General features: G+C 72.4%; 52 protein-coding genes (2 of these 52 only partly in view). 24 read left to right on the top strand and 28 right to left on the bottom strand.

Annotated elements, in window-relative coordinates:
* On the top strand, positions 1–246 hold the end of the coding sequence (locus tag ABZW17_RS30140; RefSeq protein WP_354821645.1) for a TetR/AcrR family transcriptional regulator. It extends 360 nt beyond the left edge of the window; the window shows 246 of its 606 coding nt (coding positions 361–606); the start codon falls outside the window, past its left edge; its stop codon occupies positions 244–246.
* A 22-nt stretch (positions 247–268) separates the two neighbouring features.
* Here ABZW17_RS30140 and ABZW17_RS30135 read toward each other — a convergent pair whose 3' ends face one another.
* Positions 269–826 (bottom strand): YceI family protein, encoded by a 558-nt coding sequence (locus ABZW17_RS30135; RefSeq protein WP_103349211.1) that lies wholly within the window; start codon positions 824–826, stop codon positions 269–271.
* A 107-nt stretch (positions 827–933) separates the two neighbouring features.
* Between ABZW17_RS30135 and ABZW17_RS30130 the strand changes: the two genes are divergently transcribed.
* Positions 934–1,410, top strand: coding sequence for a MarR family winged helix-turn-helix transcriptional regulator (locus tag ABZW17_RS30130; protein ID WP_354821642.1), 477 nt, complete (start codon positions 934–936; stop codon positions 1,408–1,410).
* A gap of 8 nt (positions 1,411–1,418) precedes the next feature.
* The gene (locus ABZW17_RS30125; protein WP_354821639.1) at positions 1,419–2,405 is read left to right on the top strand and encodes a glutathione S-transferase C-terminal domain-containing protein; all 987 of its coding nucleotides are present in this window, start codon (positions 1,419–1,421) and stop codon (positions 2,403–2,405) included.
* Positions 2,406–2,739: 334 nt separating this feature from the next.
* Here the strand turns inward: ABZW17_RS30125 and ABZW17_RS30120 are convergent, their stop codons facing one another.
* The 6 genes from ABZW17_RS30120 to ABZW17_RS30095 all read right to left on the bottom strand — a co-directional run bounded on the left by ABZW17_RS30120 (position 2,740) and on the right by ABZW17_RS30095 (position 9,148).
* A complete protein-coding gene (locus ABZW17_RS30120) occupies positions 2,740–3,969 on the bottom strand; it encodes a DUF222 domain-containing protein (RefSeq protein WP_354821636.1) in 1,230 nt (409 codons plus the stop codon).
* A gap of 88 nt (positions 3,970–4,057) precedes the next feature.
* A complete protein-coding gene (locus tag ABZW17_RS30115) occupies positions 4,058–4,717 on the bottom strand; it encodes a flavin reductase family protein (protein ID WP_354821684.1) in 660 nt (219 codons plus the stop codon).
* 107 nt (positions 4,718–4,824) lie between these two features.
* Positions 4,825–5,643, bottom strand: coding sequence for a xanthine dehydrogenase family protein subunit M (locus tag ABZW17_RS30110; protein ID WP_354821633.1), 819 nt, complete (start codon positions 5,641–5,643; stop codon positions 4,825–4,827).
* The gene (locus ABZW17_RS30105; RefSeq protein WP_354821630.1) at positions 5,640–6,110 is read right to left on the bottom strand and encodes a (2Fe-2S)-binding protein; all 471 of its coding nucleotides are present in this window, start codon (positions 6,108–6,110) and stop codon (positions 5,640–5,642) included. Before ABZW17_RS30105 ends, ABZW17_RS30110 begins: the two co-directional genes overlap by 4 nt.
* Complete coding sequence (locus tag ABZW17_RS30100; protein ID WP_354821627.1) at positions 6,107–8,362, bottom strand: xanthine dehydrogenase family protein molybdopterin-binding subunit; 2,256 nt, start codon at positions 8,360–8,362, stop codon at positions 6,107–6,109. The genes ABZW17_RS30105 and ABZW17_RS30100 overlap by 4 nt, the downstream gene beginning before the upstream one ends.
* Before the next feature lie 30 nt (positions 8,363–8,392).
* Positions 8,393–9,148: a sulfite exporter TauE/SafE family protein gene (locus tag ABZW17_RS30095; RefSeq protein ID WP_354821624.1), complete on the bottom strand. Its 756-nt coding sequence runs from the start codon at positions 9,146–9,148 to the stop codon at positions 8,393–8,395.
* 89 nt (positions 9,149–9,237) lie between these two features.
* On the opposite strand from ABZW17_RS30095, the gene ABZW17_RS30090 reads away from it, so the two are divergent.
* The 3 genes from ABZW17_RS30090 (at position 9,238) to ABZW17_RS30080 (ending at position 14,095) form a co-directional block, all read left to right on the top strand.
* Positions 9,238–9,822, top strand: coding sequence for a dihydrofolate reductase family protein (locus tag ABZW17_RS30090; RefSeq protein ID WP_354821621.1), 585 nt, complete (start codon positions 9,238–9,240; stop codon positions 9,820–9,822).
* A gap of 117 nt (positions 9,823–9,939) precedes the next feature.
* Positions 9,940–12,957 carry a discoidin domain-containing protein gene (locus ABZW17_RS30085; RefSeq protein WP_354821618.1) on the top strand — a complete coding sequence of 1,006 codons (3,018 nt, stop codon included), beginning with the start codon at positions 9,940–9,942 and terminating at the stop codon, positions 12,955–12,957.
* An 82-nt stretch (positions 12,958–13,039) separates the two neighbouring features.
* Positions 13,040–14,095, top strand: a complete 1,056-nt coding sequence (locus tag ABZW17_RS30080) for a LacI family DNA-binding transcriptional regulator (protein WP_354821615.1) — start codon at positions 13,040–13,042, stop codon at positions 14,093–14,095.
* Here ABZW17_RS30080 and ABZW17_RS30075 read toward each other — a convergent pair.
* On the bottom strand, positions 14,038–16,941 hold the full coding sequence (locus ABZW17_RS30075) for a glycoside hydrolase family 3 C-terminal domain-containing protein (RefSeq protein WP_354821612.1): 2,904 nt from the start codon (positions 16,939–16,941) through the stop codon (positions 14,038–14,040). The genes ABZW17_RS30080 and ABZW17_RS30075 overlap by 58 nt on opposite strands.
* Positions 16,938–18,629 (bottom strand): discoidin domain-containing protein, encoded by a 1,692-nt coding sequence (locus ABZW17_RS30070; protein ID WP_354821609.1) that lies wholly within the window; start codon positions 18,627–18,629, stop codon positions 16,938–16,940. The genes ABZW17_RS30075 and ABZW17_RS30070 overlap by 4 nt, the downstream gene beginning before the upstream one ends.
* A gap of 466 nt (positions 18,630–19,095) precedes the next feature.
* On the opposite strand from ABZW17_RS30070, the gene ABZW17_RS30065 reads away from it, so the two are divergent.
* Positions 19,096–21,306 carry a discoidin domain-containing protein gene (locus tag ABZW17_RS30065; protein WP_354821606.1) on the top strand — a complete coding sequence of 737 codons (2,211 nt, stop codon included), beginning with the start codon at positions 19,096–19,098 and terminating at the stop codon, positions 21,304–21,306.
* Here ABZW17_RS30065 and ABZW17_RS30060 read toward each other — a convergent pair.
* Positions 21,208–22,743 (bottom strand): FAD-dependent monooxygenase, encoded by a 1,536-nt coding sequence (locus tag ABZW17_RS30060; protein WP_354821603.1) that lies wholly within the window; start codon positions 22,741–22,743, stop codon positions 21,208–21,210. The genes ABZW17_RS30065 and ABZW17_RS30060 overlap by 99 nt on opposite strands.
* A 4-nt stretch (positions 22,744–22,747) precedes the next feature.
* Entirely contained in the window at positions 22,748–23,710 is a 963-nt protein-coding gene (locus tag ABZW17_RS30055; RefSeq protein ID WP_354821600.1) for an MBL fold metallo-hydrolase, read from the bottom strand.
* A gap of 95 nt (positions 23,711–23,805) precedes the next feature.
* Here ABZW17_RS30055 and ABZW17_RS30050 point away from each other — a divergent pair, with 95 nt between their 5' ends.
* Positions 23,806–24,336, top strand: coding sequence for a MarR family transcriptional regulator (locus ABZW17_RS30050; protein ID WP_354821598.1), 531 nt, complete (start codon positions 23,806–23,808; stop codon positions 24,334–24,336).
* 76 nt (positions 24,337–24,412) lie between these two features.
* Here ABZW17_RS30050 and ribA read toward each other — a convergent pair whose 3' ends face one another.
* Positions 24,413–25,048: a GTP cyclohydrolase II gene (gene ribA, locus ABZW17_RS30045; RefSeq protein WP_354821595.1), complete on the bottom strand. Its 636-nt coding sequence runs from the start codon at positions 25,046–25,048 to the stop codon at positions 24,413–24,415.
* A gap of 72 nt (positions 25,049–25,120) precedes the next feature.
* Between ribA and ABZW17_RS30040 the strand changes: the two genes are divergently transcribed.
* Complete coding sequence (locus ABZW17_RS30040) at positions 25,121–25,753, top strand: LysE family transporter (RefSeq protein ID WP_354821592.1); 633 nt, start codon at positions 25,121–25,123, stop codon at positions 25,751–25,753.
* 30 nt (positions 25,754–25,783) lie between these two features.
* Here the strand turns inward: ABZW17_RS30040 and ABZW17_RS30035 are convergent, their stop codons facing one another.
* Positions 25,784–26,842, bottom strand: a complete 1,059-nt coding sequence (locus tag ABZW17_RS30035; RefSeq protein ID WP_354821589.1) for a cobalamin-independent methionine synthase II family protein — start codon at positions 26,840–26,842, stop codon at positions 25,784–25,786.
* Positions 26,843–27,094: 252 nt separating this feature from the next.
* Here ABZW17_RS30035 and ABZW17_RS30030 point away from each other — a divergent pair, with 252 nt between their 5' ends.
* On the top strand, positions 27,095–27,358 hold the full coding sequence (locus ABZW17_RS30030) for a DUF3040 domain-containing protein (RefSeq protein ID WP_354821586.1): 264 nt from the start codon (positions 27,095–27,097) through the stop codon (positions 27,356–27,358).
* Positions 27,359–27,380: 22 nt separating this feature from the next.
* Positions 27,381–28,409, top strand: a complete 1,029-nt coding sequence (locus ABZW17_RS30025) for a DNA polymerase IV (RefSeq protein ID WP_354821583.1) — start codon at positions 27,381–27,383, stop codon at positions 28,407–28,409.
* A gap of 75 nt (positions 28,410–28,484) precedes the next feature.
* Here the strand turns inward: ABZW17_RS30025 and ABZW17_RS30020 are convergent, their stop codons facing one another.
* The 6 genes from ABZW17_RS30020 to ABZW17_RS29995 form a co-directional block, all read right to left on the bottom strand.
* Complete coding sequence (locus ABZW17_RS30020) at positions 28,485–29,111, bottom strand: hypothetical protein (protein WP_354821681.1); 627 nt, start codon at positions 29,109–29,111, stop codon at positions 28,485–28,487.
* Entirely contained in the window at positions 29,108–30,235 is a 1,128-nt protein-coding gene (locus ABZW17_RS30015) for a hypothetical protein (protein ID WP_354821580.1), read from the bottom strand. Before ABZW17_RS30015 ends, ABZW17_RS30020 begins: the two co-directional genes overlap by 4 nt.
* On the bottom strand, positions 30,232–30,567 hold the full coding sequence (locus tag ABZW17_RS30010) for a hypothetical protein (RefSeq protein WP_354821577.1): 336 nt from the start codon (positions 30,565–30,567) through the stop codon (positions 30,232–30,234). The genes ABZW17_RS30015 and ABZW17_RS30010 overlap by 4 nt, the downstream gene beginning before the upstream one ends.
* A gap of 11 nt (positions 30,568–30,578) precedes the next feature.
* Positions 30,579–31,073: a YbaB/EbfC family nucleoid-associated protein gene (locus ABZW17_RS30005; RefSeq protein ID WP_354821574.1), complete on the bottom strand. Its 495-nt coding sequence runs from the start codon at positions 31,071–31,073 to the stop codon at positions 30,579–30,581.
* A gap of 85 nt (positions 31,074–31,158) precedes the next feature.
* Complete coding sequence (locus ABZW17_RS30000; protein WP_354821678.1) at positions 31,159–31,461, bottom strand: DUF1905 domain-containing protein; 303 nt, start codon at positions 31,459–31,461, stop codon at positions 31,159–31,161.
* Positions 31,458–32,063, bottom strand: coding sequence for a hypothetical protein (locus ABZW17_RS29995; protein ID WP_354821571.1), 606 nt, complete (start codon positions 32,061–32,063; stop codon positions 31,458–31,460). The genes ABZW17_RS30000 and ABZW17_RS29995 overlap by 4 nt, the downstream gene beginning before the upstream one ends.
* 138 nt (positions 32,064–32,201) lie before the next feature.
* Here ABZW17_RS29995 and ABZW17_RS29990 point away from each other — a divergent pair, with 138 nt between their 5' ends.
* Positions 32,202–33,854: a glutamate--tRNA ligase family protein gene (locus ABZW17_RS29990; protein WP_354821568.1), complete on the top strand. Its 1,653-nt coding sequence runs from the start codon at positions 32,202–32,204 to the stop codon at positions 33,852–33,854.
* A 76-nt stretch (positions 33,855–33,930) separates the two neighbouring features.
* Here ABZW17_RS29990 and ABZW17_RS29985 read toward each other — a convergent pair whose 3' ends face one another.
* Positions 33,931–34,299, bottom strand: a complete 369-nt coding sequence (locus ABZW17_RS29985; protein WP_354821565.1) for a hypothetical protein — start codon at positions 34,297–34,299, stop codon at positions 33,931–33,933.
* Positions 34,300–34,527: 228 nt separating this feature from the next.
* Here ABZW17_RS29985 and ABZW17_RS29980 point away from each other — a divergent pair, with 228 nt between their 5' ends.
* Positions 34,528–34,920 carry a hypothetical protein gene (locus ABZW17_RS29980; protein ID WP_354821562.1) on the top strand — a complete coding sequence of 131 codons (393 nt, stop codon included), beginning with the start codon at positions 34,528–34,530 and terminating at the stop codon, positions 34,918–34,920.
* A gap of 27 nt (positions 34,921–34,947) precedes the next feature.
* Here the strand turns inward: ABZW17_RS29980 and ABZW17_RS29975 are convergent, their stop codons facing one another.
* The gene (locus ABZW17_RS29975; protein ID WP_354821559.1) at positions 34,948–35,355 is read right to left on the bottom strand and encodes a ChaB family protein; all 408 of its coding nucleotides are present in this window, start codon (positions 35,353–35,355) and stop codon (positions 34,948–34,950) included.
* A 232-nt stretch (positions 35,356–35,587) separates the two neighbouring features.
* On the opposite strand from ABZW17_RS29975, the gene ABZW17_RS29970 reads away from it, so the two are divergent.
* Entirely contained in the window at positions 35,588–37,570 is a 1,983-nt protein-coding gene (locus ABZW17_RS29970) for an amino acid transporter (RefSeq protein ID WP_354821556.1), read from the top strand.
* A gap of 149 nt (positions 37,571–37,719) precedes the next feature.
* On the opposite strand, the gene ABZW17_RS29965 is transcribed toward ABZW17_RS29970, so the two are convergent.
* On the bottom strand, positions 37,720–38,085 hold the full coding sequence (locus tag ABZW17_RS29965; RefSeq protein WP_354821553.1) for a hypothetical protein: 366 nt from the start codon (positions 38,083–38,085) through the stop codon (positions 37,720–37,722).
* Positions 38,086–38,279: 194 nt separating this feature from the next.
* Between ABZW17_RS29965 and ABZW17_RS29960 the strand changes: the two genes are divergently transcribed.
* Positions 38,280–40,298 (top strand): glycosyl hydrolase family 65 protein, encoded by a 2,019-nt coding sequence (locus ABZW17_RS29960; RefSeq protein ID WP_354821550.1) that lies wholly within the window; start codon positions 38,280–38,282, stop codon positions 40,296–40,298.
* Here the strand turns inward: ABZW17_RS29960 and ABZW17_RS29955 are convergent.
* Positions 40,267–41,079 (bottom strand): FkbM family methyltransferase, encoded by an 813-nt coding sequence (locus ABZW17_RS29955; protein ID WP_354821675.1) that lies wholly within the window; start codon positions 41,077–41,079, stop codon positions 40,267–40,269. The two genes, ABZW17_RS29960 and ABZW17_RS29955, sit on opposite strands and share 32 nt — an antisense overlap.
* Positions 41,080–41,460: 381 nt before the next feature.
* Here ABZW17_RS29955 and ABZW17_RS29950 point away from each other — a divergent pair, with 381 nt between their 5' ends.
* Positions 41,461–41,619, top strand: a complete 159-nt coding sequence (locus ABZW17_RS29950; RefSeq protein WP_354821547.1) for a hypothetical protein — start codon at positions 41,461–41,463, stop codon at positions 41,617–41,619.
* Here the strand turns inward: ABZW17_RS29950 and ABZW17_RS29945 are convergent.
* Positions 41,574–44,900 (bottom strand): TM0106 family RecB-like putative nuclease, encoded by a 3,327-nt coding sequence (locus tag ABZW17_RS29945; protein ID WP_354821544.1) that lies wholly within the window; start codon positions 44,898–44,900, stop codon positions 41,574–41,576. The genes ABZW17_RS29950 and ABZW17_RS29945 overlap by 46 nt on opposite strands.
* Positions 44,901–45,037: 137 nt before the next feature.
* Here ABZW17_RS29945 and ABZW17_RS29940 point away from each other — a divergent pair, with 137 nt between their 5' ends.
* The 6 genes from ABZW17_RS29940 (at position 45,038) to ABZW17_RS29915 (ending at position 50,442) form a co-directional block, all read left to right on the top strand.
* Entirely contained in the window at positions 45,038–45,976 is a 939-nt protein-coding gene (locus ABZW17_RS29940) for an acyl-ACP desaturase (RefSeq protein WP_354821541.1), read from the top strand.
* A 22-nt stretch (positions 45,977–45,998) separates the two neighbouring features.
* Positions 45,999–46,763: an IclR family transcriptional regulator gene (locus ABZW17_RS29935; RefSeq protein ID WP_354821538.1), complete on the top strand. Its 765-nt coding sequence runs from the start codon at positions 45,999–46,001 to the stop codon at positions 46,761–46,763.
* A 69-nt stretch (positions 46,764–46,832) separates the two neighbouring features.
* On the top strand, positions 46,833–47,864 hold the full coding sequence (locus ABZW17_RS29930; protein ID WP_354821535.1) for an aromatic ring-hydroxylating dioxygenase subunit alpha: 1,032 nt from the start codon (positions 46,833–46,835) through the stop codon (positions 47,862–47,864).
* Entirely contained in the window at positions 47,861–48,022 is a 162-nt protein-coding gene (locus tag ABZW17_RS29925; RefSeq protein ID WP_354821532.1) for a hypothetical protein, read from the top strand. Before ABZW17_RS29930 ends, ABZW17_RS29925 begins: the two co-directional genes overlap by 4 nt.
* Positions 48,019–48,933, top strand: a complete 915-nt coding sequence (locus ABZW17_RS29920; protein WP_354821529.1) for a PDR/VanB family oxidoreductase — start codon at positions 48,019–48,021, stop codon at positions 48,931–48,933. The genes ABZW17_RS29925 and ABZW17_RS29920 overlap by 4 nt, the downstream gene beginning before the upstream one ends.
* A 51-nt stretch (positions 48,934–48,984) precedes the next feature.
* Positions 48,985–50,442, top strand: coding sequence for a phospholipase D family protein (locus ABZW17_RS29915; protein WP_354821526.1), 1,458 nt, complete (start codon positions 48,985–48,987; stop codon positions 50,440–50,442).
* A gap of 3 nt (positions 50,443–50,445) precedes the next feature.
* Here the strand turns inward: ABZW17_RS29915 and ABZW17_RS29910 are convergent, their stop codons facing one another.
* The 4 genes from ABZW17_RS29910 to ABZW17_RS29895 all read right to left on the bottom strand — a co-directional run bounded on the left by ABZW17_RS29910 (position 50,446) and on the right by ABZW17_RS29895 (position 54,996).
* Positions 50,446–52,020 (bottom strand): succinic semialdehyde dehydrogenase, encoded by a 1,575-nt coding sequence (locus ABZW17_RS29910; RefSeq protein ID WP_354821523.1) that lies wholly within the window; start codon positions 52,018–52,020, stop codon positions 50,446–50,448.
* Positions 52,017–53,645, bottom strand: coding sequence for a GMC family oxidoreductase N-terminal domain-containing protein (locus ABZW17_RS29905; RefSeq protein WP_354821520.1), 1,629 nt, complete (start codon positions 53,643–53,645; stop codon positions 52,017–52,019). Before ABZW17_RS29905 ends, ABZW17_RS29910 begins: the two co-directional genes overlap by 4 nt.
* A gap of 98 nt (positions 53,646–53,743) precedes the next feature.
* Positions 53,744–54,202 (bottom strand): dihydrofolate reductase, encoded by a 459-nt coding sequence (locus tag ABZW17_RS29900; RefSeq protein WP_354821517.1) that lies wholly within the window; start codon positions 54,200–54,202, stop codon positions 53,744–53,746.
* The gene (locus ABZW17_RS29895; RefSeq protein ID WP_354821514.1) at positions 54,199–54,996 is read right to left on the bottom strand and encodes a thymidylate synthase; all 798 of its coding nucleotides are present in this window, start codon (positions 54,994–54,996) and stop codon (positions 54,199–54,201) included. Before ABZW17_RS29895 ends, ABZW17_RS29900 begins: the two co-directional genes overlap by 4 nt.
* Before the next feature lie 107 nt (positions 54,997–55,103).
* On the opposite strand from ABZW17_RS29895, the gene ABZW17_RS29890 reads away from it, so the two are divergent.
* Together ABZW17_RS29890 and katG are read left to right on the top strand one after the other, a co-directional pair.
* Positions 55,104–55,556: a Fur family transcriptional regulator gene (locus tag ABZW17_RS29890; protein WP_354821511.1), complete on the top strand. Its 453-nt coding sequence runs from the start codon at positions 55,104–55,106 to the stop codon at positions 55,554–55,556.
* Positions 55,553–56,024 carry the 5' end (the start) of a catalase/peroxidase HPI gene (katG, locus tag ABZW17_RS29885; protein WP_354821508.1) on the top strand. Its footprint extends 1,802 nt past the window's final position, so only the first 472 of its 2,274 coding nucleotides appear in the window; it begins with the start codon at positions 55,553–55,555; its stop codon lies off the right edge, out of view. The genes ABZW17_RS29890 and katG overlap by 4 nt, the downstream gene beginning before the upstream one ends.

Here is a 56,024-nt window from a genome sequence, read left to right as displayed (position 1 = left end):
GGGGCGCAGGCGGTGGTGACCGAACTGCTGCGGCGCTGGCAGGACGAGATCGAGGCCGGCATCCGGCACCTGAAGCAGGCCGGCGAGGTCGGCCCGGAGCTCGACGCGGAACGCACGGCGGCCGCCCTGCTGGCCGGCATCCAGGGCGGCGTGGTGGTGATGCTGTCGACGGGCCGCATCGACCACCTCGAAGCGGCGCTCGACGTCGGGATCGCGAACCTGCGGGCGAGCGGGAACCGGCACTGAGGCCGGCCCCCGCTCCCGGGCGTCAGGCGGACTTGATCGCGGAGATCTCGAACTCCAGCGTGACCTTGTCGCTCACCAGCACGCCACCGGTCTCGAGGGCGGCGTTCCAGGTGATGCCGTAGTCCTTGCGGCTGATCGTGGTGGAGCCCTCGAAGCCGATCCGGTCGTTGCCGAACGGGTCCTTCGCGGCGCCCTCGAACTCGAACGGGATCGTCACCGAACGGGTGACGTCCTTGATCGTCAGGTCGCCGGTCACCTCGAAGCTGGTCTCGCCGGCCTGCTTGATCTCGGTCGAGGTGAAGGTGATCTGCGGGTACTCGTCCATCGACAGGAAGTCGTTGCTCTTCAGGTGCCCGTCGCGGTCGGCGTTGCGGGTGTCGATGCTGTGGGCCTGGATGGTGACCTGGGCCGACGACTTCTCCGGCGCGTCGCCGTCGATGGTGGCGGAGCCGGTGAACTCGTTGAAGCTGCCGCGCACCTTGGTCACCATGGCGTGCCGGGCGACGAACCCGATCCGCGAGTGCGTGGGGTCGAGGGTGTATTCGCCGGTCAGCTGGGGGTAGGTGGTCGCGCTGGTCATCGCTGGTCTTCTCTCCTCGTGGTGGCGACCCCCGGTGATTGAGGGTTCAACGACACTGTACTCACTTTGGCTGGTTGCGCAAGCAAGCTTTGGGTAGAGTCGCCGACATGGGTGATCTGTCCGCTCTCGACCTCGACGAAGCCGCCTTCTGGCGGCCGCTGATGCGCGTCATGACGGCGTTGCCGCGCGCGCTCGAGGACCACTTCCTGCCCGAGACGGGGCTCACCATCACCGATTACGGGGTGCTGGTGGCGCTGTCCGAGGCGCCGGACCACCTGCTGCGCATCTCGGCGCTCGCCGCGACGACCGGGCTGTCCCTGAGCCGGATCAGCCGGGTGGTCGACGACCTGACCCGCCGCGGCCTGGTCGAGAAGCGCCGCTGCGCCGAGGACGGCCGCGCGTCCAACGCCGTGCTGACCGCGCCGGGACTGGCCAGACTGGAGGCGGCCTTCCCGAGCCACCTGGCCCGCGTGCGGGCGTCGGTGTTCGACCACCTGAGCGCCGAGGACATCCGCACGGCCGGTCCGGTGCTGGCCCGGCTGGCCGCGGCACTGGACACCACTCCCCCGACCGACGACTGCTGAGGACGCCGATGACCGACAAGGGCGAGTACAAGCGCGACCTGAACTACCTCCCGGACCGCATCACGGCGGACGGCCGCGACGGCTGGCCGGTCGAGCCGGACCGCTACCGGCTGGTGGTGGCCCGCGCCTGCCCGTGGGCCAACCGCGCGGTGATCGTCCGCCGCCTGCTGGGCCTGGAGCCGGTGTTGTCGATGGGCATCGCGGGCCCGGTCCACGACGAGCGGAGCTGGAGCTTCGACCTGGACCCCGACGGCCGCGACCCGGTCCTGGGCATCGAGCGGCTGCAGGAGGCGTTCTTCAAGCGCGACCCGCAGTACCCCCGCGGCATCACGGTGCCGGCGTTCGTGGACATCCCGACGGGCCAGGTCGTCACGAACGACTTCGCACAGATGACGCTCGACATGTCGACCGAGTGGACGGCCCACCACCGGTCCGGCGCCCCGGAGCTGTACCCGGACAAGCTGCGCGACGAGATCGACGACGTGGCCCGGAAGGTGTTCACGGACGTCAACAACGCGGTGTACCAGGCAGGTTTCGCCGGTTCCCAGGAGGCGTACGAGCGCGCGTACGCGAAGTTGTTCGCCCGGCTCGATTGGCTGTCGGAGCGGTTGACGGGCCAGCGCTACCTGGTGGGCGACACGATCACCGAGGCGGACATCCGCCTTTTCACGACGCTGGTCCGGTTCGACGCGGTGTACCACGGTCACTTCAAGTGCAACCGCCAGAAGCTGGCGGAGCTGCCGGTGCTGTGGGCGTACACACGCGACCTGTTCCAGACGCCGGGATTCGGCGACACGATCGACTTCGCGCAGATCAAGGAGCACTACTACGTGGTGCACAAGAACGTGAACCCGACGGGAATCGTCCCGGCGGGCCCGGAGACGACGGGCTGGTTGACCCCGCACGGGCGCGAGTCACTGGGCGGACGCCCGTTCGGAGACGGGACGCCGCCGGGGCCGCCTCCGGTGGCGGAGAGGGTGCCCGAGCTGGCGTGATTCCGTTTACGCACGGGTGCTCGGACGCCGGCTGCGACAGACCCGCGCCGACAGCGACGACCCCGGCTCGGCTTCCATCGCTCAGGCACGGGCGGGTGCGGAAGTGTTCCTCGGGCGCGTGGGTGGACGTTGGCGCCTGAGGGAAGTTCTGCTGCTGGTCGGCGGCGATGCAGTGTGGGCTCGCAGCGGTGGGGGTGCTCGCGGACGGGTGCGGTGGGCCATGGGTTGGGGTTGCAGACGTGGGCCGCGAGCCTTGCCGTGTTCAGGGCAGCGTCCGTGGCACTCGTGGCCGGTGCGGTGGGCGTAGCCGTCCGGCTGCGGGCCTTTCCCGTGGTCACGCTGCGAAGGGCAGCGGCTCGTGCAGGTTGTTACGCCGAGGTTTTCGACGCCTGTCCAAAAACAGCGGCGGTAGAAACTCCGGCAGACCATCAGCGGCGATACGGACCTCCCAGCCCGAACGATGCAGCAACCGATGATGATGAGCGCACATCAACACCAGATTGCCCAGGTTGGTAGGCCCACCCTCGGCCCAATGCCGGATGTGGTGGCCCTGGCAATGCCGGGGTGGACGGTGACAACCGGGGAATGCGCAGCCCCGGTCCCGGAGGTAGAGGGCGCGGCGTAAACCGGCGGAGATCAGGCGGCGCAGGCGACCCAGGTTGAGGGGTTCGCTTTTCTCACCCAGGACCGCCGGGATGACCATCGCGTCGCAGGCATGGATCCGTGCTTCAGCGGCCGTGATCCGGCCGGTGTCGCCCAACGTGGCCGCTCCGATGCCGGTTTTGAGGTCGGTGAGGGAGACCGCGACCATCACGTGGGCACGTTCACCTGCCTGCATGGGTAGGTCCGGGGAGTTCAGGGCCAGGTCGACCGCGTCGGAGAACGCGTCGCCGTAGCGTTCCCGCGGCGACCGTAGATCCGGGCCCTCCTCGGTGGTGCGGCGCTGGGCCAGGGCGTCGAGCAGGGCGCTGGCCCGGGTGCCGGTCTCGTCGTCGAACCGGCCGTGCACCTCCCACACTCCCGTTCGCTTCCGCCGCAGGGAAAGTTCGCGGGTGGGGGTGGCAGGGTCGGCGGTGTCGGGTTCCGGGCCGTCGGGGTCCAGGTGGGCCACGATCCGCGCACCCAGGGCGGCGACCTGCCTGTGTCCGGCCTCGGCAGCGAACCTCAGCAGATCCGCCTCGGCGGAGGAGCGATGCTCGGGTGGGATGTCGGTCAGGGACCCGACGATCACATCGATCATCGAGTTGCTCAACCGCCCGGTCAGAGCCGCGGCGCCGGTGGCGGGAGCCAGGGCGGGGATCGGGGTGCCGTCCAGGGCACGACCGGGGTTGAGGGCGCGGGCGCGGGTCACCACCCGCTCCGCCGCCGCCTTCGGCATGTCGGCCAGATGCTCCAGCAAACGCGCGGCGGAACGATAGCCGAACAGCTCCATCACCCCACGGTGCTCGATCTCCACCAGCAGAGCACCCAAGGATGCTTCCGCAGTCCGGATGGTCGCGAGCAGCTCACCGACACGGTCGGCCAGCGCCACCGCCTCGGCTTCCTGCATCGCGTTTCGAGCCATGCCACCACAATACCGCCCACCCGAACACCTGTTCATCACACGAACGGGTACACCTCACCCACGCCACGGCAAAGCCGTATAAGGAGAATCAACCACGAGCCCGTTCAATATCAGGCCCCCGATAAAGCCGTTCCGGAATCCGGGACAAAGTAGAAGGATGAACCTGCGAAGTCAACCCGTAGAACTTCTGGAACGACATGATCAACGGCCGCCACAGATCAGGATCGATGCGGTCATCACTCCCCGCCATCCGAACCGAGTCATGAACGAAAACCCGCTGAACCCGAACCTCGAACGAAACAATCCCGCCGTCATCCCCCACCGGATGAACCGCCTCGACAACCGCCTCCATCGCGACCGGGCACTCCCCCACCCGAGGCGGAACCACAGTCTCCGAAGCAACAGGAGTAAGCCCGGCCCGCCCGAACTTGTCCCCCACGTGGAAGTACCCCCGCTCCTCCTTCCGCGGAGGCACCGGATCCGACCCCGTGGTCAAAGCCAACCGGTCAACGGCCGACGCAAGCGAATCCGAAGGAAGATTGAGGACGCACTCCCGGGTACGCAGCATGTTCTGCGCCGTCCGGGAACGGGCTCCCAGGCCGAGCACCGCCCGCCACCCGAGCCAGAACGCGGACGACATCGGCGCCAGATTGGCCGACCCGTCCTCGTTCGCACTGGAAATGAGAACAACCGGCGTACCGAAATACAGAATACCCGGCTCGATGGCCGTGTGCGCAAGAGTTTCCACACCGAAGATTCTGCCGTCCACAGCAGACTCCCGGCTGGCGGGAATCGGCCATGGCGATGGAACAGCAGCGGCACCCGACGCGAACGTCCGGTGCCGCCACCGCTCCGTCAGCTCCGCGAAGCCGCCTGCTGCAACGCCCGCCGCGTCAGCACCCGCGCCAGGTGACGGCGGTACTCCGCCGTCGCGTGGGGCTCGTCCGGCGGGTTCGTGCCCTCCGCCGCCAGGGCGGCCGCGTCTTCGATGGACGCTCCGGCCGCCAAAGCCTCCTCCGTGGCCGTCGCCCGGAGCGGGACGCCGCCCAGGTTCACCAGGCCGACGCGGCCGCCGACCACCGCCACGCCGGCCATCGCCCAGTCGATCGCGCGGCGGGTGAACTTCTCGTAGCCCCAGCCCTGGCCCGTCTGGGCCGGCAGGCGGATCTCCGTGAGCAGCTCGGCCGGCTCCAGCGGGGTCGTGAACGGGCCCAGGAAGAACTCCGCCGCCGGGATCCGGCGCTCGCCCGAGGGCCCGCGGGCCACCAGGATCGCGTCGGACGCCAGGATCGCCGCGGGCAGGTCCGCCGCCGCGTCCGCGTGGACCAGGGATCCGCCGATCGTGCCGCGGTGGCGGACCTGGCGGTCGCCCACGAGCCCGGACACGTGCGCCAGCAGGGGCGCGTGCGCGAGCAGCACCGGATCCTGCACCAGCGCGCTGTAGCGCGACAACGCGCCGATGGCGACCTCGTCGCCCTCGAGCCGGACGTACCGCAGCTCGTCGAGCGAGCCGATGTCGACCAGGTACTCCGGCGCCGCCAGCCGCAGCTTCATCAGCGGCAGCAGGGAATGGCCGCCGGCCAGCACTTTCGCGTCGTCACCGTGGGCTGCCAGCAACGACAGAGCTTCGTCCACTGTGGACGCCCGCAGGTACTGGAAGGACGCGGGGATCACCGATCCACCTCCTGGCCCGAAGCGTCGATGACGGCGCTGACGATGTTGTGGTACCCCGTGCAGCGGCAGAGGTTGCCCTCGAGCCCGGCGCGGACCTCGTCGCGGGTCGGCTTCGGGTTGTCGGCCAGCAGTGACACCGACGCCATGATCATCCCCGGCGTGCAGAACCCGCACTGCAGGCCGTGCTGCTCGCGGAACGCCCGCTGCACCAGGTGCAGGTCACCGTCCACAGCGGACAGTCCTTCGACGGTGGTGACCTCGTGGCCGTCGGCCTGCGCGGCCAGCACCGTGCAGGACTTCACCGACTCGCCGTCGAGCAGCACCGTGCAGGCGCCGCACGACGTCGTGTCGCAGCCGATGTTCGTGGCGGTCAGCCCGGCGGTGTCGCGCAGGAAGTGCACCAGCAGCGTCCGGTCCGGCACCTCCTCGGTCACCGGCCGCCCGTTGACCTCGATCGAGACCTTCACTGCGCGTTCCCCTCCGAAAGTGCGGCCCAGACCCGGATCGGAGTCGTGGGCATGTCCAGGTGCCTGACGCCGCGGGCCGAAAGCGCGTCCACCACGGCGTTGTGCACCGCCGGCGTCGAGCCGATCGTGGCGGCCTCGCCGATCCCCTTGACACCAAGCAGGTTCCGGTCGGTCGGGGTGGCCATGTCGACCAGCTCGAAGTCCGGCAGCTCGGCGGCGGTGACGAACGAGTAGTCCGCCAGCGACGCGGTCGTCGGGTTGCCGTCCTCGTCGTAGGTGACGACCTCCAGCAGGGCCTGGGCCGCGCCCTGGCCGAGACCGCCGTGGCGCTGGCCGCGGAAGGTCAGCGGGTTGACGATCGGGCCGGCGTCGTCGACCGCGACGATCCGGCGCAGCTCCACCTTGCCGGTCTCGGTGTCGACCTCCACGACCGCGAGGTGCGCGCCGAAGGGGAACGTCGGCGAGCCGTCGCCGAACCAGACGTCGGCGGTGAGCTTGCCGTCGCTGGCCGTTTCGGCGACCTGCGCCCAGCTGAGCACGGTGCTCGAAGGCGCGCCGCGCACCTGCCAGACCCCGCGCTCGACGTCGAGCTCCAGGTCGTCAGGCGCGGCTTCCAGCAGGTCCGCCGCCAGGTCGCGGGCCTGGGCGATGACCTCGTCGGCCGCCTGCCGGATCGCCGAGCCGCCCAGCTGCAGCGACCGCGAACCGAACGTGCCGATCGCCTTCGGCACCTCGTCGGTGTCGCCGTGGCGGACGGTGATCCTGTCCAGCGGCACGCCGAGCCGGTCGGACAGCAGCATGGCCAGCGAGGTGCCGAGCCCCTGCCCGTGCGGCGAGCTGCCGGTCCAGGCGACGACCGAGCCGTCCGGGTGGATGTCGACCCGGCCGCTCTCGCCACCGCCGTCGCCGCCGGTGATTTCGACGTAGGCGGCGATGCCGAGGCCGAGTTCGACCGGGTCGCCCGCCTCGCGCCGCCGCTGCTGTTCGGCCCGCAGCTCGGCGTACCCCGCGGCCTCCAGGACCTTGTCCAGCGCCGCCGCGTACTCCCCCGTGTCGTAGAAGGCGCCGGTCGGCGTCCGGTACGGGAAATCCTCGGGCGGGATGAAGTTGGCCCGGCGGACGTCGGCCGGGTCCAGGCCGAGCTCGGCCGCGAACAGGTCCATCGCCCGCTCGACGGCCGCGGTCGCCTCCGGGCGGCCCGCGCCGCGGTAGGCCGCGATCGGGGTGGTGTTCGTGACGACCGCGCGGCTGCGCGTCTGGACCACCGGGAACCGGTAGACGCCGACGGCCATCAGCTCGGTCAGCGTCGGCAGGAACAGCGTCCGCGGGTACGCGCCCGCGTCCTGGATGACGTCGAGCCGGTACGCGAGGACCGTGCCGTCGCGTTTCCCGCCGATGGTCACGGTGTTGAGCTGCGCGCGGCCGTGCGTCATCGAGGTCAGGTTCTCGCTGCGCGACTCGACCCAGCGCACCGGCCGCCCGAGCCGCTTGGCGGCCCAGCCGAGCACGGTCGCCTCGGGGTCCGCGCCGATCTTCGCGCCGAACCCGCCGCCGACGTCCGGCGCGATCACCCGCACCGACTCCTCGCCGACGCCGAGGCTCCCCGCCAGCTGCGACCGGGCGATCTGGGCGTTCTGCGTGGACAGCCAGGCCGTCAGCCGGCCGTCCTCGCCCCACGCGAAGGACGCGCCGCGCACCTCCAGCGGCGCCGGGGCGACGCGCTGGTTGGCGATCGTCTGCGTGACCACGACTTCGCAGCCTTCGAAGATCGAATCGTCGAACTCCGCCATGCCGTTGACCTGCACGATGTTGCTGCCGGTCGCCGGGTACAGCAGCGTCTCGCCGTCCAGCGCGGCGCCGATGCTCGCGACCGCGTCCAGCGGCTCGTAGTCGACGTCGACCAGCTCGGCCGCGTCGGCCAGCTGGTAGCGCTCCTCGGTGAGGACCAGCGCGACGGGCTCGCCGACGTACCGCACCACCCCGTCGGCCAGCCACGGTTCCTCGACCGGCCCGGCCGGGTGCGGGCCGAGGCCGAGGTCGGCGGCGGTGAACACGCCGAGCACGCCCGGTGCCGCCTTCGCCTCGCTCACGTCGATGCCGCCGATCCGCGCGTGCGCGATCGGACTTCGCACGAAAACCGCGTGCGCGGCACCGGAAAGCGCTTCCGCCCGCAGATCGTCCACGTAGGTGCCGCCCGCGGTGATCAGGTTCCGATCCTCTTGGCGGACCACCCTGGTCCCGACAATGCTCATCTGGTCTCCTGCTCGCCGATACCCCGCCGATCATGCCCTCAGGCCGAGGACGACCGCCAGACCCAGTCCGCCGATGCCGATCGCGATCCGCAACGGCGTCGCCGGCAGCCGGCGCACGAGGACCGACCCCAGCCACGAACCGCCGAGCGACCCGAGGCAGACGGCGAGCGCGGCCGGCCAGACCACCTTGCCCGTGATCGAAAAGACGATCGCCGCGAGGAGGTTCGCCGACCCGGTGACCAGGTTCTTCGCCGCGTTCGTCCGGGCCAGCGGCTGGTTCCAGACGGTCACCAGCAGCGCGAGCATGAGCACGCCCGCGGCGGCGCCGAAGTAGCCGCCGTAGATGCCGATCAGGAACGCGACGACGGCGGTCACCGGGCTCAGGCCGTGGTGCTCGTGGCCTTCGGCGAGACGGCGCAGGCGCGGACCCGCCATCAGGACCAGCGACGCCCCGCCGATCAGCCACGGCACGACGGCGGTGAACGCGCCCGAGGGCGTCAGCAGCAGCACCAGGCCGCCGCACGCGCCGCCGACGGTGGTGAGGGCGCAGAGCGGGATCAGCCGGCGGCGCTGCCCGGCCAGCTCGGGCCGGGCCCCGGCGGCGGCGCCCGCGGTGGTGCCCAGCATCGCGACGGTGTTGGTGATGTTCGCGGTCACCGGCGGCAGCCCCGCGGCGAGCAGCGCGGGGTAGGACACCAGGGACGCGAGCCCGGCGGTCGCCCCGGTCAGGCCGGCCCCGACGCCGGCCAGCACGAGCAGGAGCAGCACCCACGGGTCGGTGATCACGTTGTCATCAGATCACGCCGGGCGCGCTGTCGATCCGGGCCGCCGCCGTTCGTATGGGCGGTGACACAACCCGGCGGAAGGACACGGCAATGCGTTCGGTCAACGTCACCATGAGCGTCACCCTCGACGGCGTCGTGCAGGGCCTCGGCCGGCCCGACGAGGACACGCGCGGCGGCTTCGCCCACGGCGGGTGGGGCACCCGGTACCAGGACGACGTCATGGCCCGCGAAATGGCCGAGGGGATGAGCCGGCCCGGCGACATGCTGTTCGGCCGCCGGACCTGGCAGGATTTCACCACCGCATGGGGCCGTCGCGACGACGGCAACCCGTTCACCACGCACCTGAACGCCGTGACCAAGTACGTCGCCTCGACCACCCTCAAAGACGCCAGTGCGTGGCAGAACTCGGTCCTGCTGCGTGGCGACGCCGCGGAAACCGTGCCCGAGCTCAAGGCGCGGCCCGGCAACGACCTGTCGGTGATCGGCAGCGCGTCGCTGGTGCGGGCGCTGCACGCCGCCGGCCTGGTCGACCGCTACACGCTGCTGATCCACCCGCTGACCCTCGGCACCGGCGCGCGCCTCTTCGGCGACGCGCCGCTCACCGGGTTCGCCCTCGTCAGCTGCGTCACCACGACCAAGGGCGTCCTGATCGCCCGGTACGACCGCACCGTATAGGCCGTTATACGAAAAGGTTGTCCGAAACCGGACGGGATCCGCCGCCGGGCTTGCCGGGCGCGACGGCGGCGTCCCAGAATCCGCCCTGACAAGGTTGTCAACGCGGGGAGGCCGGGCATGGGCGAGCTGGACCGGCGGCAGGTGCTGCGGCTGCTGGGCGCGGGCGGCGCGGCGGCCGCACTGGCGTCGGGTCTGCTGCCGGGGCTCGCGCGGGCCGCGGCCGCCGGGCCACCCGACGCCGTCGCGGCGACCTACCTGCGCGTGCTGTTGCGGCACACGCGCTGGGCCGAGCAGCAGTTCGACCCGGCCGCCGGCACCTACCCGCTCCGCGACTTCACCTTCGCCGTCGTGCTGGGGAACGCCGTGCTGCTGACCCGCGACGGCTACGACGCCGTGGTCGCCGGGGTCGGCCGGGAGACGCTGCGCGACCACACGCTCGCCACGATCCGCCGGTTCGCCGCGTCGAACCGGCTCGCCGGCGGCACCGAATGGGGCCGCAAGCTCTTCTTCGACACGACGTTCCAGTCGTACTTCGTGCTCGCCGCCCGTCTCCTGTGGACGGACCTCGACGACGTGACCCGGCGGAACGTCGAGCGCATCACCACCGGCCAGGCCGCCTACACCACCGCGCTGGGCACCGGCGACGACCCCGATTCGGGCAGCTGGACACCGAACGGCCTGCGCGGCGGCCACGTCGGCGACACCAAACTCGAAGAGATGGGCGTCTACGCCCAGTCGCTCGCCCCCGCGCTCGCGTGGGCGCCGGCCGACCCGCAGGCGGCCGGCTGGCGGGAGGCGTCCGGGGCGTGGAGCCGCAACGAAGCCGGGCTGCCGGCCGCCGACCTCGCCAACCCGCGGCTCGTCGACGGCCGTCCGATCAGCGCCAACACCGCGACGAACCTCTACGACACCTTCCTCGTCGAGAACCACGGTTCGTTCGGCCCGCACTACCAGGAGGAGCTCTGGCGCACCTCCGGCCGCAACGCGATGCACTTCCTCGCCGCCGGCACGCCGCTACCGGAGGTGCTGACCGCGCAGCCGAACGGCGAACTGCTGTGGCGCACGATGCTGCTGATGACGAGCGACGCCGGCGAGCCGCTGATGCCGATGGTCGCCGACCGCGAGCACCTCTACGGCCGTGACGTCATCCCGCTGGCCTTCCGCGCCCAGGTGCTCGGCGACCGCCACGCCGCCCACGCCGAGGCCCGCCTGGCCGCGCGTCTCGAGCCGTACCAGGCCTACGCCCCCGCCGACCGGATCACGAAGTTCTCCGGCGAGCCGAAGTACGAGCCGGAGGCCCGCGCCGAAGTCGCCATCAGCTACCTGCTGCACGAGTGGCGCGCGCTCAACGGCGGCCCGGTCGTGCCGGTGAGCGATCGCGAGTTCGACGCCCACGCGGCCGGGACCGCCGACTTCGGCACCGGGCCGGGCCTGCTCGCCCACCGCTCCCCCGCCGCCTGGGCCGCGACGGTCACCAAGCCCGGCTTCGTGAAGTTCGCCTGGCAGCCGCACCACGACGACTGGCTGTTCGTGCTCGGCGGCGCCAACCCGATGCTGCTGCCGTCGACGAACCTCGCCGTGCGGGAACGGCACGCCACGGCGTACGCGAAGATCCGCGACGGCTTCGACGGCACCGTCGGCGTCCTCCGCTTCGACACCGGGTACGCCGCCTTCGCCACCCTGCCGACCGGCGCCGCGGTGTACGCCAGCACCGGCGTCGCCGAGGGCGAAGGCGTGCTGAACGTCTACAACCTGACCATGCCCGGTGTGCCCGGCCTCGACGGCGACCGCACCTACACCGCCGACGAAGGCAGCGTCACCCTCCAGGCCCAGACGCCGGGCGTCCGGACCGACGACGTCACGTTCGCCCCGGTGACCGCCCGGTACGTCCGCATGCTCGGTGTCCGGCCCGACCCGCAGTACGGCTATTCGCTGTGGGCCTTCGAGGTCCGCGACGGCGACGGCCCGGACCTCGCGCGCAGCGGCACGGCGTCGGCGTCCTCGGCGAGCCCGGGCAAGGAGGCGAAGTACGCCGTCGACGGCGACGCCACCACCCGCTGGGCGGTGTCCACATCGGACCGTCCGCGCGCGGACAGCTGGCTGGCCGTCGACCTCGGCGCGCCGCGGACGGTGGACCGCGTCCGGCTGAGCTGGGAAGCGGCCGCCGGGCGCGGGTACCGCATCGAAACCTCGCCGGACGGCGTGGCCTGGACGGCCGCGGTGACCTACCCGGTACCCGCCCTCAGCAGCACGAAGGGCCGGCTGGACATCGACGGCCGCGCCGGGATCACCGTCGCGGGCCCGCACCCGCTCACCGTCACCGGCGACCGCGTCACGCTGTCCGACGGCCCGCCCGCTCCCTTCGTCGCCGAGCTGTACCCCGGGCCGGTGAAGGCGAGCGGCCGGGTTCCGGCCGGTGCGGCCGAAGCCACCGTCACCGACGGCTTCCTCGTGCTGCTCAACCTCTCGGGCGCCGCGGTGACCGGCACGGCGATCCTCCCGGGAGACCGCGGCACGTACCGGCTCTACCGCGGCGAGCAGACCGTCACCCGGACCGGCACGGAGTTCTCCTACACCCTGGCCGCGGCGGAGGGGCGCATCGAGCCCCCGCGGTTCACGCTGACCGGCCCCGCCGGGGTGAAGGCGGTCGTCCGCGACGCGAGCCGGGTCGAGCTCACCGCCCCGGCCGGGTTGCTGCCCGTGCTGGTCACGGTGACTCCGGACGGCGGGCGCGCCCGGCCGGTGCTGCTGCCGCCGCGCCGGAGCGTGCCGGTGGTCTTCGGCGACGTCCGCCCGTACCCGCTGGCCGACCGCGCGCTCGGCCGGACCACGTTCCCCGCCGAACCGCTGCCACCGGGGATGTCCAGCCCGGCCGCGGCCGTCGACGACGACCCGGCGACGGCGTGGCGGCCGGGGCCCGGCGGCCGGATGGTGGTCGATCTCGGAGCGGTGACAGCGGTTTCCGCGGTCGAGCTGAGCTGGACCCGCGGCCGGGTACCCGCGGCGACCGTCGAACTCAGCCTCGACGGCGTCACCTACACGGCCACCGGCGCCGGGCCGGCGCGGTACGTCGCCGTCCGCACGGCCTGGCGAAGCGGCGACGCGGGTCTCGTGCGGTTGTCCGTCCGCACTTGATCGATCTCGGACCGGTCGCACCGGGCCCGCGGGCGGGTACCTTGGCACCACCGGGCTTGCCACCCCCTGATCGGGAGGACGGATGCGCGTCACGATCGCCGAAGTCGCCCGCCGCGCGCGGGTGAGCAAGACGACCGTGTCGCGAGTCCTCAACAACAAGGCCGACGTGGACGCCGCGACCGCGATCCGGGTGCGCGAGGTGATCGCCGCGACCGGGTACATCCCCAGCGCCGGCGCGGTCGGGCTGGCCCGCGGGGTGACGCGCACGGTCGGGATGCTGGTGCCCGGGCTGACCTGGCCGTGGATGGGCGAGGTGCTGCAGGGCGTCGCCGACGTCGTGGAGTCGAAGGGCTACGGCCTGCTGCTGTCCACGGCCAACCGCGGCCCCGACTCGCTGGAGGAGTTCTCGCGCCAGGTGTCGGCGAAGGCGTTCGACGGCCTGCTGCTGGTGGAACCGCCGGACGCGGTGCGGCACCTGCGGGTGCTGCACGATTCCGGGCTGCCGGTGGTGGTGATCGACGACCGCGGCCGCCGTCCCGCGTTCCCGTCGGTCGGCACGGACAACCGCCAGGGCGGCGCCATGGCGGCCCGGCACCTGCTCGAAACGGGACGCACGCGGCTGGCCACCGTCACCGGGCCGCGCGACTTCGGCTGCACCGCCGACCGTCTCAACGGCTTCAACGAAGCCGTCCTCGACGCGGGCCTGACGCTCGACTCGCGGCTGATCATCGAAGGCGACTTCACGAGCGAAAGCGGCGAGGCGGCGATCCTCCAGCTGCTGCACTCCGGCCCGGAGTTCGACGCGGTCTTCGCGCACAACGACCTCACCGCGGCCGGCGTGCTGGCCGGGCTGCGCAAGGCCGGCCGGTCGGTGCCGGGGGACGTCGCCGTGGTCGGTTTCGACGACATCCCCCTGGCCGCGCACACCCAGCCGCCGCTCACCACGATCCGCCAGCCGTTGCGGCAGATGGGCGAGACGGCGGCCGGGCTGCTGCTCGACCGGCTGGGTGGGGCACCCCAGCCGGACGAGCCGGTGATCGTCCCGACCTCCCTGGTGGTCCGGGACTCGACCCGATCGGTTCAGGAGACGGTCAGCACCCCCGAGAGCGGGACGTTGCGCGAGGAATCACCGACGTAGACGCGGTACTGGCCCGCGTTGGTCGTCCACGACCCGCTCCAGTGCGCCAGATCCCGCGGCGTGAGCGGGAACGACACCTGGGTGCTCTGCCCGGGGCTGAGCTGCACCTTCTTGAATCCCTTCAGCTGCTTCGGCGGCTCGCCGTTGCCGGACGGCTGGCCGACGTACAGCTGGACGACGTCCGCGCCCGCCCGGGTGCCGGTGTTGGTCACCGTCGCCGTCACGCTCGCCGTGCCGTTCGTTCCCTGCGGCGTCACGACGAGGTTCGAGAACCCGAACGTCGTGTACGACAGGCCGAAGCCGAACGGGAACAGCGGTTCGAGGTTGCGGCTGTCGTACCAGCGGTAGCCGACGTTCAGGCCCTCCGAGTACTCGATCCGGTCGTTGGCGCCCGGGAACTGCTGGACGTTCGCCGTGGGCAGGTCGGCGAGCTGCTTCGGGAAGCTGACCGGCAGCTTGCCCGACGGGTTGACGTCGCCGTAGAGCAGGGACGCGAGCGCGTTGCCGTTCTCCTGGCCCGGGTACCAGCCCTCGATCACCGCCGCGACCTTGCCCAGCCACGGCATGGTGACCGCCGAGCCGGTGTTGAGCACGACGACCGTGCGCGGGTTGGCCGAGGCGACCGCGTCGATCAGGTCGTTCTGCTGGTGCTGCAGGTCGATGCTGTCGAGGTCCTGGGTCTCGGACTCGCCGTAGCTGGCGAACACGATCGCGACGTCCGCGGCGCGCGCCGCGGCCACCGCGCCCGGGATGTCCGGCGTCTGCACGTGCTCCCCGGCGCCGTCCACATAGGACACCGTGACGCCGGAGCCGGCCCGGGCCCTGATGCCGGTGATCGGGTTCACCGACGCCGGCGACGGGTTGACCTTGGCGCTGCCGCCGCCGATGTTCTGCGGGTCGATCCCGTCGCCGCCGGACAGCGCGATCGACTTCGTCGACGCGGTGAGCGGCAGGACGCCGGTGTTCTTCAGCAGCACCGCCCCGGCCGCGGCGACGTCCCGGGCCGTGGCGACGTTCGCCGCGTTCGTCACGACCGCCTGCGGGGTGCCCCGCCGGGCCCGGTCGAACACGCCGAACCGGAACATCTGGGTCAGCACCCGCCGGACCATGTCGTCGACGCGCGCCTGCGTGACCTCGCCGCGCGAGACGGCGTCGAGCAGGCCTTGGCCGAAGAACGCGCCGCCGGGCATCTCCAGGTCGAGCCCGCCGTTGGCCAGCTGCCGGGCGCCACCGGTGGCCGAACCCCAGTCGGAGCCGACGAAACCGTTCCAGTTCGCGTCCTGCTTGATCGCCGTGGTGAGCACGCCGCTGTTCTGGCAGGCCGGGACGCCGTTGATCTGGTTGTAGGCGCACATCATCGACGCGACCTGGCCCTGGCTCGCCACCTGCTGGAACGCCGGCAGGTAGAGCTCGTGCAGCGTCCGGTCGTCGATGATGACGTTGTCCGACGGCGTCCCGCGCGACGCCCCGGCCTCGACGTTGTAGGCGGCCGCATGCTTGGCCTGCGCCATCACGCCCTGGCTCTGGATGCCCTGGATGGTCGCGGTCCCGGCCGCCCCGGCCAGGTACGGGTCTTCGGCGTAGGTCTCGAAGTTGCGCCCCCACCGGGGGTCGCGGACCAGGTTGATCGTCGGGCCGAGGACGACGTCGGCCCCCTTGCCCGCGAACTCGGCCCCCATCGCGGAGCCGTACCGGTTCAGCAGCGCGGTGTCCCAGGTCGCCGCGGCCGTCACCGGCGCCGGGAACTGGGTGACGCCGTCGAGGCCGTCGCCGACCCCGGCCGGGCCGTCCTGCAGGCCGAGCGCCGGGATGCACAGCTCGGGCACGGCGTCGGTGTTGCCGATGTACGGCCCGGTCGCCCCGTTGCCGTGCAGCACCTCGACCTTCTGCTGCGGGGTCATCACGGCCATCAGCTGGGTGACGCGGTCGGCGACCGGCGCGGTGGAGCCCACCCACGGGCACCCCGTCGGCGGCGGGGTGCTGTCACTCGTGTGCACCGCGAACTCCCACAGCGAGACACCCCACTGCGTGGCGCGCGCGGTGGCGGTGAGCCGGACGTACCGGGCGGTCCCGGACACGGCGGGGTGTTCGGTGCCGCCCGCGCCGGCCACGGTCGCCGCCGTCGTCCACGCACTCCCGTCGGTGGACAGCTGGATCGTGTACGCGCTCGCGTACGCCGCTTCCCAGGTCAGGTCGACGCCGCAGACGGAACGCGCGCTGCCCAGGTCGACCTGGATCGACTGCGGGTCCGCGGCCAGGCTCGACCAGCGCGTGCCGAGGTCGCCGTCGAACGCCGCCGAAGCCGGGAACGCGTCCGACTGGACGCTGGACGCCGTCGCCGGTTGCCGCAACGCCGCGTTCCCGCTGCCGCACGCCTGCGCGGAACCTTCGCCGAAGACCTGGAACTCCCACAGCGAGACACCCCACTGCGTGGCGCGCGCGGTGGTGGTCAGCCGGACGTACCGGCCGCTCCCGGTCACCGGCAGCGTCTGGGTGCCGCCGGTGCCGGTCGTGGTCGAGTACACGGTGGACCACTGGCCGCCGTCGACCGAGGCCTGGAGGGTGAACGCCTTGGCGTAGGCCGCCTCCCACCGGAGGACGACCTGGCTGAGGGTGTGCGGCGAACCGAGGTCGACCTGCAGGGTCTGCGGGTCGGCGGCCTGGCTCGACCAGCGGGTTCCGGGGTCGCCGTCGACCGCCGCGGACGCCGGGAAGGCGGCGTTCTCGGTGGAGGACGCGGTCACGGCGTGCCCCTGGGACAGCAGGGTGGGGGCCGCCTGGGCGGACAGCGGTGGGACGGCGAGCAGGCCCGCCGTCACCACCGCGGCGAGGACGAGCCGCTTCACTGGTACACCCGCACGTAGTCGATCACCATGTCCTGCGGCAGGACGGTCCCGGCTCCCGGCGGGCCGGGGAAGTCGCCGCCGATGGCGTTGTTGAGGATCAGGAAGAACGGGTGGTCGTACACCCACGGCCCGCGCGTGCTCTCCACCGTGTCGCGGTTGATCGTCTCGAACGCGTTCCCGTCGACGGAGAACGTCATGTGGTTCGCGTCCCAGTCGAGGCCGAACTTGTGGAACCCGGCCGAGACGTCCTGGCCGAGGTCGAGGGGTGCCCCGATGCCGCCGGCACCGTTGTACGCGGGCGCGTGGATGGTCGAATAAGCCAGGTTCGGCGACTTCCCGACGTGCTCCATGATGTCGATCTCACCGCAGTTCGGCCACGGCGTGCCGCTGAAGAAGTTGGCGCCGAGCAGCCAGAACGCGGGCCACAACCCCTGCGTGCCGGACACCTTGATGTTCGCCTCGACGTGGCCGTAGGTGAAGCTGAACTTGCCCGCGCTGTTGATCCGGCCCGAGGTGTACTGGCAGGTCCCGCTGCCGCTGACCGGGTCGACCGGGCAGGCGCTGCCCGGCGTGGCCTCGCGGCGGACCTGGATGACGAGGTTGCCGCGGCCGTCCTGCTTCGCGTTGTTGTTGTTCGTGTAGTACTCGAGTTCGTTGTTGACGCCGGGGCCGGTCTCGGCGGTCCACTTGCTCGCGTCGGGCGCGGCACCGGCGGCACCGTTGAACTCGTCGCTCCAGACCAGCGTGCCCGGGAAGTGCGGGGCCGGCGGCGCGGGCGGCGGCTGCGTCGGGTTGCCGCCGGTGCCGTAGACGTCGAAGCCCCACAGCGAGTAGCCGTAGCCGTTGGAGCGGGCGGTGCCGTACATGCGGACGTACCGGCCGGAACCGTTGACGGTCAGTGTCTCCTTGAAGCCCTTGCCCGTCGTGGTCGAGTAGATCGAGGTCCAGTTCGCGTTGTCGTTCGACACCTGGATCTGGTAGGCGACCGCGTAGGCCGGGTCCCACTGCAGGACGACCTGGTGGACCGCCGCGGGCGCGCCGAGGTCGACGGTGAGCCAGCCCGGGTCGACCCAGCCGGTGGTCGCGCTCGTCGCCCAGCGCGTGGCCGGGTCGTGGTCGAACGCCTTCGCCGGGACGCAGCCGGGGCACGCGCCGTCGTCCTGGTACGAGGACGCCGTGCCGGGTTTGCCGTACGACAGCAGGACGTCACCGGGCTGGGTGCTGCCGCCGCCGTAGACCTGGAACTCCCAGAGCGAGTAGCCGTACTGGGTGGCCCGCTGGGTGCCGGTCAGCCGGACGTACCGGCCGCTGCCGGTGACGTTCAGGGTCTGCGTGCCGCCGGTGCCGGTGGTGGTCGAGTAGAGGGTGGTCCAGGCGGCGCCGTCGGCGGACGCCTGGAGGGTGAACGCCTTGGCGTAGGCGGCTTCCCAGCTCAGCACGACCTGCGTCAGCTGCTGCGCCGAGCCGAGGTCGACCTGGAGGTACTGCGGGTCGCTGAACCCGCTCGACCAGCGCGTGCCGGGGTCGCCGTCGACCGCGGCCGAGGCGGGGAAGGCGGCGGATTCGGCCGAGGACGCCGTCACCGGGCGCCCTTGGGAGAGCAGGACGGGCGCGGCCTGGGCGGCCGGCGGGGTGAGCAGGGCGGCCAAGGTCAGGACGAGGACGGCGAGAACCCGGGTTCCCGTCATGCGGCGTTGCATGGGCACCTCCACGGCGAACCGGCGCCGGGGCGGCCTTTGCCCCGGCGCGGATCGGCTCACGTGGTCTCCGGCGCGGGTGTGGGTCCCGGCCGTCGGCACGCTCTTAGTTCAAGATATAAATAAAGAGCCGTAAAATGTCAACGGCCGAGCGCCGGACGCTGGTCCGGGCGAACGAATCCGGCACGGATCCTTGACGCGGGCGAACTTCGCGCTGTTAACTGCGAGCTCACCGACGGAACCGGTTCCGTGACCGCCACCCGGGACGGCTCCGCCGCGACCAGCACCTTTCGGGCTGGCCGGTCCGCGCTCACCCCTGCTCCGGTACCGCTCCTCCGGCTCACGGCACCGGGCGGGTGCCCGGGCGCGAACCCGCCGCACCACCCGACACCGGCGCGAGCTGTGGGGCTCGCCCGGTCCCGTTCGCACACCCGCACCCCGATCAGCAGGCAGGCCGATGAGATCAACGACGTTCTCCCCCGTACACCGCCTCCTCGTCATCGCCACCACCTTCGTCACCGCGGTCACCACCGCGGCGGTGGTCGGCTCCGCACCGGCGCAGGCCGCCGCGTGCGGCACCACCAACCTCGCGCAGGGCCGACCCGCGACAGCGTCGTCGACCGAGAACGGCGGGACGCCCGCGTCCGCCGCGGTCGACGGCAACACCGGCACGCGCTGGTCCAGCGCGTTCGGCGACCCGCAGTGGCTGCAGGTCGACCTCGGCTCGGCCCAGCAGCTCTGCGACGTCGTGCTCAGCTGGGAAGCCGCCTACGCCCGCGCGTTCAGCGTGCAGCTTTCGAGTGACGCGAACACCTGGACCACGGCGTACTCGACGACCGCCGGCGCCGGCGGCACGCAGACCGTGGCGCTGTCGGGCACCGCGCGCTACCTGCGGGTCACCGGCACCCAGCGGGCCACGCAGTACGGCTACTCCCTGTGGGAGGTGGCCGTGCACGGCTCCGGCGGCAGCACGATCCCGCCGACCGACCCGCGCAACCCGGACTTCGGGCCGAACGTGTCGGTGTTCGACCCCTCGACCCCGGCCGCGACGATCCAGAACCGGCTGACGCAGATCGCGAACCAGCAGCACACCAACCAGTTCGGCAACGAGCGCTACGCCGTGCTGTTCAAGCCCGGCAGCTACGACGCCGACGTCAACCTCGGGTTCTACGAACAGGTGGCGGGTCTCGGCCTCTCCCCCGACGACGTCAACCTGAACGGGCACGTCCGCGTCGAGGCGGACTGGCTGCAGCAGGGCGACAACCCGGCCAACAAGGGCAACGCGACGCAGAACTTCTGGCGGTCCGCGGAGAACCTGTCGGTGACGCTGCCGGCCGGCCAGGTCGAGCGCTGGGCCGTCGCGCAGGCCGCGCCCTACCGCCGGATGCACCTCAAGGGCAGCCAGATCCAGCTCTGGAACGGCGGTGACGGCTGGGCCAGCGGCGGCCTGATCGCCGACAGCAAGATCGACGGCGTCGCCGTTTCCGGCTCGCAGCAGCAGTTCCTGACCCGCAACAGCGAGCTCGGCGGCTGGCAGGGCGGGGTGTGGAACATGGTGTTCGTCGGGTCGACCGGCACCCCGCCGGCGTCGTTCCCGAACCCGCCGGAGACCGTCGTCGGCCAGACGCCGGTGATCCGCGAGAAGCCGTTCCTCTACGTCGACGGCTCGGGCAGCTACAACGTGTTCGTCCCGGCCCTGCGGCAGAACGCGTCCGGGACGAGCTGGGGCCACGGCGCCCCGGCCGGGCAGTCGATCTCGCTGAGCGAGTTCTACGTGGCGCACCCCTCCGACTCGGCCGCGACGCTCAACGCGGCCCTGGCCGCGGGCAAGCACCTGCTGGTGACGCCGGGTGTCTACCACCTCGACCAGGCGCTGAACGTGACGCGCCCGGACACGGTGATCCTCGGCCTCGGCCTGGCGACACTGATGCCCACCACCGGGACCGCGGCCATCACGACGTCCGATGTGGACGGTGTGAAGATCGCCGGGCTGCTGGTCGACGCGGGCGCGGTGAACTCGCCGGTGCTCGTCCAGATCGGCCAGCCGGGGTCGAACGCGAACCACGCGAGCGACCCGACGTCGCTGCACGACGTGTTCTTCCGGATCGGCGGCGCGGCCGTCGGGAAGGCCACGCAGACGCTGGTGGTCAATTCGAACAACGTCATCGGCGACCACATGTGGCTGTGGCGGGGCGACCACTCGAACGGCGTCGGCTGGAACGTCAACACCGCCGCCAACGGCCTGGTCGTCAACGGCGCGAACGTGACCATGTACGGCCTGTTCGTCGAGCACTACCAGCAGTACGAGGTGCTGTGGAACGGCAACGGCGGCCGGACGTACTTCTTCCAGAACGAGATGCCGTACGACCCGCCGGACCAGGCGTCCTGGTCCAGCGGCGGCGGCCGGCAGGGCTGGGCGGCGTACAAGGTGGCCGACTCGGTGACCAGTCACGAAGGCTGGGGCCTCGGCAGCTACTGCTTCTTCAACACGAATCCGTCCATTGTGGCCGGTCATTCGTTCGAGGTGCCGAACAACGGCGGGGTCCGGTTCCACAACCTCGTCTCGGTGTCACTCGGCGGCGTGGGCACGATCGCCCACGTCATCAACGACGCGGGTGACGCCGCGAACACCGGGCACCAGGTGAGCCCGCTGGTCTCCTACCCGTAACACGGCGGCGACGTACGCGTCCGGGCGGACCAGCCAGGCTTCGCCCGGGCGCGCACCCAGCGCCCCGCCCGGCGGGATCTCCACCGACCGCACCCCTTCGGCCCGCACGCCCGGGGTCGTGAGCACCAGGAACCCCTGCCGGGCCAGCTCGCGCAACCGTCCACTCGCGACGGTGACGTCCGGGAGCAGCACGCCCGGTCCCGGCGGCGGCAGCGCACCCCGCGGTGGCCGGCCCGCGAACGGCCGGTGCGGGTCCGGGGTGGTCAGCGGCGAATCCGCGTACCAGAACGGTTCCGCCAGCCGGCCCGAGTCGACCTGCGCGCAGACCGCCGGATCGGCCGCCGCCCGGGTGAGGACGTCGAGCCGGCGGCGGCGCCGCTCGTCGTCCTGTGGCACCAGGAAGTCCATCGTGGCCGTGGTGACGGCCGCGTTCTCCACGGCCGCCGCGTGCCGTTCGGCGTGGTAGCTCTCCAACAGCTCCTCCCCCGCGTCGCCGTGCAGGACGGCGGCCAGCTTCCAGGCGGCGTTCTCCGCGTCGGCGACACCGGAGTTGAGACCGCGCGCCCCGAACGGCGCGACCAGGTGCGCGCAGTCCCCGGCCAGCAGCACGCGGCCGACGCGCATCCGGTCGGCCAGCCGCGTGTGGAAGCGGTACACCGACCGCCAGACCACTTCGTACGGCCGGTCGCCGATGATGGCCCGGATCCGGTGGCCGAGCGCACCGCCCGACTCTTCGGCGCTGAGGTCGTAGTCCTCGGGGACCTGCCAGTCGATGCGGAACTCCGAGCCGGGGCACGGGTGGATGAGCACCTGGCGGCCAGGGTTCCACGGCGGGTCGAAGTGGAACCGCCGTTCGGCCGCCCAGCCCGGCAGGTCGGCGCGAATGTCGCAGATGAGGAACAGGTCCCGGAACGACACGCCGGCCAGGTGCAGGCCGAGCGCCCGCCGCACGGTGTCGCCGCGCGCGCCCGTGCAGGCGATCGCGTAGCCGGCCTCGATCCGGCGCGGCCCGTCCTTCGTCTCGCACTCGATTTCGACGCCGCCGGACTGGGTCAGGCCGGTGACGCGGTGGCCGCGGCGGACGTCGATCAGCGGCTGCCGGGCGATCAGCTCGTCCAGCACCGCCTCGACCCGGGCCTGCGAGAGGTTGACGAACGGCGGCAGCGCGGACCCCGCGTCCGGCAGCGTCAGCGAAAACAGCTCCCGGTCGCGGTGGAACGTCCGCGCGGTCGTCCAGGTGAGCCCCTCCTCGGCGAGGCAGCCGGCGCCGAGCGACGCCCAGACGTCCAATGTGTCCCGTTGCTGGCAGATGGCCTTGGACCCCACGGGGTCGCGCACCTCGTGCTCGTCGACGAGCACCACCGGTACGCCCCAGCGCGCGAGCAGCAGCGCGGCCGTCTGGCCGACCGGGCCGCTGCCGAGGACGGCAACTCTCATCGTCCTAGCCCTGGAGCTGGTCCCAGACTTCGCGGTCGCGCTCGGCCGTCCAGACCACCGGCCGTTCGACGCCGCCGAGTTCGTCCCAGAGCCGGGAGACGTCGAAGGGCAGGCAGTGCTCGAAGATCGGCCAGTGGCCGTACTGGTCGTTCAGGGCCGCGTGGGTGCGTTCGAAGGCTTCCTTGAGCGTGCCGCCGGCGTCGCGGACCGCGCCGACCTCGCGCAGCATCGTGGTCAGGAAGTGCCGGGTCTGCGCGATGGCGGCGTCGACCGCCTCCCGGCCGCGGCTCACCCCGCCGCGGCCGCCGATCAGCGTCTCGGCCCCGAAGGCGGCCACCCGGTCCAAAGTGGACGACGACCAGTCGCGGTGGAACGCGTCGCCGGTGTACAACGCGGCTTCGGCTTCCACGAGGTCACCGGCGTAGAGGATCTTTTCGCGGGGCAGCCAGGCGACGATGTCGCCCTCGGTGTGGCCGCGCCCGCAGTACTGCAGCACGAGGTCGCCGCGGTCGCCGCCGAGGTCGATCGTGAGCCGGTCGGAGAAGGTCAGCGTCGGCCAGGTCAGCCCCGGCACCGATTCGGCGCCCTTCGCCAGCCGCGGCATCCGGCCGAACTCGCTCTCCCAGTCCTCCTTGCCGCGCTCGGCGACCAGCGCGCGGGTGTTCTCGTGCGCGACGATCACTTCGGCGTCGAACGCGGACGCGCCGAGCACGCGCACGGCGTGGTAGTGGCTCAACACCAGGTAGCGCACGGGTTTGCCGGTGTGTTCGCGCAGTTTCGCGAGCCACTCGGAGGCGGCGATGGGCGTGGCCAGCGCCTCGAAGCAGACGAGGAAGTCCTCGCCTTCGACCGCGCCGATGTTGGGGTCGCCCTCGGCGGTCAGCGCGTAGACGCCGTCCGCGAGGACTTCCAGGGTCTGCGCTTTCTCCGCCAGGTCGGCCGAAGAGGCGAAGGCTTTCTTCGTCACGGCGAGCGCTCCTTGATCGTCAAAGGATTGACTACTTCGGGTCAGGCTAGCCCCGCCGGCCCCCGCGCGGAACCCTTCTCCCCTAACCTGGCCGCATGACGGACCGACCGGCCGACCTCGACTACCTCTCGTTCGTCGACTACGCGATCGGGAAGACGCAGGCCGAGCTGCCCGCGACCGACCCGGTGGCGATGCGCCTCGGCCTCACGCTGCACCGGCTGGCGGGGGCACTGGTCTACGACTGGGAATCGACGGTCCACCGCCCCCGCGGCTGGAGCTGGGGCGGGTTCCGGGTGCTGTTCGTCCTGTGGCTGGCCGGCCCGCTGGAGTCCCGCCACGTGGCCCGGCTGGCCGGGATGAGCCGCGCGGCGGTGTCGGCGCTGGTCAAGACCCTGGAGCGGGACGGCCTGGTGACCCGCACCCAGGTCCCCCACGACCGCCGCGCGGTCCGGCTGGCCCTCACCGGGGCGGGCCACACGGCGGTGACCGACGCCTACCAGGAGCACAACACGCGCGAACAGGCCTGGGCCGCGTCCCTCACCCCGGCGGAACAGACGGTCCTGATCGGCCTGCTGGAGAAGCTCACCACCGGCCCGGCCGCCGCGGCCGCCCAGCGCCTGGCCTGACCGACCGCCCGGGTACGCGAACCGACCCCCCGGGTACGCGAACCGACCGCCCGGGTACGCGAACCGACCCTCCGGGTCAGCTGGCCAGGCCGGGCAGGGTCAGCGTGTGCCCGGTCTGCTCGGCCTTCGCACGCAGGTACCGGACGTTGTTCTCGGTCGCGAACACCCCGGTCGGCACCCGGTCGCGCACGGCGATGCCGGCCGCCCGCAGCTGCGCGGCCTTGTCCGGGTTGTTCGACAGCAGATCGACCCGGTCCACCCCGAGCGCCCCCAGCATCCGGGCGGCGACGGTGTAGTCGCGCGCGTCTTCGGGCAGGCCCAGCGCGGCGTTGGCGGCGTAGGTGTCGAGGCCACCGTCCTGCAGGGCGTAGGCGTCGAGCTTGTTGTACAGCCCGATCCCGCGCCCCTCCTGCCGCAGGTAGAGCAGGTAACCGCCGGCCTCGGAGATCCGGGTGACGGCTTCGGCCAGCTGCGGGCCGCAGTCGCAGCGCGCCGACCCGAAGACGTCACCGGTGAGGCACTCGGAGTGCGGCCGCACGAGCGGCACGTCACCGGGGGTGCCGAGGACGAAGGCGAGGTGCTCCCCGTCGTCGCCCAGCCCGCGGAAGGTCACGGCCTCGGCGTCGACGGCGGGCCCGCCACCGAGCCGCAGCGGGATCCGCACCCGCGTCCGCACCTCGGCCGTCCTGCCGTCACCCCTGGAGTCACCCACATGATCGACCCTACACGAAGTTCAAATTCGAACATCGAAAACCGGTCGCGCCCGGGTCGTATCCTCGGGGCCATGATCCCCGGGCCCACCGCCGCCTCGTTCCTGCTGGTCGTCGTCCTCGGGGCGATGTCGCCCGGGCCCGACTTCGTCGTCGTGACGCGCTCCGCGCTCGCCGGCGGGCGCCGGGCCGGGATGGCCGCCGGGCTCGGGATCGCGCTCGGTGTCTTCGCCTGGGTGGTGGCGATCGCGCTCGGCGTGGCCGCCGTGCTGACCGCGTCCGCGATCGCCTTCACCGTCGTCAAGCTGGCCGGGGCCGGCTACCTGGTCGTGCTCGGCGTCAAGGCGTGGCTGGCCGTGCGCCGCGGTGAGTACCGGGACCTCGGGGACGCCACCGGTGCCGGGCGGCTCGCGGCCGGCGCCGCCTTCCGGCAGGGGCTGGTGACGAACCTGCTCAACCCGAAGGTCGCCGTGTACTTCCTGGCCCTGCTCCCCCAGTTCCTCCCCGCCGGCGGCGCCGCGCTGCAGACGCTCGAACTGGCCGCGATCGCCACCGCCGGCACCGTGGTGTGGTTCGTCACCCTGGCCGTCGTCGTCGGGGCGCTGAAGCGGTTCTTCGCCGCCGGCCGCGTCCGGCGGGTGCTGGACGCCGTGCTGGGCAGCGTGCTCGTCGCGCTGGGGCTGAAGGTCGCCGCCGAAACGGCGTGAGCCCGGCGCCCGGGCCCACGCCGCCGGCGTTCAGAGCGCTTCGGACGCCAGGCGCGTGCCCTCGACCCGCGCCGCGATCTTCGCGAACGCGATGTCGCGCGGGGTCGACGTGTCGTCGGCGAACGGCGAGAACCCGCAGTCGTCGCAGGTGCCCAGGCGCTCGGCCGGGACGTACTTCGCCGCGGTCAGCACGCGGTCGCGGACCTCTTCCGCCGTCTCCACCCGCGGGTCGATCGGGTCGGTGACGCCGACGAAGACCCGCTGGTCCGCCCGGAGGTGCTCGGCGATCACCCGCAGCGCGCGCTCGGGGTCGGCTTCGCTGGCCAGCTGGACGAAGAACCGGCCGGCCCGCAGGTCGAACAGCGCCGGCAGCAGGCCCGCGTAGTCGACGTCGAGGCTGTGCACGGAGTCCTGGTCGCCGCCCGGGCAGGTGTGGACGCCGATCTTCGCGCGCTCCTCGGCGGTGAACCGGTCGAGCACGGCGTTGTTGAGGTCGACGAACTGCCGCAGCAGCCCGCCCGACGGGTCGAGCTTCAGCGACAGCCGCCCCTCGGTGAAGTCGATCTGGACGCTGTCCGCGCCCGCGTCGAGGCTGCCCCGGATGTCCGCCTCGGCCTCGTTGACCAGGTCGGCGACGAACTGCTCCCGCGAGTACCCCTCGATCCCGTCGGCCGGGTAGATCAGCGAGAGCGCCGACGCGGCGATCACCGCCTGCTTGACGGGCCGGGCGGTAAGCGTTTTCGCGCGGGTGAGGTACGAATCCGCGTGGGTCGCGTAGCGGAACGGGCCCGCGGTGAGCCGCGGCAGCTGCCGGGTGTGCCCGTCGGCGAACGGGATGACGACGCCGTCCGGGGCCAGGGCTTCGAGCCCGGCCAGCGGGTACGTCGCGAAGCTCGGCTTGCCCTGCTCCCCGTCGCTCAGCACCGGCGACCCGGTCTCTTCGAACCGGCGGATCGTGTCGGCCAGCGCGCGGCTCTCCAGCTCGGCGAGCGCGGCGGCGTCGATCCGGCCGGCCGCGTACTCGCCGAGGCCGTCGACGAGGTAGCCGGGACGCGGGATGCTGCCGATCGGTTCGGTGGGCAGGGTCATGGAATCCTCCGCTTGCTTGAAGGTCCTGACCGGCCACGAGCACGGCAGCAGGACGTGGCCGCCCCCAGCCGTCCGGCCGTGACCGGCCACGTTCGAGAGGCAACTTAACGTGGCCGAGGCCGGTCACGGAGCGCGGATCACCCGGTCGGACCAGAGAAAAGCACGAATTCGAGAGGCGTTCGGCGGTTCGCGAGGAGGACGATTGGGTATTCGCTACGGCGATACGGCGGGTTCGGCGCCGAAGGAGGCCCGATGCTCAGTCACCACGACCGCACCGAGCTCGAGAAGATCGAGCGCACCCTCGAGCTCAGCGACCCCGATCTGGCCGCCGCGCTGCGCGACGGCCGGCGCCCGAAGTCGCGCGCGCTCCGCAGCACCCTCCTGATCGTCTTCGACGTCACCGCCGTCACCCTGCTGGTCCTGGGTCTCGTGCTGCCCGAACCCGGGGTGACGCTGTGCGGGATCATCGCCCTCACCGGCACCGTCTGGACCCACGTGGCGCGGCACCGCCCCTGACGAGCTGAGGCAGACTGGGCGGGTGAAGTGGGTCCTGCACGTCGACCTCGACCAGTTCATCGCCGCGGTCGAGATCGCCCGCCACCCGGAGCTGCGCGGGCGGCCCGTCGTGGTGGGCGGCAACGGTGACCCCACCGAGCGCGCGGTCGTCGCGACGGCGTCGTACGAGGCCCGCGAATTCGGCGTGCAGTCCGGCATGCCGCTGCGGATCGCCGCCAAGCGCTGCCCGGACGCGGTCTTCCTGCCCAGCGACCCGGACGCCTACCTCGAGGTGTCGGCGCGCGTGATGGCCGCGGTGCGGGCCCTGCCGGTGGTGGTCGAGGTGCTGGGCTGGGACGAGGCGTTCGTCGGTGCCGAGACGGCCGACCCCGAGGCGCTGGCGGCGTCGATCAAGGAGGCGGTGGCCCGCGAGACGGGGCTGTCGTGCGCGGTCGGGATCGGCGACAACAAGCTGCGGGCCAAGCTCGCCACCGGGTTCGGCAAGCCGGGCGGGATCTTCCGGCTGACGCAGGAGAACTGGTGGGCCGTGATGGCGGCCCGCCCGACCGACGCGCTGTGGGGCATCGGCGGCAAGACGGCGAAGAAGCTGGCTTCGCTGGACATCCACACCGTCCTCGACCTGGCGGGCGCGGACCCCGCGGAGCTCGCGGCGCGGTTCGGCCCGAAGACCGGCCCGTGGCTGCGCCTGCTCGGCGGCGGCATCAGCGACGCCGAGGTGAACGCGACACCGTGGGTGGCCCGCTCCCGCAGCCGCGAGACGACGTTCCAGCGCGACCTGACGGACCCGGCGGAGATGGCGGCGGAGGTTTCGGCGCTGGCCAAGCGCGTCGCCCAGGACGTGCTGGACGAGGGCCGCCCGGCGGCGCGGGTCGCGGTCAAGGTGCGGTTCGTGCCGTTCCTGACCCACACGCACAGCATCACGCTGCCGGAACCGACGTCGGACGCGGCCGTGATCGACCGCGCCGCCCAGGAGGTGCTGGGGATGTTCGAACTGACCCGCGCGGTGCGCCTGCTGGGCGTGCGAGCCGAGTTCCCGCGCGACGAGTCGTGAGTGGTAAGGCGCGTTAGAACACTGTTTCTCACTCACGACCACCAGCGGCGATCCGGGCCGGCTTCGATGCGAACGCTAGCGGCCGTTCCAGTGCACGGTGGCCGGTGGCTCGAAGTACTTCCGCAGGTGCTGCTCCTCCGGGCGCCCGTGCAGCGGGAACCGGAAGGTGGACCCGTCCGGCCAGGTCAGCGTGCGCTTCGGGAAGTTCAGCGCGGGCACCTGCGGCGGCCGGGCCTCCCAGACGATCTTCGGCGGGGGCGCGTCGGCCGGGTCGGTGAAGGTCGTTCCGGTGTCCACCACCGCGAGGGACGACGGTGAGCACACCAGCCACGGACCGGACACCGACCGCAGCCGGTCGGCCAGGTCGAGCACCATCGCGTTCGCCGGGCCGGAGACCCGGATCTCGCGCTGGAACGGCCGGCCCGGTGCGCCGCCGTTCGCCAAGGCGAAGACCGCGAACACCGCCGTGCCGATCCCGCGCAGGACGGTCCCGAAGAACCGCCGGACCAGCCGCTTGCCTTCGACGGTGCCGTCCCGGCGGCGGCCGGGGACGGCGAAGCCGACGTCGGTGTCGCCGAGGCGCAGCACGATGACCGGCTCGCGCCACCGGTCCCGCATCAGCGCCTCGACCCCCTCCCGGAACCCGGGCCGGACCTGGGCCTCGGCCGACCACTGCTCGACGCGGCCGGCGAACCCGCTCAGATGTCCAGGTCCTTGCGCGTGTCCTCCGGGCTGCGGTCCCCGCCGATCTCGCTCTTGTCGAACCACGGTTCGTCCCCCTCCGGCGTGACCGCCTCCTTGCCTTCGGCGAAGGCACCCTTCCCGGCCCCGATGCCCGCCTTCACACCCGCGCCGGCGAGGAACGGCTTGACCCCCGCGGAGGTGCCGAACATCGTGGTGAGCGCCCGGTTGCTCGGCTGCCAGCCCTGGGCGGCCGCGCCGAAGCCGAACTTCGTCTCGCCCGGCATCACGCCGATCCGCAGCTTGCGGGTGAACACCTCGAGCTTCCCGGAGTAGCGGACCAGGAACTCCATGAACTTGTCGAGCAGCTTGCCGAACTTGCCGAGGTAGCGCGTCACCTTCTGCAGCACGCTGGCCGCCTTGGCGATGGACGCGGTCATCGCGGCCGCGACCGAGCCGCCGAAGCTGATCACCGACGCGGCCAGCGCCGGCAGCCACAGCGTGATCAGCCACGACACCAGCTCGGTGATGATCCCCTTGATCACCTCTTCGATGACCACCATCACCATCGACCACATCTGCAGCACTTCGGCCACCGAACCGGCGGCCGAGCCGATGCCGCGGATGCCCGAGGAGAAGTCGCCGAGCGCTTCCTTGGCCGCGTTGCCGGCGTCGTCCACCCACTCGGCCAGCGCGGTGTCGCCGGTGCGCTCGAAGTCCTCGGCGAGCGCGACGAAGCCCTGCGCGATCGTGACGAAGTTTTCGGAGGCGTGCCCGATGGCCGGGCCGTCGCCGGTGACCTGGTGCAGCGCGTCCTGCAGCGGCTGGACCAGTTCGAGCAGCATGTTCAGGCCGTGGCTGACCAGCCAGCCGATCGGGTCCATGGCGAAGGTGACCATGTCGCCGGCGGCGGCGCCGACGAACGCCGCGCCGTCACCCACCAGCGCGGCGCCCGCGGACGCCAGCTCGCCGGGGCCGTCGGCCTCGGCGGCCTGCCGCGCGTGCTCCCCGATCTTCTTGCCCGCCTTGTAGGCGGTGCCGGCCACCGGCACGTACCCGGCGGCGCGGTCGAGGTTGGCGCCCGTGCTCTCGTCGTAGGCTTCGACGTCCAGCGCGTCGGCGATGCTCTTCTTCGGCTCGGTCATCCGCCCTGTCCGATCGCGTCGATTTCCGCCTCGTACCGGCCGAAGGTGACCTTGCCGGCGTCTTCGGTGCCCTGGTACATCTCCGCGGCTTTGGTCAGTTTCGTGGTGAAGCCGTCGACGCCGTCCTTGAGGTCGGTCAGCAGCGAGCGCAGTTCGGCGAGGCGGTCGGTGTAGCCCTGCTTGGCGAAGAGGCCGATCAGCCCCCAGGCTTCGTTCGTCACGTCCGCGGCGTCGATCTTGGCGCCGAACTTGTCGGCTTCCTGTTCGTAGAACGGCAGCTGCCGGGCGTAGGCGGAGATCGCCCCGATGTTGGTCTGGATTCCTTCTGGCATCGCGGGTTTCCCTAGGATCGGCGGAGGATGGGGCCCTGGTCGAAGTCGTCGTCGTCCCCGGCGGCGGGCCGCCGGACGGGCCGCGACGGCGGCCGCGGTTGTGGCTCCGACGCGGGTTCGGCCGCCGCGGTTCCGAACGCTTCGGCCTGGGCTTCGCGCACCTGCGCCGAGACGTCGACGCCGAACGCGTCACCGAAGGTCTCGTCGACGATCCCGGCCTGCTGCTGCGCGGCCCCGGCCGCGGCCCGGCGGATGGTGTCCATGATCGTGGCGGCCAGCTGCCCGGCCTCGACGCGGGTGGCCCCGGCGGTGAGCCGCAGGTCGGTGATGGTCCCGCCGGCCCCCGCGGTGACGGTCACGGTCCCGTCCCGCGAGGTGACGGTCGTCTCAAGCCGGGCGATCCGCTCCTGCATGTCGCCGACGCTGGCGAAGCGGGCTTCGGCCTGCCGCACCTTGCTCTGGAAGTTCTGGAACTGGGCGATCAGCTCGTCCATCTGGGCGGACATCGGGTCTCCCTTTGCACGGTTCGGGGCCTGTGTCCGCATCATGGCAGATCGCGTCCGCCGCCGATCGCGTTTCGCCGGATCGCGCTCAGGAGCCGGTGAGCTCCACGGTCACGGTGCAGGTGTCCCCCACGGCGACACCTTCGGCGTCCCGGACCGCCCGTTTGAGCGGCAGGACGTAGGCCTCGCGCGCGCCGTCCGGGAAGATCGAGGTCCGCCAGCTCGTGGCGCCGAGCGTCACCCGGACGCGCACCGAACCGAAGCCGCGCCGCGGCCCGGCGGCGCGCTCGCGGATGTCGTCCGACGCGTCGGCGGGCAGGCTGACGAAGACCCAGCTGTCGGTGCGGCGGGCGTCCCACTCCCAGAGCTCGGCCTCGAAGACGAAGGTCAGCGGCACGGCGGGCGGTAGCCGTCGATGCGCAGGCCGCGGAACTCCAGCTCGTTCGGTGTCTTCCCGACGAACACCAGCCCGCGCGCCTCCTCCAGCGCCGAGGCGAACGAGTACGGCGGCGTCCCCAGCTCCGGCAGCGACGTCCACTTCCGCGGCGAGAAGGGGAAGAACTTCGTCACCAGCCGCCCGCCCGTCGACGGCACGCGCGTCAGCCACTTGTCGCCGCCGCTCCAGTGGGACGCCGGGCGCAGCTGGACGTACAGGTCGTCGGTCGCGCGATAGGTCAGCAGGAAGCCCGCCGACCGGGACAGGTCGGCCTGCGCCTCGAACCGGTTGCCCAGCCAGACCACGGCCACGTGCCACTCGGCGTTCAGGAACGTCACCCGAGCCGTGTACCGGTGCCCCGAGGGCACCAGCAGGCTCCCGGTGGCCGGGACGGTCGTCCCCTCGCCGCTGGCGAGCCACTGCTGCAGCCGGTCGATCGACGGTGTCGCGCACTCGCCGCCGGGCGAGGCGGAGGCGGCCGCCGGGGCGGTCAGCGGGAGGACGAGCAGGGCGGCCAGGGCCGAAAGCGTTCTGGCGAAGGGAAACCGGGCGCGCATTCCCCGGAAGCTAGCACCGCCGCCGGTCCGGCACCACCTGCCCGGGCGGGCCGGCGGGCCGCGCGGCTAGGCTCTTCGTCGGCGAAAACGACCACTTTCGCCGAGGCAAGCGCACCACGACGCGGGGAGAACACCCACATGCTGGACCGAGCGGTCATCGACGCCCTCTTCCCTGCCGACCTGCCCGAACCCGAGCACTGGGAGCAGCAGTACCCCGCCCGGTCGCTGCCCGAGGGCGCGCTGGTCACGCGCCTGGGCCCGTCGCCGACCGGGTTCGTGCACATCGGCGGCATCTACGTCGGCACCATCGACCAGGACGTCGCCCGCCGCTCCGGCGGCCGCTACCTCGTCCGCATCGAGGACACCGACCAGTCCCGCGAGGTCGAAGGCGCCCTCGAGCAGTTCGAACGCGGCTTCCGCTACTTCGGCCTCGCCGCCGACGAGGACACCGAGCGCGGCGGGGACTACGGCCCCTACCGGCAGTCGGCCCGCGAGCGGATCTACCTCACCTACGTCCGCGACCTGCTCCGCCAGGGCAAGGCGTACCTCGACTTCGCCACCAAGGAGGAGCTGGCCGCGATCACCCAGCGGCAGCAGGCCACGAAGCTGCCCACCGGCTACTACGGCAGCTGGGCGATCTGGCGCGACGCCGACCCGGCCGACGTCCGGGCCAAGCTCGACGCCGGCGCGCCGTACGTGGTGCGGTTCCGGGCTCCGGACGACACCGGGGCCCGCGCCCGCTTCACCGACGCGATCCGCGGGCCGCTGGAGGCCGAGGCCAACCGCAACGACGTCGTCATCCTGAAGAGCTCCGACCAGAGCCCGCGGCTGCCGACGTACCACTTCGCGCACGCCGTCGACGACCACCTCATGCGGGTGAACCTGGTGATCCGCGGCGACGAGTGGATTTCGTCGGTGCCGGTGCACCAGCAGCTGTTCGACGCGCTGGGCTTCGAGCCGATCGGCTACGCGCACATCGCGCCGTTGATGAAGCAGGAGGGCGGCAGCAAGCGCAAGCTGTCCAAGCGCAAGGACCCGGAAGCGTCCGTCGACTTCTTCATCGAGGCCGGCTACCCCGCCGAAGCCGTCCTCTACTACCTGCGCGGCCTCGCCAACGGCCGGCTCGCGGAGCTGCCGCTGGCGCAGGCGCTCACCGAGCCGATCAACCTCGACGAGTGCGGCGTCGCCGGTCCGCTGGTCGACCTGGTCAAGCTCGACGACATCGCCGCGGACCACATCGCGACGCTGTCCGGCGCCGAGATCCTCGACGCGGTCCGCGGGTGGGCCGAGCGGTTCGACCCCGAGCTGCGCCGCGTCCTGGACGAGGAGCCGGACCTCGCGCTGCGCGCACTGGCTGTCGAGCGCGAAGGGGCCGAGAACCCGCGCAAGGACCTCAAGAAGTGGGGTGAGTTCCGCGCGGTGTACGGGTTCTTCTTCCCCCAGCTGCACGCGGCGGTCACCGGCCCCGACGACGAGCGCATCGCGGCGCTCGGCGTGGACCCGGCGGTCGTGGCGGCGGTGGCTCGTGACTTCGCGGCGGACTACCGCCAGCTCGACGACGGCCAGGAGTGGTTCGACCAGATCCGGACGGTGGCGGCCAAGCACGGTTTCGCCCGCAACGCCAAGGAGTTCAAGAAGAACCCCGAGGGGTTCCCGGGTTCGATCCGCGAGGCGTCGCAGATCATCCGGATCGCCCTGACGGGGTCGACGCGCAGCCCGGACCTGCACGCGATCACGCAGGCGCTGGGGCAGGACGAGGTGCTGGGCCGGATCGCGGCGCTCGCGAAGTAGGTGCCGGAGGGCTCCGGTGGCTGCCGCCGGAGCCCCTGGCCCGCCGCCGCCGTCGCGGAGGTCGGGCGGGCCCGCTTCAGGTGCCGGAGCTCTCGTCGTCCTCGAACGGGCGGAACGGGAACCGCACCACGCTGGGCGTCCGTGTCCCGCTGTCGACCACTGCCGCGATCACCCCCGCCGCGTTTTCCCGGTCGAGCCGGGCCAGGAGGCGGGCGAGTGCTTCGGGCGCGCCCACCGGTTCCGCCGGGGTCTGGATCAGGGTGTGGTGGAGGACGCCCTCGTCCGGGCTGCCGCTGCTCGTCGCCGTGCGGGTCGTGGCGTCGAGCAGCCAGCGCGGTGGTTTGCCGGTCGGGGCCGGGGTCGTGTGTGCCGTCAAGCCGATCACCTGGTCGGCGCGGAGGAGGCCGTCGCTGAGCGTCGCGAGCCACACGGTGGTCAATCCCATAGGTCGGTCACGATCTCATACGTTACCCCGGAGAAGGGTTCCTCCCGGTCGAGGAGCCGGGCCAGGGCGCTCCGGATCCCGGCGGAGACGTACGCGACGAGGTCACGCCGGAAGTCGACGCACTTCACCCGCCGCGGCGGCGCGGATCCCGGCGACCACCGGCCCGGGCCGCGCGCGGACGTGAGATGCTCGACCCCGCAGGCAGGCCGAAGGCGGGAGGCGCAGCGGGTGACCACCTGGATCGACGTGATCAACTTTGTCCGGACGCGGTACGAGGTCCTCGAGGAGTCGGAGGGCTGGCTGCGGTTCCGGCTGGAGGGCCCGCGCGACCGCACGCAGCAGGCGACGGTGCACCACCTCGCCGAGCTCGACGGCGGCTCGTGGATCGAGATCTCCTCCCCCGTCGGCTGGGCCGACCGGGTCGACCTGCGGCGGCTGCTCGAGCTCGCCGGCGCCTCGGCGGTCGGCGGCGCGGCGGTGGTGGACGGGGTCGCGCTGCTCAAGCACACGGTGCCGCTGGAGGACCTCAGCATCCAGGAGGAGTTCGAGCGCCCGCTGAAGGCGGTCGTCGCCCGGGCGGACGCGTTCGAGCAGGAGCTCACCGACGCCGACGAGTTCTGACCGGCCCCACCGTCCACCCGGGACGGGTCAGCGCCCGGCGCGGCGCGCCCGGTCGGTGCGCCGCCGGTTCTCCTTCTCCAGGGCGGTGACGAGCTCCTCTTTGGACATCCGGGACCGCCCGGGGACGCCGAGCTGCTTCGCGCGTTCGTAGAGGTGCTGCCGGCTCGCGGTCGCGTTCACGCCGCCGCGGGTCGGCAGTTCCGGCTGCCCGGCGCCGCCGGCGGCCTGCTCGTCGGAGGGCCCGCGTTCGGGTTTCGGCTCCCAGTGGTCGCCGACCTTCTCGAAGGTGTGCTTCACCGCCGCGTAGGCGGTCTGCTGCGCCCGCCGTCCGGGGCCGTAGGTCCGCAGGGCGGAGTCGTGCGCGGCGACCCAGGTGTCCTGGGCCTTGCGCGGCGACCGCAGGAGGGTGCTGGGCAGGTCTTCGCGTCCGGGCATGGGGGCTCGGCTACCCGGCGGCGGGCTCGATGAAACGGCCTGCCGGGTCGGTTCGCGGTCCCGCGGGGTCGGTTCGCGTACCCGGAGGGTCGGTTCGCGTACCCGGAGGGTCGGTTCGCGTACCCGGCGGGTCGGCCGGTCGCCGTCCGAAGAGGACCGGGAGGCTCCCGTGCGGGGCCGCGCCGGGGTCGGGCATGCTGGTGGCCGGCGTTCCGGGGACGAGAGGGCGGACATGGGTGCTTCACCCGATTTGACCATTCCGGCGCGGGTCGACAGCCCGGTGCCGCCGCAGCCGCCCGCCTCCGGGGTGGCGCGGTGGCTGCTGGAGCACCGGGTGGCGCCCGTCGGGCGGGCCGGCGGGGAAGACCACGGCACGCCGCAGGCCTGGTGGAAGGTCATGTGCCTGACCGGCGTCGACTACTTCTCCACCCTTTCCTACCTGCCCGGGATCGCCGCGCTCGCCGCCGGCGCGCTGTCGCCGCTGGCGACACTGCTGATCGTCGCCCTGACGCTGCTCGGGATGCTCCCGATGTACCGGCGGGTCGCCCGCGAAAGCCCGCACGGGCAGGGCTCGGTGGCAATGCTGGAGACGCTGCTGCCGTTCTGGCGGGGCAAGCTGTTCGTCCTCACGCTGCTCGGGTTCGTCGCCACGTCGTGGATCGTCACGATCACGCTGTCCTCGGCCGACGCCACCGTGCACATGCTGGAAAACCCGTACCTGCCCGGGTTCCTGCACGGCCACGCGGTGCTGATCACCGTCGTGCTGCTGCTCGTCCTCGGCGGCGTCTTCCTGCTCGGGTTCAGCGAGGCGGTCGGGGTCGCCATCCCGCTCGTCGCGGTCTTCCTGCTGCTCAACGCCGTGGTCACGGTCGCCGGCGTGGTCGACCTGCTCGGCGACTCCGCCGCGCTCTCGCACTGGACCGACGCGCTGACCGCCGGCGGCGGCGGGTTCACCGGGATCGTCGGGCCCGCGGTCATCGCGTTCCCGATGCTGGTGCTGGGCCTGTCCGGGTTCGAAACCGGCGTCAGCATGATGCCGCTGGTCGCGGCGGACGGGAAGACCGCCGAGGAGAAGCTCGAGTCCCGGATCCGCAACACGCGCAAGCTGCTGACCGCCGCCGCGCTGATCATGTCGGTGTTCCTGATCGCGACCAGCTTCGTCACCACCGTGCTGATCCCGGCCGAGCAGTTCAAGGACGGCGGCGAGGCCAACGGCCGGGCCATGGCCTACCTCGCTCACCACGAACTCGGCGAAGTCTTCGGGACGGTGTACGACGTCAGCAGCGTCCTCATCCTGTGGTTCGCCGGCGCTTCGGCGATGGCCGGGCTGATCAACATCGTGCCGCGGTACCTGCCCTCCTACGGCATGGCGCCGGAGTGGGGCCGCGCGGTCCGGCCGGTGGTGATCGTCTACACGGCGATCAGCATCCTGATCACCATCGCGTTCGGCGCCGACGTCAACGCCCAGGCCGGCGCGTACGCGACCGGCATCCTGGCGATGATGGTCTCGGGTGCGGTCGCGGTCAGCATCTCGGCGGTCCGGCACCGCCACCGCGGCGCCGCGGTGGGCTTCCTCGTGCTCACGCTCGTCCTGCTGTACGCGCTCGTCGAGAACGTCATCGAAAAGCCGGACGGGATCGCCATCTCGGCGCTGTTCATCCTCGGGATCATCGTCGTCTCGCTGGTCTCGCGGGTCACCCGGACGACGGAGCTGCGCGCCGACCACATCGAGTTCGACGAGGAGTCGCGCCGGTTCGTCGCCGACTCGCTGGCCCACGACGGCGCCCTCCACATCATCGCCAACCGGCGCCAGGGCGGCGACGACGCGGAGTACTCCGCGAAGGAGGCCGAGCAGCGCGCGATGAACCCGGTCCCCGGCGCGGCCGACGTCCTGTTCCTGGAGATCGACGTGGTGGACCCGTCGGAGTTCAGCAACGTGCTCAAGGTCCGCGGCGTGGACATCGACGGCCACCGCGTCCTGCGCGCGGCGAGCCCGGCGGCCCCCAACGCGATCGCGGCGATCCTGCTGGCCCTGCGCGACGTGACGGGCGTGCGGCCCCAGTGCCACTTCGAGTGGGCCGAGGGCAACCCGCTGGGCCACCTGTTCCGCTACCTCCTCCTCGGCCGCGGCGACACGGCCCCGGTGGTGCGGGAGATCATCCGCAGCAGCGAGAAGGACCCGGACCGCCGCCCAGGCATCCACGTCGGCGGCTGAGCCGGACGGCGGCGCCCACACGGGCACGACTCGAGGGCTTACCGGAACACGGCTCACGCCCCCGCAGCACGGCGGGTCGAGCAGGCACTCATCAGCCCGGCAGCGGATCCGCTCCGCCGCCCTCGCAGGCCGGCGAGCTCAGCAGGCGATCATCGGCCCGACGGCGGCGGACCGGCTCGGCGGACCGGAGCGCGAGCGGGTGCCCGCGCCGGGCCACGATCTCCCGCCGGGCGGCGGGCCTGGCCGCCCGCTCGGGCCGGGGCGCGGTTCGGCGGCGGGGCCGCCGGGCGGGGCGCTCGGGCCGGGGGTCGTTCGGGCGATGGGACCGGGCCGGGGCGGTTGACCCAGGAGTCGAAGAGCAGGATCAAGCCCGCGAAGACGGCGAAGCCGATCCCGAGCCCGACGTTGACCAGCGCGCCGAGGATGCCCGCGACGAGCAGCACCGGAAACACCGCCATCAGGCAGAACGGGTCGATCCGGCCGAACTTCGGGCGCTTTCCTTCGCGCGGGCTCACTCCGGGTTCCTTCGCGCCATTCCTGCAGTATGCAGGGCCCGGCCCGGCGTTGCCACCCGATCGGCGCATCTGATCGATCATGGTCACGGCGGGTGAGCGGGGTGTGACGGCGGACAGAAACGGACAGAATCCGGCCGTTTCCGGGGAAAACCGGCCTCCGGTGGTGCAATGGCGCCTCCGGAAGGGGTATGCGCATGAAGCGGATCGGTCACGCACTCCTGGTCCTGGTCACCGTCGGCGGCGCGCTCGCCGGCGCCGCCCCGGCCTCCGCGGCGCCGCCGCCCACGCTCGTGTTCGCCAATCCGGACAGCCAGGCGCTGTTGGGCTCCGCCTACGCCGCCGCGTTGCAGAACCTGTTGCGCACCAACACCATCTCCTACGACGCCAAGTACGACCGGGCGGGGCTGCTCGACCCGGCGACCGGCATCGTCCGCGCCGGCGGCGGGTACGCCCAGCCCTGGACCCGCGACGCGTCGGTCAACAGCTGGAACGCCACCAGCCTCCTCGACCCGGCGCTGGCGAAGAACACGCTGTGGGCGGTCGTCGACAAGGACCCGGCCGGCGCCCTGCGCGTGCAGCAGGACGACCAGCAGTGGGACCAGGTCGTCTGGGTGACCGCCGCCTGGCAGCACTACCTGGTCACCGGCGACCGCGGCTTCCTGGACAACGCCTACCGGACGGCCGCGGACACCCTCGCCATCCGCGAACACGCCACCACGGCCGGCTTCAACCCGGCCTACGGGCTGTTCACCGGCGCGTCGTTCTTCAATGACGGGATCGCCGGCTACCCCGCGCCGCCGGCGGACGCGACCGAGTCGGTCAGCACCGGCAGCATGCCGTGGCCGGGCGTCGCGAGCGGGATGTACCTGAGCACCAACGAGCTCTACTACGCCGCCTACGTCAACGCGGCGAACATGGCCGGGAAGCTGGGCCGGCCGGCGTCGGAGGCCGCCGGGTACCGGGCCAAGGCCGCCGCGCTCCGGGCGGCGATCAACGACCGCTTCTGGAACCCCGCCACCGGCCTGTACGACTACCAGCTCCTCGCCGACGGCCGCCGCGGGGCGTTCCAGGAGGGCACCGGGCTGGCGTTCGCGCTGATCTTCGGCGTCGCGAACCCGGCGCAGGCCCGGTCGATCCTGGGCCACGCCCGGGAACTGCCGTGGGGCATGCCGGACACCTTCCCGAACTGGGCGCGCTACAGCGACGCGCAGCCCGGCCGGCACAACGCCATCGTCTGGCCGCTCGTCCAGGGGCTGTGGGCGAAAGCCCTCGCCGGGCAAGGGGAAACGAACGCCTACGCCGCGGAAACCGCGCGGCTGGCCAAGCTGGCCGGCGCCAACAGCGGGTTCTGGGAGATCCACAACGGCACGACCGGTGTCGTCGACGGCGGCTGGCAGCGGCTGGGCGACACGGTGAAGTTCCACTGGGGCTCCGAACCGGACCAGACCTGGTCGGCCACGGCGTTCCTCGACATGATCCACACCGGCCTGTTCGGGCTGACCTTCACCGACCGCGGGCTGTCGTTCGCCCCGCACCTCCCGGCGGGCTGGGGCGACGTGACGCTGCGGAACCTGCGGTACCGCGCGGCGAACCTCACCGTCGCCCTGCACGGCGCGGGCACCGCCATCCGGTCGGTCACGGTCGACGGCCGCGCGGCCTCCGCGGAGCTGCCGGCCACGCTGACCGGCGACCACACCGTCGACCTCACCCTCACCGGTGCCCCGGCCGGCGACCGCGACGGCGACGGCGTGCCCGACGCCCAGGACCGCTGCGCCGACACGGCGGGCACCGCGGCCCTCACCGGCTGCCCCGACCCCGCGCACCTCGAAGCCGAAGACGCGCACAACACCGGTGGCGTGAAGACGAACGTGAACCACACGGGCTACTCGGGCCGCGCGTTCCTCGACGGCCTCTGGGCGCAGGGCGCGTCGACGTCGTTCACCCTGCACCGCACCACGACGGCCCCGGCCCGCGGCTCGATCACCGTCCGGTACGCCAACGCCAACAGCGACACCCGCACGATGACGCTGTCCGTCGACGGCCAACCGGTGCGGCAGGCCGCTTTCCCGAAGGTGTCCGACAGCTGGGACGCCTGGGGCACGACGACGTTCGCCGACGTGCCCCTGACCGGCCGCGACCCGGTGGTGACCCTGTCCCAGGGCCCCGGCGACACCGGCGCGATCAACCTCGACTGGCTGGAGTACCGCGGGTAGCGAACACCATCCCGATGTCGGCGGCCGCCTGGACCGGGTCCTGCACGGCCTCGGCGGTAAAGCCGCGGGCGGTGAAGACGTCCCGGACCGTTTCGCGGTGCTGTGCCCAGCCTTCGACCTCGACGACGGCCTGCCGGACCAGCGGCCAGTGCCGGTCTTCGAGCCCGCGCAGGACGTCGAGCTCGGCGCCTTCGACGTCGACCTTGAGCAGGTCGACGTGGTCGATGCCGTGTTCGTCGAGCACCGCCGAGAGCGGCCGCACGCGGACGCGGTGGGTTTCGAGCTGCCGCATCACCCGCAGCTTGCGCCCGACGATGCCGCGCAGCACGGGCGCGGGTATGCGGCGCAGGCCGGCGCCCAGGCCGCCCCGGCGGATCATCTCGACGACGCTGGCGGTGACCCGCCGCCGCTCGGCGTCGACGTTGCCCGCGTCCCGCCAGGACGAGGAGAAGATGGTCGCCGCCGGGAAGTAGCTGAAGTCGAGCTCGTCCTCACCGGCGGCCAGCCCGTAAGGCAGCGCTTTCAGGCGGCCGCCGAAGAAGTCGCGGCCGTTGCGTTCCAGGGTCGCGTGCAGCGGCGGCAGGGGCTCGAAGGCGTAGATGCGCACGTCCCCGTCCAGCCGCTCGTACACGGCCGCGGAGAAGACCCCGACGTTGGCGCCGACGTCGAGGACGGTGGCGCCGGGGCCGAGCTCGATCCCGTGGGCGAAGTAGGCGCCGACCTCCTCGCGGAGGAAGGACACCTCCCACGGGTTGATGCTGTGCAGGTCGATCGCGTCCATGGTCACGAGCAGAGGCTTACCAGCAGCGGATTCCGCGGGGCACCCCCGTTCGGCGGCACCCGGCTCGAAAGCCCGGCGATCCGGCCGACGCACCGCGGAAGGGCGCGCGCCCCGCGGCCCGCGCCCGGACCGGCTGCTCGCCGCGATCAGGCCGGCCGCCACGAGCACCGCGGCGACGACCGCGAACCAGGGCTGCAGGTGGTCGCCGGTGCCGGCGGCGAGGAAGCCGGCCAGCCCGCCGCAGGTGCAGGGGGCGCCGATGCCGTCCAGCCGGGCGGCCGCCGCTGGACGACCCCGACCCCGCCGAGCCGGCCGGGTCCGCTTTGGCCGCCCCCTGACCACGCAGGCTTTGATCACCCCGCACCGGGGTAACCCCCGCCCATGACCGAATCCGAGCAAGGCCCGCTGACCCCCGACGTCCCGCCGCCGCCCGGCACTCCCGAGGTCGACCTCGACGTTCCCGTTCCCGAGGCCCACCGGGAACAGCCCCGCGATCAGGACGTCGACGACGACGCCGGTGAGGTCGAACCGCCCGGCTGAGGCCACGGCGACGCCGCCGTCAGCAGGCCGATCATGCCCGCCACCAGGCGCATCTGGTCCACCGTGCGGATGTCGGCCTCGACCAGGCGCGGCGAGCACACCAGGACCGCCAGCGCCTGGGCCCGCGACAGCGCCACGTTGAGCCGGTTGCGGGACAACAGGAAGTCCAGGCCGCGCGGCAGGTCGACGGCCGACGACGACGTCATCGTGGTGATCACCACCGGGGCCTCCTGACCCTGGAAGCGGTCGACCGTGCCCACCCGGACCCCGGGGAACCCGGCGTCGGCCAGGGCCCGGGTCACCGTCCGCGCCTGCAGGTTGTACGGTGCCACGACGACGATGTCCGCGTCGCCGAGCGGCCGCGGCTCTCCGTGGTCGGTCCACATGCGACCGTGCACTTCGGACACGATGCGGACCACCTCGGCCGCTTCCGCCACCGACCGCGTGGTGTTCCCGTGGTGGTCCACTTCGGACACGTACAGCCCGGCCGCGATCCCCTCGATGGCGCGGTCGGCGGCCGAGGGGTGCGCGTGCAGCCGTCCGGCGTAGGACAGGTTCGACACCGGTTCGCACACCGCCGGGTGCATGCGCCGCGTCTCGTCGAGGAAGTAGCCCAGCGACGGCGGCATGATGTCGGCCTCGCCGATCAGGTGCCCCAGCGCCGACGCCTCCGCGCCCGCCGGGTGCGTGCCCTGCACCACCTGCGGCAGCTGCTGCGGGTCGCCCAGCAGCAGGACGTTGCGCGCGCACACCGACACCGCGAGCGCGTCGGCCAGGGCGAACTGCCCGGCTTCGTCGATGATCAGCAGGTCGAAGGGCTCTTCGCGGATCGCCGCGTTGGCGAACGTCCACGCCGTGCCGCCGACCAGGTGCCCGGTGTCGTGCTCCTCGCGCCACTTCACCAGCGCCGGGTTGCTCTTCGGCTGCTCCCACGGCGCCGCCGGGTCCGGTGTCCGCTTGGCGCGCTTGGCGCACGGCAGGTCCGGTGCGGTCTTCTTGGCCGCGCTCAGCACGTTCTCGACGGCTTTGTGGCTGTTCGACGTCACCGCGACGGTCCGCCCGGCCTTCACGAGGTGGGCGATCAGCCTCCCGGCGAGGTAGGTCTTGCCCGCGCCCGGCGGTCCCTGAACGGCCAGCGTCGACCCGTCCAGGGCATCGACCGCCTCGATCACCGTGGCGACCAGGTCCGGCCCCGGTGCCGGCAGCGCCGCACCGCCCCGCAGCCGGGGCGGTGTCCGCCGGAGCAGGTCGACGCCGGGGTGCCGGGGCAGCTCCGGAAGCGTGCCGACGACCAGGCGGGCGAGTTCGGCGACCGCTTCGTCCTTGGGCGAGGGCCGGACCGGGCTGCCGGGCAGCACCGCGGACGGCCGGTCGTTCGTGGTCGCGTCCGGCGGGCTGCTCTCCTCCAGCGTCAGCTCCACGGCCGACGCGGCGACGACCTTCGCGTCGCGGGCGGTGTCGCCGTAGCGCAGCCGCACGTCGTCGCCCGGCGCGAACGGGTGCGGCCGGTCCGGGTCGCACGCCAGCTGCAGCGTCCGCTTCGCGGTCCGCGCCCGCCCGGACGGCGGCACCCACTCCCCCGCTTCCAGGGCGACCGGCACGGCGCAGGTGGTGTCCACTTCGAGGTCGCCGAGCGGCGCGGCCAGCTGGCGGAAGTACTCCCACCACGCCGGGTTCGTCTCCCGGCGGTGGTAGCCGACGGACGCGGCGAGCAGCGCGCGGGCCCGCTGCTGCCCGGTGAAGGCACCCGGGTCGTCCGGCAGCCCCTCGAGCAGCGGGTCGACCAGGGCGGCCAGCTGTGCGGCGCGTTCGGCACGCCGCTCGGCGGCGACGTCCTCCTCGGCCGCGCGCAGCAGCGCGTCCTCGGCGGATTCCTCGGCCGGCTCCGGGACGGCGATGCCCGCCTCGGCCCGGACCCGGTGCAGGAACTCGAACAACCGCTGCGCGGAAACGCAGTCGTCCTCGGTGTTCTCGGCGATGCGCCGCAGCACCTCGCCGGCGCGTTCCGGCTCCCCCGCCTGCGCGAACGCCAGGTACTCCTCGTAGGCGTCGACGTCGGACACGGCGGTCTTCGCGCGGGCGCCGGGCTGGTAGAGCGGCTCGAGGTGGCGGATCGAGTACGACCGCTGCGACACCCGCAGCGCCTTGCGCACGACCGCGTGCAGGTCGACCACCGCGCCGCTGCGCAGCAGGTGGTCGACGGTCTCTTCACGGGTGCCGTGCACCGCCGCCAGCCGCTTGATCGCGGTGACTTCGTACGGTGCGTAGTGGTAGACGTGCGAGCCGGGGTGCTCGGCGACCCGCGCCGCCGCGAAGTCGACGAACTCCTCGAACGCGCGCCGCTCCTGGGCCCGGCTGTGCGCCCAGAACGGCGTGAACTCCCGGTCGCCGACCGCGCCGAACAGGTACTCGAGCCCCTCGCCGGCGAGGGCGTGCGGGTCGCCGGCGAGGTCGGCGAACACGTCACCCGGCGCGGGCGCGGGCAGGGCGGCCAGCTCGTCCGGGTCGACGATCTCGTAGGCGACTTCGCCGGTGGCGTCCTGCCGGACCTGCAGCGCCGCCTGGGCGCGAAGGGTCGCGAACGCCGTCGCGGACAGGTCCCGCGGCCGGTCGGCCGGGCCGGCCGCGGCCAGGGCGTCGATCGAGCCGAGCCCGGCTTCGACGAGCTTGCGGCGCTGGTCGACGCGCATCCCGGCGACCAGCGAGAGGTCGCGGTCGGCTTCGCGGGCCGTCGCGCAGTGCCGGGCGAACCCGCAGCCGGCGCAGGCCGGGCGTTCGTCGGCCCACAGCGGGACCGGCAGCCGCGGCGGCCGTCCCGCCAGCCGGGCCCGCAGGCGGTCCACGAGCGGCCGGAAGTCCTCGACGCGCAGCGTCCGCGTGCTGCCGTCGGTGAGCCGCAGGTGCACGTCCGGTCCGGCGGGCCAACCGGCGCCGGCCAGGGCGTCGGCGCACGCGGTCAGCCGGACCACCGCGGCCGGCGTCGCCTGCCGGACCGGGGTCGTGTCGTGCACCTCGTAGCGGCCTTCGCCGTCCTGGACCAGGGCGTCCGCCTGCGCCGAGAACCCGCCGCCGAGGAAGACGGCCCGGTGGATCACCGGTGCCCCGGAGCGCAACGCCTCCTCCGTCGCCTTCGCGGCGAGCGCGAGGTCTTCGGCGTCGGCGGTCTCGTGGCGGCCGGGCTCGGGCCGCGGCGCTCCCGGCAGGCCCGCGGCCAGCGCCTGGTTCAGGAGGCTGCGGTGCTCGCATTCGAGCAGGTCGGCGAGATCGGCTGGGGTGACCATCGCCGCGCAGTCTGACACGGCCGCCGCGCACCGCCGCCGCCCGACACGCCGGTCGGGAACCCCGCGGCGCCCGCGTCCGTTGTCGGTTCCTACGGCACCGTAAGTTACGGTCGCGTAGGTACGGAAGGACATCCCCCATGCCGGTCCCCGAAACCACCCGCCTGCTGCACGAACTGGAAGGCACGGTCGAAGAGAACCTCAACCGGCACCTCGCCGCCGCCCAGGAGTGGATGCCGCACGAGTACGTCCCGTGGAGCCAGGGCCGCGACTTCGCCGAGCTGGGCGGCGAAGCGTGGGACCCGGAGCAGTCCCGGGTCAGCCCGATCGCGCGGACGGCGCTGGAGGTCAACCTGCTGACCGAGGACAACCTGCCCAGCTACCACCGCGAGATCGAGCGCGCGTTCGGCCGCGACGGCGCGTGGGGCACCTGGGTGCACCGGTGGACGGCCGAGGAGGGCCGCCACGGCATCTGCATCCGCGACTACCTGCTGGTCACCCGCGCCGTCGACCCGGTCGAGCTGGAGCGGATGCGGATGGAGACGATGCAGGCGGGCTACGACACCGGTGACAAGCCGCTGCTGAACGTCTGCGCGTACGTCTCGTTCCAGGAGCTGGCGACCCGCCTTTCGCACCGCAACACCGGCCGCTACACCCAGGACCCGCTGGCCGAGAAGCTGCTGGCCCGGGTGTCCACGGACGAGAACCTGCACATGGTCTTCTACCGCAACCTGGTCAAGGCGGCGCTGGAGATCTCGCCGGACGCCATGGTGCGCGCGATCACCGACGAGGTGCTGGACTTCGCGATGCCGGGCGCGGTCATCCCGAGCTTCCAGCGCAAGGCGGCGCTGATGGCCAAGGCGGGCATCTACGACCTGCGCATCCACCACGACGACGTCGTCCAGCCGCTGCTGCGGTACTGGAAGGTCTTCGACCTGACCGGTCTCGGCGCGGTCGGCGAGGCCGCCCGGGAGGAGCTGGCGACCTTCCTGAAGGGCCTGGAGACGCAGGCGTCCCGGTTCGAGGAACGCCGTGACGCGGCTGCCGCGCGCCGGGCGGCGCGGGGCATAGTGGACTGAGTCCCGCCCGCCGGAGGTCGCCGTGCCGCACCGAGGTCGCGTGCCCGGCGCCACCGGGCCGGTGCTGGGCCGCGCGCTGCGGGTGCTGGAGGCGTTCTCGCCGGACCGGCCGGCGCTGCGGCTGAGCGAAGTCGCGCGCCGGAGCGGGCTGCCGGCCGCGACCGCGCACCGGCTGCTGCGCGAGTTCTGCGCGTGGGGCGCGCTGGAGCGGGACGAGGCCGGCGTCTACCGGGTCGGGCTGCGGCTGTGGGAGCTGGGCTCGCTGGCGCCGCGGGGCCTGGGCCTGCGGGAACTCGCGCTGCCGTTCCTGGAGGACCTCTCGCAGATCACGCGCGAGAACGTCCAGCTCGCCGTCCGCGAAGGCACCGAAGTGGTGTACATCGAGCGGATCGCCGGGACGGGCGCGGTGCCGGTGCTGACCCGCGTCGGCGGCCGGTTCGCGCTGACCGCGACGGGTGTCGGGCTCGTCCTGCTCGCCCACGCGCCGGCCGAGGTCCAGGAGGACGTCCTCGGCCGCCCGATCGAGCGGTACACGAGCGAGACGGTGACGGACCCGGACCGGGTGCGGCACCTGCTGGCCGACGTCCGGACGCACGGGTTTTCCACCAGCGAGCGCCAGGTGACCCTGGACGCGCTGTCGGTCGGCGCGCCGATCCACGACGCGCGGGGCCAGGTCGTCGCGGCGGTGTCGCTGGTGGTGCGGTACGGGAGCGTGTCGCCGCACGCGCTCGCGCCGCTGGTGATGACGAGCGCCCGCGCCATTTCGCGGGCCCTTTCCATCTTATGAAATCGCCCTTCGTGGCGGCGGGGTCGCTCGCTCAGGCTGTGACCCGGCCCACCACGAAAGGACGACCCGATGAGCGCCATCCCCCGCGACCAGTGGTACGTCGCCGCCTACGGCTCGGAAATCGGCACCGAACTGTTCGGCCGCACCATCTGCGGTGAGCCGATCCTGTTCTGGCGGACGCGCGACGGGAGCGTCACCGCGATGGCGGACCGGTGCGTGCACCGGCGGTTCCCGTTGTCCCAGGCGCCTTCGCGGCTCGTCGACGACCAGGTCGTCTGCGGCTACCACGGCTTCACCTACGGCGTCGACGGCAAGTGCGTGGCCGTGCCCGGGCAGACCCGGGTGCCGCGGACCGCGCGGCTGACCCGGTATCCGCTGGTGGAGCAGGATTCCTTCGTCTGGGTGTTCATCGGCGACCCCGCGAAGGCCGACGCGACGACGATCCCGCGGGCGCCCTGGCTCGACTCGCCGGGCTACACGACGGTCTGCGGGATGGAACCGCTGCAGGCGCGGTACTCGCTGCTGGTGGACAACCTGCTGGACCTGTCCCACGAGACGTACCTGCACGGCGGCTACATCGGCACGCCGGAGGTCGCCGAAACGCCGATCACGACCGAGGTCGACGAGGACGCCGGGATCGTCTACGTCTCGCGGCACATGGCCGACGCGGCGTGCCCGCCGTTCTACGCCAAGTCGACCGGCCTGGAGGGCCGCATCACGCGCTGGCAGGACATCGAGTACACGCCGCCGTGCCTGTACAAGCTGCACAGCCGGATCGCGCCGGCCGGGTCGGTGCCGAACCCGGACGGCAGCGACCCCGACGCCTTCCACGTCGAGGTCGTCTACGCGATCACCCCCGAAACCGAGCACTCGACGCACGACTTCTGGGCGGTGGCACGGGACTTCGCGCTCGACGACGAAGGCGTGTCGGCGTTCCTCGCGGAGAACAACCGCACGGTGGTGCTGCAGGACGTCGAAGCTCTCGACGTCCTCGAGCGGGTGATCGCCGGTGAACCGGCGGGCTACCAGGAGCTGTCGATCAACATCGACACGGGCGGCTTGGCCGCGCGCCGCATGCTGCAGCGGCTGGCCACGTCGTGACCCGCCCGATGCTCACCGGCGACCGCGTCAACCGGATCCACTGGGTCCTCGGCACCGACCGGCTGCGCGCAGTCTGCCACTGCGGCGCCGAGCGCGAGTTCGAAGACCCGGTGCAGCTGTGGGACTGGCTGCTCGCCCACCCCGAAGGACACTCATGACCCTCGAACTGCTGGTGGCCGGCCGGGAAGAGGCGGCCGACGACGTCGTCCGGCTGACCCTGCGCGCACCCGGCGGCGGTGTGCTGCCGCCGTGGGAGCCGGGCGCGCACGTCGACCTGGTCCTGCCCGGCTTCGTGCGGCAGTACTCGCTGTGCGGCGACCCCGCCGACGCGACGACGTACGTCGTGGCGGTGCTGCGCGAGCCCGGCGGCCGCGGCGGCTCGGCGTACGTGCACTCCCTGCGCGTCGGAGACCGGGTCGAAGTGGCGGGTCCGCGCAACCACTTTCCGTTGGTGGACGCCGGAGGCTACCTGTTCATCGCGGGTGGCATCGGCATCACCCCGATCCTGCCGATGCTCGACGCGGTCGCTCGTTCGGGCCGCCCGTGGCAGCTGGTCTACGGCGGCCGGACCCGGTCTTCGATGGCGTTCACGACCGGCCTGGCCCGCCACGGCGACCGGGTTTCGTTCCGGCCCCAGGACGAACACGGACTGCTGGATCTCCCGGCGCTGCTGACCTCCGCCGGACCGGGCACGGCGGTGTACTGCTGCGGCCCGGAACCCCTGCTGGCGGCGGTGGAGGCCCTGGGACCGGCCGATCTGCACGTCGAGCGCTTCACGGCGCAGCCGGACGACGGCCCGCGCACGGCGTTCGAGGTCGAACTGGCCGGCTCGGGCCGGGTGCTGCCCGTGCCCGCGGACCGGTCGATCCTGGAGGTGGTCGAGGCGGCGGGGCTGTCGGTGCTGTCGTCGTGCCGGGAGGGCACGTGCGGGACGTGCGAGACGGGCGTGCTCGGCGGGGAGCCGGACCACCGGGATGCGGTACTGACGGCGCAGGAGCGGGCGGAGAACGAGGTGATGATGCTCTGCGTGTCCCGGTCGTGCTCGCCGCGGCTGGTGCTCGACCTCTGACTCAGCGTCACTGCACGGCGAACCGGGCCGATCTGTAGTGACATAGGACCGGTGAGAACTTTTCACTCTTTCGTGGACAAGGTGGACGAGCGGCTCGGCGACGGGCTCGAGAGTGCCCTGTGCGCCCATCACCGCCGGCGGCTGCGGCGGCTCGGCTGGGGTGAGGTGCTCGGCCCCGGTGGCTCCGACGACCGGCTGGGCGGTCGCGCGCCCGTCCGCGACGGCAACCGCGTCCAGGTGCTCATCGACGGCGAGGAGGCCCTGCCCGCCGTCGCCGAGGCCATCCGGCGGGCGAAATCGCACGTCCACCTGGCCAACTGGCACGCCAGCGCCGACTTCCGGCTGACGCGGGAGCCCGGCTCGCCCACCCTGCGCGCACTGCTGGCCGAGGCCGCCGGGCGCGGGGTCGAGGTGCGCGTCCTGCTCTGGGCCGGGCCGCCGGTTCCCGCGTTCCAGCCGTCGCGGAAGCTGGCGAAGGACGAACAGCGGAAGTTCACCGAAGGCACCGGCGTGCGCTGTGTGCTCGATGCCCGTGAACGGACCCTGCACTGCCACCACGAAAAGATCGTGGTCGTCGACGACGCCGTCGCGTTCGTCGGGGGCGTGGACTTCACCGCGCTCGAGGGCGACCGGCACGACAGCCCCGAACACCCGCCGCGGCCGATCGGGTGGCACGACCTCGTGGCGCGGCTCGACGGGCCCGCCGTCGCCGACGTCGCCGGCCACTTCCGGCGGCGGTGGACCGAGGTGGCCGGCGAGGCGCTGCCCGAACCCGCCGTCCCCGCGCCGGCCGGCACCAGCCGCGTGCAGCTGCAGAAGACCGTTCCCAACGACACCTACGGCTTCCTGCCGAAGGGCGAGTTCACCGTCCTCGACGGCTACCTGCGCGCCCTGCGCTCGGCGCGGCGGCTCGTCTACCTGGAGAACCAGTTCCTGTGGTCGCCGGAGATCGCCGAAGTACTGCTGGACAAGCTGAAGAACCCGCCGTCGGAGGACTTCCGGGTCGTCCTGCTGCTGCCGCGCAAGCCGAGCAACGGCTCGGACACCACCCGCGGCCAGCTCGGCCGGCTGCTCGACGCCGACGACGGCCACCACCGCCTGCTCGCCGCGACGATCAGCGCCCACGACGGCGACGAGTCGGCCCCGGTGTACGTCCACGCCAAGCTCGGCATCGTCGACGACGAGTGGCTGACCATCGGCTCGGCGAACCTCAACGAGCACTCGCTGTTCAACGACACCGAGGTCAACCTCGTCACCGACGACCCGGAGGTGGCCCGCACGACCCGGCTGCGGCTGTGGGCCGAGCACCTCGGACGTCCGGTTGCGGAGCTGGAACACCGGACCCCGGCGGACGTCGTCGACACCCTGTGGCGGCCGCTGGCCGAGGAGCAGGCCGAGCGGGAACGCCGGGGCGAGCGGCGGACCCACCGGCTGGTCCTGCTGCCGGGGGCCTCCCGCCGCGCGGCCCGGCTGCAGGGACCGCTGCGGGGACTGCTCGTGGACGGCTGAGCGCTACCGGATCCGCAGCTTCCGCATCAGCTTCAGCCCGGACAGCATGCTCTCGACGTACTTCTCGTACCCCTGCCCCGGCCGCGGCCCCATGACCTGCTTCTTCAGCACGGCCAGGTTCTGGACGTCCGTGTACTTCAGCAGCCCCTGGTCACCGTGCCGCGCGCCGACGCCGGAGTTCTTGACCCCGCCCGAAGGCGTCCCCTTGGCCGCGTAGGCCGTCGCCAGGACGTCGTTGACGTTGACGTTGCCCGACTCGATCCGCGCCGCCAGCGCGCACCCCGCCGCGACGTCGCCGCTCCAGACCGACGCGTTCAGCCCGTAGTCCGTGTCGTTGGCGAGCGCCACGGCGTCGTCGACCGTGCGGTACCTGTGCAGCGCCACCACCGGGCCGAACGTCTCGGTGACCCCGCACAGCATGTCCGTGGTGACGCCTTCGAGGATCGTCGGCTCGAAGAACGCCGGGCCGAGGTCGGGCCGCGGCTTGCCGCCGTGCAGCACCGTCGCGCCCTTGGCCACCGCATCGTCCACATGGGACTTGACCCGGCGCATGTGGTCCACCGAGACCAGCGAGCCCATGTCGGGGCCGAAGTCGTAGGCCGCGCGGACGTCGAGGGCCGCGGCCGCCGCCACGAACGCCGTCTTGAACTCGTCGTAGCGCGATTCCGGCAGGTAGATCCGCTCGATGTGCATGCAGATCTGGCCCGTGTTGCCGAACGCGCCGAAGACCGCGCCCTGGACGGCTTCCGGGACGGACGCGTCCTCCAGCACGATCATCGGGTTCTTGCCGCCGAGTTCCAGGCAGCACCCGATCAGGTTGCGGCCCGCGCGTTCGCCGATCACCCGGCCGGTCGCCGTGGAACCGGTGAACATCACGTAGTCCGCGCGGTCGATCAGCGGCGGCCCGACGTCCGGGCCCTCGCCGCACACCACCTGGAACAGCCCCTCGGGCAGGCCCGCCTCCTCCAGCAGCCGGACGCCGTAGAGCGGCGAAAGCGCCGTCTTGTTGTCCGGCTTCAGCACCACCGCGTTGCCGGCCATCAGCGCCGGCACCGCGTCGGAAACGCCGGTGGCGAACGGGAAGTTCCACGGCGCGATGATGCCGACGACGCCCTTGGGCAGCCGGACCTCGGTCGACGTCGTCAGCAGCGGCACCGGGCCGCCGCGCTTGGTCGGCGCGAGCAACCGGGCGGCCCGCCTGAGGTAGTGGCTCATCACCATCGGCGGGTCGCAGGTCTCCTCGATCGCCATCCGCCGGTTCTTGCCGCTCTCGACCTGGATCAGGTCGGCGATCGTCCGCGCGTGCCCGACGAACAGCGCGTGCGCCCGTTTGAACACCGCCAGCCGCTCCTTGACCGGCGTGGCCGCCCACTTGCGCTGGGCCTCGCGGGCGACGGTGAACGCCCGCTCGATGTCCTCGGTCGTCGACTGCGGCAGCTCGACGAGCACGTCACCGGTGTAGACCTCGGTGAGCTTCCAGGTCGCGCCGGCCGAACCCGGCACCCTCGCGACGAGCTGCTGCAGGAAGGCGTCGGTGACCGACGCGGGCCGGGTGAGCCCGAGCGGCGTGAGCGTCATGACGGGCTCCCGAGGACGAGCCGGGCGCCCATTTCGCCGATCATGATGCAGGGCGCGTTGGTGTTGCCGCCGGTGATCGACGGCATGATCGAGGCGTCGCAGACCCGCAGGCCCTCGACGCCGTTGACGCGCAGGTCGGGGCCGACGACGGCGAGCTCGTCGACGCCCATCCGGCAGGTGCCGACGCCGTGGTAGACCGACGTCGCCCGGTTGAGGATCGCGTCGCGCAGGGCCTGCCCCTTCAGGTCCTTGCCGGGGTGGATCTCCTCCTTCACCGACCCCTTGAACGCCTTGGACGCGAAGATCTCGCGCACCATTTCCGAGCCTTCGCCGAGCAGTTCGAGGTCGGCCGGGTCGGACAGGTACCGGAAGTCGATGAGCGGCGCCGCGACCGGGTCGGCCGAGGCGAGCCGCAGCGTGCCGCGGCTCTTCGGGTAGATCAGCGTGGTCAGCACGGTGAGGGCCGGGCGCTTGTCGACGTCGTGGCGGATCGGCGCGTCCTGGTTGGGTGACACGTACGCCCACGGCAGCAGGTGCAGCTGCAGGTCCGGGACCGCGCCCGCCTGCGACGTCCGCAGGAACGCGACCGCTTCGAAGACCGAGTTGGCCAGGAACGTGCTGCCGGGCTTGAGCAGCTCCCGGGCCAGGCCGCGGGCGAAGTACGGCGCCGTGCCCTTGTTCCTGCTGGTCGAGACGTGGAACGTCAGGGCGTGGAACATGTGGTCGTGCATGTTGTCCCCGACGGGCAGGTCGGCGACGACGTCGATGCCGTGCTCCTTGAGGTGTTCGGCGCGGCCGACGCCGGAGAGCATGAGCAGCTGCGCGGACCCGATGACCCCGGCGGAGAGGATGACCTCCTTGCCGGCGCGGATGGTCCGCCGTCGGCCGCGGTCGAGCACCTCGACGCCGACCGCGCGGCCGTTCTCGATCAGCACCTTCTCGGCCAGCACCCGGTCCTGCAGCTGCAGCGTCGGGGGCGAGAGGTGGTGGAGGTAACCGCGCGAGGCGCTGTAGCGGAGGCCGTCGGCGGCGTTCTGCTGCATCCGGCTGACGCCCTCTTGGGACTCGGCGTTGTAGTCGTCGAGGATCTTGCAGCCGAGCGCGTCGGCGGTGGCGTCGACGAACTGCAGCGAACCCTCTTGGGGGTTCTTCGCGCGGGTCACCCGGATCGGGCCGCCCGCACCGCGGAAGGCGTTCTCGCCGTCTTCGAAGTCCTCCATGCGCTTGTAGGCGGCGTTGACGCTGTCGGCGTCCCAGCCGGTGTTGCCCTCGGCGGCCCAGGAGTCGAAGTTGGCGCGGTTGCCGCGGACGTAGACCATGCCGTTGATGGAGCTGGAGCCGCCGACGACCCGGCCGCGCGGCACCGGCATCCGGCGATCGAGAACGTGTTTCTGCGGGACGCCGTAGTAGCCCCAGTCGTTGAGGGCCTTGAGCTGGGGCACGGCGTGCATCGGCCCGACCAGCCCGGGCTTCTTCACCAGCAGCTGCTCGTCGCTCTTCCCGGCTTCGAGGACGATCACACTGGCCCCGGCCTGCGCCAGCCGTCCCGCGATCGCCGCCCCCGAGCTCCCCGACCCGACGACGACGTAGTCGGCCTCGTCGCCGCGCGCCGCCCTTTTCGCCATGTCCGCTCCTCGCTACGACCGGCCACCAGAACTGTAACGTGTTCTAGTTCAGGCCAACCGTATAGCGCCGACCCCGGGAAGCGCAACGGCCCGGGCCGTCAGCCCCAGGCCAGGACGCGGTGGTGCAGGCCGGTCGACGACGCCAGCCACTCCCCCACGGCGTCCGCCGGACGCCCCACCTCGGGCGCGTAGGTGTCGCCCTCGAAGGATTCCCGCAGCTCGGTGACGACGATCCGGTCCGCGACCGGCAGTGCCGCCCGGTACACCGCCGCCCCGCCGATCACCCACAGGTCGCCGTCCACCGCGGCCAGCGCCGAAGGCAGGTCCGGGAACGTCTCGACCCCCTCCTGCGGGGTCGCCGACAGCACGAGGTTGCGCCGGCCCGGCAGCGGCCGGAACCGGGGCGGCAGCGACTCCCACGTCCGGCGGCCCATCAGCACCGCCGCCCCCGCGGTCACCGCGCGGAAGTGCTTCAGGTCCTCCGGCAGGTGCCACGGCAGCCCGCCGTCCCGGCCGATGACACCGTTCGCCGCCTGCGCCCAGATCAGCCCGATCACACCGCCACCGGGGCCTTGATGCCCGGGTGCGGGTCGTAGCCCTCGACCGAGAAGTGCTCGTAGGTGTAGTCGAACAGGCTGCCGGCCGGCTTGAGGCCGAGCGTGGGGAACGGCCGCGCGTCGCGGGCGAGCTGCGTGCGGACCTGCTCGACGTGGTTGTCGTAGATGTGGCAGTCCCCGCCGGTCCAGACGAAGTCGCCGACGCCGAGCCCGGCCTGCGCGGCGATCATGTGCGTCAGCAGCGCGTAGCCGGCGATGTTGAACGGCACGCCGAGGAAGAGGTCCGCGCTGCGCTGGTACAGCTGGCAGGACAGCTCGCCGTCGGCGACGTAGAACTGGAAGAACGCGTGGCACGGCGGGAGCGCCATGCGCGGGATGTCGGCGACGTTCCACGCGGACACGATGATCCGCCGCGAGTCGGGGTTCTCACGCAGCGTGCGCAGGACCTCGGCGATCTGGTCGACGTGTCCGCCGTCCGGGGTCGGCCACGAACGCCACTGCACGCCGTAGACCGGGCCGAGGTCCCCGTCGTCGGCCGCCCACTCGTCCCAGATCGTGACGCCGTGCTCCTGCAGCCAGGAGACGTTCGCGTCGCCGCGAAGGAACCACAGCAGCTCGTAGGCGATCGAGCGGAAGTGAACTTTCTTCGTGGTGATCAGGGGAAAACCTTCGGCGAGGCGATACCGCAGCTGGTGCCCGAAGATCGACCTCGTGCCCGTGCCGGTACGGTCGCCCTTGCGGGTGCCCGTGTCGAGGACGTGGCGGAGGAGGTCTTCGTACTGCGTGTCCGGCATGCCCGGGACTCTAGCCATTCCGCTGACGCAGCGTGAACTCCGGCTGGGCCACACGGACGGGGGCAATAACTTGACCCATTCCAGAAAAGCCCCTAGGGTCGGCGGTGATGTCGGACTTCGAAGCACAGCTGCGTGCGGTCTCGCTGCGGGTCACCCGGCCCCGGCTGGCCGTGCTCGCCGCGCTGCGGGACCACCCCCACGTCGACACCGAGACGGTGATCGACCTGGTGCGGGCCGACCACCCGGCGGTTTCGCACCAGACGATCTACGACGTGCTGCGGGCGCTCACCGACACCGGCCTGATCCGGCGCATCCAGCCGGCCGGCGCGAACGCCCGCTACGAGTCGCGGGTGGGTGACAACCACCACCACGTCGTGTGCCGTTCGTGCGGGGCGATAGCCGACGTCGACTGCGCCGTCGGCCACACCCCCTGTCTGACCGCTTCGGACGACCACGGTTTCGTGATCGACCAGGCGGAGGTCGTCTACTGGGGCACCTGCCCCGGCTGCGCGGCCGCACGTCCCCGAAATGATTCGCCGCTCCCGGAAGGAAGTAAATGAGCTCCACCCAGGACAACCCGTCCAGCGCGCAGGGCGTGGACAAGAAGGCGGCGGCCGGTTGCCCGGTCGCGCACGACTCGGTGACTTCGCAGGGCAGCGAGAGCGAGAACCCGGCGATCGACTCGCCGACCCCCAAGACCGGCGGCCGGCCGCGCACCCTCCAGGACTGGTGGCCCAACCAGCTCGACCTCACCCCGCTGCACGCGCACTCGTCGAAGAGCAACCCGCTCGGCGAGAAGTTCGCGTACGCCAAGGAGTTCGCGAAGCTCGACGTCGAGGCCCTCAAGCGGGACATCACCGACGTCCTCACCACCTCGCAGGACTGGTGGCCGGCGGACTTCGGCCACTACGGCGGCCTGATGATCCGGATGAGCTGGCACGCGGCGGGCACCTACCGCATCCACGACGGCCGCGGCGGCGCCGGTGACGGCGGACAGCGCTTCGCCCCGCTCAACAGCTGGCCCGACA

The organism is Amycolatopsis sp. NPDC004625 (assembly GCF_040609695.1).
GTDB lineage: Bacteria > Actinomycetota > Actinomycetes > Mycobacteriales > Pseudonocardiaceae > Amycolatopsis.
Note: the sequence above shows the minus strand (reverse complement) of the source record. Positions and strands in the feature narration are given on the sequence as shown.

What these genes read in the sequence shown, in the direction of transcription:
- ABZW17_RS30030 (WP_354821586.1), top strand. Translation starts at nt 27,095, where the DNA reads ATGCTCAGTCACCACGACCGCACCGAGCTCGAGAAGATCGAGCGCACC.
- ABZW17_RS30040 (WP_354821592.1), top strand. Translation starts at nt 25,121, where the DNA reads ATGATCCCCGGGCCCACCGCCGCCTCGTTCCTGCTGGTCGTCGTCCTC.
- ABZW17_RS30135 (WP_103349211.1), bottom strand. Translation starts at nt 826, where the DNA reads ATGACCAGCGCGACCACCTACCCCCAGCTGACCGGCGAATACACCCTC.
- ABZW17_RS29890 (WP_354821511.1), top strand. Translation starts at nt 55,104, where the DNA reads ATGTCGGACTTCGAAGCACAGCTGCGTGCGGTCTCGCTGCGGGTCACC.
- ABZW17_RS29950 (WP_354821547.1), top strand. Translation starts at nt 41,461, where the DNA reads ATGACCGAATCCGAGCAAGGCCCGCTGACCCCCGACGTCCCGCCGCCG.
- ABZW17_RS30005 (WP_354821574.1), bottom strand. Translation starts at nt 31,073, where the DNA reads ATGTCCGCCCAGATGGACGAGCTGATCGCCCAGTTCCAGAACTTCCAG.
- ABZW17_RS30015 (WP_354821580.1), bottom strand. Translation starts at nt 30,235, where the DNA reads ATGACCGAGCCGAAGAAGAGCATCGCCGACGCGCTGGACGTCGAAGCC.
- ABZW17_RS29970 (WP_354821556.1), top strand. Translation starts at nt 35,588, where the DNA reads ATGGGTGCTTCACCCGATTTGACCATTCCGGCGCGGGTCGACAGCCCG.
- ABZW17_RS29910 (WP_354821523.1), bottom strand. Translation starts at nt 52,020, where the DNA reads ATGACGCTCACGCCGCTCGGGCTCACCCGGCCCGCGTCGGTCACCGAC.
- ABZW17_RS29895 (WP_354821514.1), bottom strand. Translation starts at nt 54,996, where the DNA reads ATGCCGGACACGCAGTACGAAGACCTCCTCCGCCACGTCCTCGACACG.
- ABZW17_RS30065 (WP_354821606.1), top strand. Translation starts at nt 19,096, where the DNA reads ATGAGATCAACGACGTTCTCCCCCGTACACCGCCTCCTCGTCATCGCC.
- ABZW17_RS29920 (WP_354821529.1), top strand. Translation starts at nt 48,019, where the DNA reads ATGACCCTCGAACTGCTGGTGGCCGGCCGGGAAGAGGCGGCCGACGAC.
- ABZW17_RS30070 (WP_354821609.1), bottom strand. Translation starts at nt 18,629, where the DNA reads ATGACGGGAACCCGGGTTCTCGCCGTCCTCGTCCTGACCTTGGCCGCC.
- ABZW17_RS29975 (WP_354821559.1), bottom strand. Translation starts at nt 35,355, where the DNA reads ATGCCCGGACGCGAAGACCTGCCCAGCACCCTCCTGCGGTCGCCGCGC.
- ABZW17_RS29955 (WP_354821675.1), bottom strand. Translation starts at nt 41,079, where the DNA reads ATGGACGCGATCGACCTGCACAGCATCAACCCGTGGGAGGTGTCCTTC.
- ABZW17_RS30085 (WP_354821618.1), top strand. Translation starts at nt 9,940, where the DNA reads ATGGGCGAGCTGGACCGGCGGCAGGTGCTGCGGCTGCTGGGCGCGGGC.
- ABZW17_RS30130 (WP_354821642.1), top strand. Translation starts at nt 934, where the DNA reads ATGGGTGATCTGTCCGCTCTCGACCTCGACGAAGCCGCCTTCTGGCGG.
- ABZW17_RS30090 (WP_354821621.1), top strand. Translation starts at nt 9,238, where the DNA reads ATGCGTTCGGTCAACGTCACCATGAGCGTCACCCTCGACGGCGTCGTG.
- ABZW17_RS30010 (WP_354821577.1), bottom strand. Translation starts at nt 30,567, where the DNA reads ATGCCAGAAGGAATCCAGACCAACATCGGGGCGATCTCCGCCTACGCC.
- ABZW17_RS30080 (WP_354821615.1), top strand. Translation starts at nt 13,040, where the DNA reads ATGCGCGTCACGATCGCCGAAGTCGCCCGCCGCGCGCGGGTGAGCAAG.
- ABZW17_RS30125 (WP_354821639.1), top strand. Translation starts at nt 1,419, where the DNA reads ATGACCGACAAGGGCGAGTACAAGCGCGACCTGAACTACCTCCCGGAC.
- ABZW17_RS29945 (WP_354821544.1), bottom strand. Translation starts at nt 44,900, where the DNA reads ATGGTCACCCCAGCCGATCTCGCCGACCTGCTCGAATGCGAGCACCGC.
- ABZW17_RS29905 (WP_354821520.1), bottom strand. Translation starts at nt 53,645, where the DNA reads ATGGCGAAAAGGGCGGCGCGCGGCGACGAGGCCGACTACGTCGTCGTC.
- ABZW17_RS29940 (WP_354821541.1), top strand. Translation starts at nt 45,038, where the DNA reads ATGCCGGTCCCCGAAACCACCCGCCTGCTGCACGAACTGGAAGGCACG.
- ABZW17_RS30120 (WP_354821636.1), bottom strand. Translation starts at nt 3,969, where the DNA reads ATGGCTCGAAACGCGATGCAGGAAGCCGAGGCGGTGGCGCTGGCCGAC.
- ABZW17_RS30050 (WP_354821598.1), top strand. Translation starts at nt 23,806, where the DNA reads ATGACGGACCGACCGGCCGACCTCGACTACCTCTCGTTCGTCGACTAC.
- ABZW17_RS30060 (WP_354821603.1), bottom strand. Translation starts at nt 22,743, where the DNA reads ATGAGAGTTGCCGTCCTCGGCAGCGGCCCGGTCGGCCAGACGGCCGCG.
- ABZW17_RS29995 (WP_354821571.1), bottom strand. Translation starts at nt 32,063, where the DNA reads ATGCGCGCCCGGTTTCCCTTCGCCAGAACGCTTTCGGCCCTGGCCGCC.
- ABZW17_RS29990 (WP_354821568.1), top strand. Translation starts at nt 32,202, where the DNA reads ATGCTGGACCGAGCGGTCATCGACGCCCTCTTCCCTGCCGACCTGCCC.
- ABZW17_RS30035 (WP_354821589.1), bottom strand. Translation starts at nt 26,842, where the DNA reads ATGACCCTGCCCACCGAACCGATCGGCAGCATCCCGCGTCCCGGCTAC.
- ABZW17_RS29960 (WP_354821550.1), top strand. Translation starts at nt 38,280, where the DNA reads ATGAAGCGGATCGGTCACGCACTCCTGGTCCTGGTCACCGTCGGCGGC.
- ABZW17_RS30100 (WP_354821627.1), bottom strand. Translation starts at nt 8,362, where the DNA reads ATGAGCATTGTCGGGACCAGGGTGGTCCGCCAAGAGGATCGGAACCTG.
- ABZW17_RS29930 (WP_354821535.1), top strand. Translation starts at nt 46,833, where the DNA reads ATGAGCGCCATCCCCCGCGACCAGTGGTACGTCGCCGCCTACGGCTCG.
- ABZW17_RS29985 (WP_354821565.1), bottom strand. Translation starts at nt 34,299, where the DNA reads ATGGGATTGACCACCGTGTGGCTCGCGACGCTCAGCGACGGCCTCCTC.